The organism is Pyxidicoccus xibeiensis (genome assembly GCF_024198175.1).
In the GTDB taxonomy this organism is placed as follows: domain Bacteria; phylum Myxococcota; class Myxococcia; order Myxococcales; family Myxococcaceae; genus Myxococcus; species Myxococcus xibeiensis.
In genome coordinates, this window is sequence record NZ_JAJVKV010000017.1 from 112,683 (window position 1) to 169,651 (window position 56,969).

The 56,969-nt window shown below is 71.0% G+C and carries 45 protein-coding genes (2 of these 45 cut by a window edge); 24 read left to right on the plus strand and 21 right to left on the minus strand.

The window, feature by feature from the left end; all coding sequences use genetic code 11:
• Nucleotides 1-1,055: the end of a serine/threonine protein kinase gene (locus tag LXT23_RS42875; RefSeq protein WP_253986282.1), read on the plus strand. It extends 1,543 nt beyond the left edge of the window; only the last 1,055 of its 2,598 coding nucleotides appear in the window; its start codon lies off the left edge, out of view; it ends in the stop codon at nt 1,053-1,055.
• A gap of 73 nt (nt 1,056-1,128) precedes the next feature.
• Nucleotides 1,129-2,886: an ATP-binding protein gene (locus tag LXT23_RS42880; RefSeq protein ID WP_253986283.1), complete on the plus strand. Its 1,758-nt coding sequence runs from the start codon at nt 1,129-1,131 to the stop codon at nt 2,884-2,886.
• Between the two features lie 5 nt (nt 2,887-2,891).
• On the opposite strand, the gene LXT23_RS42885 is transcribed toward LXT23_RS42880, so the two are convergent.
• Nucleotides 2,892-3,953, minus strand: a complete 1,062-nt coding sequence (locus LXT23_RS42885; RefSeq protein ID WP_407692951.1) for a L,D-transpeptidase family protein — start codon at nt 3,951-3,953, stop codon at nt 2,892-2,894.
• 225 nt (nt 3,954-4,178) lie between these two features.
• Here LXT23_RS42885 and LXT23_RS42890 point away from each other — a divergent pair, with 225 nt between their 5' ends.
• Nucleotides 4,179-4,571: a hypothetical protein gene (locus LXT23_RS42890; RefSeq protein WP_253986284.1), complete on the plus strand. Its 393-nt coding sequence runs from the start codon at nt 4,179-4,181 to the stop codon at nt 4,569-4,571.
• Here LXT23_RS42890 and LXT23_RS42895 read toward each other — a convergent pair.
• The 3 genes from LXT23_RS42895 to LXT23_RS42905 all read right to left on the minus strand — a co-directional run bounded on the left by LXT23_RS42895 (nt 4,552) and on the right by LXT23_RS42905 (nt 8,569).
• Nucleotides 4,552-6,480 (minus strand): LysM peptidoglycan-binding domain-containing protein, encoded by a 1,929-nt coding sequence (locus tag LXT23_RS42895; protein ID WP_253986285.1) that lies wholly within the window; start codon nt 6,478-6,480, stop codon nt 4,552-4,554. The two genes, LXT23_RS42890 and LXT23_RS42895, sit on opposite strands and share 20 nt — an antisense overlap.
• A gap of 134 nt (nt 6,481-6,614) precedes the next feature.
• Complete coding sequence (locus LXT23_RS42900) at nt 6,615-8,180, minus strand: multiheme c-type cytochrome (RefSeq protein ID WP_253986286.1); 1,566 nt, start codon at nt 8,178-8,180, stop codon at nt 6,615-6,617.
• A 5-nt stretch (nt 8,181-8,185) separates the two neighbouring features.
• Nucleotides 8,186-8,569 carry a response regulator gene (locus LXT23_RS42905; protein ID WP_120202605.1) on the minus strand — a complete coding sequence of 128 codons (384 nt, stop codon included), beginning with the start codon at nt 8,567-8,569 and terminating at the stop codon, nt 8,186-8,188.
• 182 nt (nt 8,570-8,751) lie between these two features.
• Here LXT23_RS42905 and LXT23_RS42910 point away from each other — a divergent pair, with 182 nt between their 5' ends.
• From LXT23_RS42910 to LXT23_RS42935, 6 genes are all read left to right on the plus strand, one after another.
• Nucleotides 8,752-10,395: a mechanosensitive ion channel family protein gene (locus tag LXT23_RS42910; RefSeq protein WP_253986287.1), complete on the plus strand. Its 1,644-nt coding sequence runs from the start codon at nt 8,752-8,754 to the stop codon at nt 10,393-10,395.
• Nucleotides 10,396-10,531: 136 nt separating this feature from the next.
• The gene (locus tag LXT23_RS42915; RefSeq protein WP_253986288.1) at nt 10,532-11,098 is read left to right on the plus strand and encodes a hypothetical protein; all 567 of its coding nucleotides are present in this window, start codon (nt 10,532-10,534) and stop codon (nt 11,096-11,098) included.
• A 12-nt stretch (nt 11,099-11,110) separates the two neighbouring features.
• Nucleotides 11,111-11,941, plus strand: coding sequence for a hypothetical protein (locus tag LXT23_RS42920; protein ID WP_253986289.1), 831 nt, complete (start codon nt 11,111-11,113; stop codon nt 11,939-11,941).
• 13 nt (nt 11,942-11,954) lie between these two features.
• Nucleotides 11,955-12,563: a penicillin-binding protein activator LpoB gene (gene lpoB, locus LXT23_RS42925; RefSeq protein ID WP_253986290.1), complete on the plus strand. Its 609-nt coding sequence runs from the start codon at nt 11,955-11,957 to the stop codon at nt 12,561-12,563.
• Between the two features lie 37 nt (nt 12,564-12,600).
• The gene (locus tag LXT23_RS42930; RefSeq protein WP_253986291.1) at nt 12,601-13,854 is read left to right on the plus strand and encodes a COG3014 family protein; all 1,254 of its coding nucleotides are present in this window, start codon (nt 12,601-12,603) and stop codon (nt 13,852-13,854) included.
• A gap of 22 nt (nt 13,855-13,876) precedes the next feature.
• Nucleotides 13,877-14,656: a ZIP family metal transporter gene (locus LXT23_RS42935; protein WP_253986292.1), complete on the plus strand. Its 780-nt coding sequence runs from the start codon at nt 13,877-13,879 to the stop codon at nt 14,654-14,656.
• A 7-nt stretch (nt 14,657-14,663) separates the two neighbouring features.
• Here the strand turns inward: LXT23_RS42935 and LXT23_RS42940 are convergent, their stop codons facing one another.
• The 3 genes from LXT23_RS42940 to LXT23_RS42950 are packed head-to-tail and all read right to left on the minus strand — an operon-like array spanning nt 14,664 to nt 18,715.
• Nucleotides 14,664-15,704, minus strand: a complete 1,041-nt coding sequence (locus LXT23_RS42940; RefSeq protein ID WP_253986293.1) for a polyprenyl synthetase family protein — start codon at nt 15,702-15,704, stop codon at nt 14,664-14,666.
• Between the two features lie 13 nt (nt 15,705-15,717).
• Complete coding sequence (locus tag LXT23_RS42945; RefSeq protein ID WP_253986294.1) at nt 15,718-16,563, minus strand: hypothetical protein; 846 nt, start codon at nt 16,561-16,563, stop codon at nt 15,718-15,720.
• A complete protein-coding gene (locus tag LXT23_RS42950) occupies nt 16,550-18,715 on the minus strand; it encodes an NAD(P)-binding protein (RefSeq protein ID WP_253986295.1) in 2,166 nt (721 codons plus the stop codon). Before LXT23_RS42950 ends, LXT23_RS42945 begins: the two co-directional genes overlap by 14 nt.
• 225 nt (nt 18,716-18,940) lie before the next feature.
• Between LXT23_RS42950 and LXT23_RS42955 the strand changes: the two genes are divergently transcribed.
• The 3 genes from LXT23_RS42955 (at nt 18,941) to LXT23_RS42965 (ending at nt 25,147) form a co-directional block, all read left to right on the plus strand.
• A complete protein-coding gene (locus tag LXT23_RS42955) occupies nt 18,941-20,221 on the plus strand; it encodes a hypothetical protein (RefSeq protein ID WP_253986296.1) in 1,281 nt (426 codons plus the stop codon).
• The gene (locus LXT23_RS42960; protein ID WP_253986297.1) at nt 20,214-20,873 is read left to right on the plus strand and encodes a hypothetical protein; all 660 of its coding nucleotides are present in this window, start codon (nt 20,214-20,216) and stop codon (nt 20,871-20,873) included. The genes LXT23_RS42955 and LXT23_RS42960 overlap by 8 nt, the downstream gene beginning before the upstream one ends.
• Before the next feature lie 128 nt (nt 20,874-21,001).
• Nucleotides 21,002-25,147, plus strand: a complete 4,146-nt coding sequence (locus tag LXT23_RS42965; protein WP_253986298.1) for a protein kinase domain-containing protein — start codon at nt 21,002-21,004, stop codon at nt 25,145-25,147.
• Between the two features lie 10 nt (nt 25,148-25,157).
• Here the strand turns inward: LXT23_RS42965 and LXT23_RS42970 are convergent, their stop codons facing one another.
• Nucleotides 25,158-25,544, minus strand: a complete 387-nt coding sequence (locus LXT23_RS42970) for a response regulator (RefSeq protein ID WP_253986299.1) — start codon at nt 25,542-25,544, stop codon at nt 25,158-25,160.
• 175 nt (nt 25,545-25,719) lie between these two features.
• Here LXT23_RS42970 and LXT23_RS42975 point away from each other — a divergent pair, with 175 nt between their 5' ends.
• Together LXT23_RS42975 and LXT23_RS42980 are read left to right on the plus strand one after the other, a co-directional pair.
• The gene (locus tag LXT23_RS42975) at nt 25,720-26,358 is read left to right on the plus strand and encodes an RNA polymerase sigma factor (protein WP_253986300.1); all 639 of its coding nucleotides are present in this window, start codon (nt 25,720-25,722) and stop codon (nt 26,356-26,358) included.
• A 56-nt stretch (nt 26,359-26,414) separates the two neighbouring features.
• Nucleotides 26,415-27,206 (plus strand): class I SAM-dependent methyltransferase, encoded by a 792-nt coding sequence (locus LXT23_RS42980; protein ID WP_253986301.1) that lies wholly within the window; start codon nt 26,415-26,417, stop codon nt 27,204-27,206.
• 3 nt (nt 27,207-27,209) lie between these two features.
• Here LXT23_RS42980 and LXT23_RS42985 read toward each other — a convergent pair whose 3' ends face one another.
• The 4 genes from LXT23_RS42985 to LXT23_RS43000 all read right to left on the minus strand — a co-directional run bounded on the left by LXT23_RS42985 (nt 27,210) and on the right by LXT23_RS43000 (nt 34,046).
• Nucleotides 27,210-28,553, minus strand: a complete 1,344-nt coding sequence (locus LXT23_RS42985) for a TfuA-like protein (protein ID WP_253986302.1) — start codon at nt 28,551-28,553, stop codon at nt 27,210-27,212.
• A complete protein-coding gene (locus LXT23_RS42990) occupies nt 28,550-29,806 on the minus strand; it encodes a YcaO-like family protein (protein WP_253986303.1) in 1,257 nt (418 codons plus the stop codon). Before LXT23_RS42990 ends, LXT23_RS42985 begins: the two co-directional genes overlap by 4 nt.
• A complete protein-coding gene (locus LXT23_RS42995) occupies nt 29,806-30,522 on the minus strand; it encodes a hypothetical protein (protein ID WP_253986304.1) in 717 nt (238 codons plus the stop codon). Before LXT23_RS42995 ends, LXT23_RS42990 begins: the two co-directional genes overlap by 1 nt.
• Before the next feature lie 68 nt (nt 30,523-30,590).
• Nucleotides 30,591-34,046, minus strand: a complete 3,456-nt coding sequence (locus LXT23_RS43000; RefSeq protein ID WP_253986305.1) for a serine/threonine-protein kinase — start codon at nt 34,044-34,046, stop codon at nt 30,591-30,593.
• Between the two features lie 336 nt (nt 34,047-34,382).
• Between LXT23_RS43000 and LXT23_RS43005 the strand changes: the two genes are divergently transcribed.
• Nucleotides 34,383-36,131, plus strand: coding sequence for a sigma-54-dependent transcriptional regulator (locus LXT23_RS43005; protein WP_407692952.1), 1,749 nt, complete (start codon nt 34,383-34,385; stop codon nt 36,129-36,131).
• Nucleotides 36,132-36,144: 13 nt separating this feature from the next.
• Here the strand turns inward: LXT23_RS43005 and LXT23_RS43010 are convergent, their stop codons facing one another.
• The 6 genes from LXT23_RS43010 to LXT23_RS43035 form a co-directional block, all read right to left on the minus strand.
• Nucleotides 36,145-36,933: a biliverdin-producing heme oxygenase gene (locus tag LXT23_RS43010; protein WP_253986306.1), complete on the minus strand. Its 789-nt coding sequence runs from the start codon at nt 36,931-36,933 to the stop codon at nt 36,145-36,147.
• Nucleotides 36,930-37,181, minus strand: a complete 252-nt coding sequence (locus tag LXT23_RS43015) for a hypothetical protein (RefSeq protein ID WP_253986307.1) — start codon at nt 37,179-37,181, stop codon at nt 36,930-36,932. Before LXT23_RS43015 ends, LXT23_RS43010 begins: the two co-directional genes overlap by 4 nt.
• 166 nt (nt 37,182-37,347) lie before the next feature.
• Nucleotides 37,348-37,569 (minus strand): hypothetical protein, encoded by a 222-nt coding sequence (locus LXT23_RS43020; RefSeq protein WP_253986308.1) that lies wholly within the window; start codon nt 37,567-37,569, stop codon nt 37,348-37,350.
• A 210-nt stretch (nt 37,570-37,779) separates the two neighbouring features.
• A complete protein-coding gene (locus LXT23_RS43025) occupies nt 37,780-38,274 on the minus strand; it encodes a GDYXXLXY domain-containing protein (RefSeq protein WP_256561709.1) in 495 nt (164 codons plus the stop codon).
• Entirely contained in the window at nt 38,274-39,374 is a 1,101-nt protein-coding gene (locus LXT23_RS43030) for a DUF4401 domain-containing protein (RefSeq protein WP_253986310.1), read from the minus strand. The genes LXT23_RS43025 and LXT23_RS43030 overlap by 1 nt, the downstream gene beginning before the upstream one ends.
• Before the next feature lies 1 nt (nt 39,375).
• A complete protein-coding gene (locus tag LXT23_RS43035; protein ID WP_253986311.1) occupies nt 39,376-40,386 on the minus strand; it encodes a DUF2157 domain-containing protein in 1,011 nt (336 codons plus the stop codon).
• Between the two features lie 160 nt (nt 40,387-40,546).
• On the opposite strand from LXT23_RS43035, the gene LXT23_RS43040 reads away from it, so the two are divergent.
• Nucleotides 40,547-41,245, plus strand: a complete 699-nt coding sequence (locus LXT23_RS43040; protein WP_253986312.1) for a fimbrial protein — start codon at nt 40,547-40,549, stop codon at nt 41,243-41,245.
• Nucleotides 41,246-41,317: 72 nt separating this feature from the next.
• On the opposite strand, the gene LXT23_RS43045 is transcribed toward LXT23_RS43040, so the two are convergent.
• Nucleotides 41,318-43,159 (minus strand): Hint domain-containing protein, encoded by a 1,842-nt coding sequence (locus LXT23_RS43045; RefSeq protein WP_253986313.1) that lies wholly within the window; start codon nt 43,157-43,159, stop codon nt 41,318-41,320.
• A gap of 499 nt (nt 43,160-43,658) precedes the next feature.
• Here LXT23_RS43045 and LXT23_RS43050 point away from each other — a divergent pair, with 499 nt between their 5' ends.
• The 5 genes from LXT23_RS43050 to LXT23_RS43070 all read left to right on the plus strand — a co-directional run bounded on the left by LXT23_RS43050 (nt 43,659) and on the right by LXT23_RS43070 (nt 51,721).
• The gene (locus LXT23_RS43050; RefSeq protein WP_253986314.1) at nt 43,659-45,257 is read left to right on the plus strand and encodes a hypothetical protein; all 1,599 of its coding nucleotides are present in this window, start codon (nt 43,659-43,661) and stop codon (nt 45,255-45,257) included.
• A gap of 58 nt (nt 45,258-45,315) precedes the next feature.
• The gene (locus tag LXT23_RS43055) at nt 45,316-47,193 is read left to right on the plus strand and encodes a Hint domain-containing protein (protein WP_253986315.1); all 1,878 of its coding nucleotides are present in this window, start codon (nt 45,316-45,318) and stop codon (nt 47,191-47,193) included.
• Between the two features lie 128 nt (nt 47,194-47,321).
• Nucleotides 47,322-49,025 (plus strand): Ig-like domain-containing protein, encoded by a 1,704-nt coding sequence (locus LXT23_RS43060; protein ID WP_253986316.1) that lies wholly within the window; start codon nt 47,322-47,324, stop codon nt 49,023-49,025.
• Between the two features lie 179 nt (nt 49,026-49,204).
• A complete protein-coding gene (locus LXT23_RS43065; RefSeq protein ID WP_253986317.1) occupies nt 49,205-51,001 on the plus strand; it encodes a Hint domain-containing protein in 1,797 nt (598 codons plus the stop codon).
• Nucleotides 51,002-51,004: 3 nt separating this feature from the next.
• Nucleotides 51,005-51,721 carry a Type 1 glutamine amidotransferase-like domain-containing protein gene (locus LXT23_RS43070; RefSeq protein WP_253986318.1) on the plus strand — a complete coding sequence of 239 codons (717 nt, stop codon included), beginning with the start codon at nt 51,005-51,007 and terminating at the stop codon, nt 51,719-51,721.
• Here the strand turns inward: LXT23_RS43070 and LXT23_RS43075 are convergent.
• Entirely contained in the window at nt 51,700-52,206 is a 507-nt protein-coding gene (locus tag LXT23_RS43075; protein WP_253986319.1) for an ureidoglycolate lyase, read from the minus strand. The genes LXT23_RS43070 and LXT23_RS43075 overlap by 22 nt on opposite strands.
• 224 nt (nt 52,207-52,430) lie before the next feature.
• On the opposite strand from LXT23_RS43075, the gene LXT23_RS43080 reads away from it, so the two are divergent.
• The 3 genes from LXT23_RS43080 to LXT23_RS43090 all read left to right on the plus strand — a co-directional run bounded on the left by LXT23_RS43080 (nt 52,431) and on the right by LXT23_RS43090 (nt 55,464).
• Entirely contained in the window at nt 52,431-53,729 is a 1,299-nt protein-coding gene (locus tag LXT23_RS43080) for a M14 family metallopeptidase (RefSeq protein WP_253986320.1), read from the plus strand.
• Nucleotides 53,726-54,544 carry a hypothetical protein gene (locus LXT23_RS43085; protein WP_253986321.1) on the plus strand — a complete coding sequence of 273 codons (819 nt, stop codon included), beginning with the start codon at nt 53,726-53,728 and terminating at the stop codon, nt 54,542-54,544. The genes LXT23_RS43080 and LXT23_RS43085 overlap by 4 nt, the downstream gene beginning before the upstream one ends.
• Nucleotides 54,545-54,618: 74 nt before the next feature.
• A complete protein-coding gene (locus tag LXT23_RS43090) occupies nt 54,619-55,464 on the plus strand; it encodes a DUF3396 domain-containing protein (RefSeq protein ID WP_253986322.1) in 846 nt (281 codons plus the stop codon).
• Between the two features lie 115 nt (nt 55,465-55,579).
• Here LXT23_RS43090 and LXT23_RS43095 read toward each other — a convergent pair whose 3' ends face one another.
• Nucleotides 55,580-56,969 carry the 3' portion of a LamG domain-containing protein gene (locus tag LXT23_RS43095; RefSeq protein ID WP_253986346.1) on the minus strand. It continues 347 nt past the right edge of the window, so 1,390 of the gene's 1,737 nt are visible here — the last part of the coding sequence; its start codon lies off the right edge, out of view — the gene reads right to left on this strand; its stop codon occupies nt 55,580-55,582.

A 56,969-nucleotide genomic window follows, 5' to 3' on the forward strand; every position in this document is an offset into this window, starting at 1 on the left:
CGTCCGTGTCCATGCCCACGCTGTCACCGGTGGACGCCTCGCCGCCCACGCTGCGTCCCGGCGGCCGGGGCAGCCAGGGTGGAGACGGCCTGCCGCGCATCGCGCGGGATGCGCCTTTGGACGTGTCCCCGGGCCATTCGCGCACGTCGCAGCCTCCTTCGGTGGCCTCCAGCCGCAACGCGCCGCAGATGGAGGACGAGGACGATGCCGACCAGGAGCGCCCCACGGCCGCGGTGCCCGCGCTGGCGCCGCGAGGCCCGGACAAGCGGGTGCTGCTCTACGCCGGAGGCGGCCTGGCGGCGCTGCTCGTGCTGGTTGCCGTGGGCTGGGCGCTCATGCGTCCGGGCGACGGCTTCATCATGCTGGACCTGCAGGGCGTCCCCGCCGCGGTGCGTGACAACGCGCAGGTGATGCTCGACATGCAGCCGGTGCCCGTGGAGAAGGGCAGCCTGACGCTGGTGAAGACGGTGCCGTCCGGCAAGGTCTCCGTCGTGGTCAGCGCCGAGGGCTACAAGACGTTCACCCGGACGGTGGACGTCGCCGAGGGCAAGGACGTCACCTCGCTCGCCGTGGTGCTGGAGAGCCTGTCGCCCGCCGCGACGCTGATGCTCGTCACCCAGCCCGACGACGCCGAGGTGAAGGTGGACGGCAAGGTGGTGCGCGCCCAGGGCAAGTCGGACGCGTTCATCAACGACGTGCCCGTCGTCGGGCCGGAGTGGACGGTGCAGGTGAGCGCTCCGGGCCACAAGTCCCAGTCCCGGCAGGTGGCCGTGTCCGGCGGTGGCCGGGCGCAGCTGTCCGTCAAGCTGGAGCCGGTGGTGACGAAGGTGGCCGTCAAGGTCGAGTCCCGGCCGGCTGGCGCCACCATCTTCGTGGACGGGAAGGAGCTGGGGGACGTCACCCCGGCCACCATCCAGGTGCCCTCCACCGCCCGGCAGCTGCTGCTGAAGCTGAAGTGCCACGACGAGGCCGCCGTGGACGTGCCAGAGTCGGGTTCTGGGCAGGAGCCGGCCACCGCGCGCGTTGCCCTCAAGAAGGTGCGCGGCTGCCGCTAGCCCCAGGCCCGCTCCCAGCAGGGGAGCGGGCGGCCTGCTCCCCGGACGGTGGAGCGAGAGGAGGCGTGTGTCTGTGAGCAAGGTGCGCAAGGTCAACAAGGCGGATCCGCTGGCGGACCTGCCCCGGTGGGCGCAGCAGCTGGCCCGGAAGTACTACACGAAGACGGTCAGCACCTTCCTGCTCTACGGGGCGGTGAGGGACTTGCAACCGCTGCAGATGGAGGACGGCGGTCGCGGCTTCGGCACCCTGAGGACGTTCCTCTCCGAGGAGCTCTTCGGCGGACGGGACCACGTGCTGTTCTACGACCGCTCGTCCGGCATCCGCTCCGCCACGCCGGACACGCAGAAGGACCTGCAGCGGACGATGTCCGGCTACGACGCCATGTACGGCACGGACTACTCCAAGGTCATGCCGAGAGACCCGGGCCGGGCGCTCCAGATTCTGGAGAACTTCCTGCGCATGCGGGTGAGCGAGGGCAAGTCGCTGGCGCTCATCATCGACTTCGCGGAGACGCTGGTGCCGGGCGGGGAGATTTCCCACCTGTCCACCGAGGACCGCTTCGTGCTGGCCACGCTGGACAAGTGGGCGCATGACCCGCAGTTCCTCGCGGGCGACGTCTCCATCGTCCTGCTGGCGGAGAACCTGGCGGACATCTCCCCGCGCATCAGCCGCAACCCCTACGCCGCGCCGATTGAGCTGCCCCTGCCCGACGAGGAGGAGCGGCTGGAGTACGTGCGCTACAAGCTGGAGGGCAAGCGGCTCCAGTCGCTGTCGGACGTGCCGCTGGCGGGCCTGGCGAAGATGACGGCGGGCCTGTCCCGCATCAACCTGGACCGCGTGCTCACCGAGGCGCTGGAGCGGGAGATTCGCATCACCCCGGAGCTCCTCAAGGAGAAGAAGAAGGAGATCATCCAGGCGGAGTGCCACGGCCTGCTGGAGTTCATCGAGCCGGTGCACAACCTGGACGCGGTGGCCGGCCACGCGAAGGCCAAGCAGATGCTGCGGCAGGCGGCCGGGGCCCTGAAGAAGGGGCGCCTGGAGGTCATGCCCATGGGCTACCTGCTCACGGGCCCCGTGGGCACGGGCAAGACGTTCATGGTGAGCTGCTTCGCCGGGGAGATTGGAATCCCCGTGGTGAAGTTCCTCAACTTCCGCAGCCAGTGGCAGGGCGTCACCGAGTCCAACCTGGAGAAGATCTTCAACCTGCTCAAGGCCCTGTGGCCGGTGGCGGTGATGATTGACGAGGCGGACACCTTCCTGGGCAACCGCGACAGCGGCGGGGACTCGGGGACGAGCAGCCGCGTGTTCGGCTCCATTGCCTCGTTCATGGGCAACACGCAGTACCGCGGCAAGATTGTCTGGTTCCTGATGACGGCGCGTCCGGACCTGCTGCCCATCGACCTCAAGCGTCAGGGCCGCGCGGAGGAGCACATCGCGCTCTTCTACCCGCAGACGGACGTGGAGCGGGACGAGCTGTTCCAGGTCATGTCCAAGAAGACGGGCGTGTCCGTGGAGGGCATCGAGTCCTTCTCCGCGATGATTCCGGCGGGCGTGCGCCAGTTCAGCGGCGCGGACATCGAGGCCGTCATGGTGCGCTCGAAGTTCCGCGCGCTGGCGGACGGCCGGGATGCGGTGACGAAGGAGGACCTGACGCTGGTGCTGGAGGACTTCGTGCCCCCCAGCTACCCGCTGGAAATCGAGCTGCAGAACCTGGCGGCGGTGCAGGAGTGCACCAGCAAGGAGCTGCTGCCCGAGAACTTCCGCAAGCTGGACCGCGACTTCATCACCCGCCGGGTCCGCGAGCTGAAGGCGCTGCTCGAGGAGCAGTAGCCGCCTCAGGACACCCGCACCGGGATGCCCAGGTGCGGGTCGTCCACGTGCTCCACGATGGCCACGCGGTCTCCCGCGGAGAGTGCGTCGTGGAGCACGAGAATCGCCTCATTCGAATGGCGGATGCAGCCGTGGGACACGTCCGTGCCCAGCAGGGCGGGGGCGCTCGTCCCGTGCAGCTCCTCTCCTGAATGCGTGGAGCGGCGGCCGTCCGCCCAGGACAGGTCCAGGATGCGCACGCCGAAGACGTGCCGGTCGTTCCACAGCCGGGCGCCCGCGGCCTCGGCGGCGACCTGGTCCAGCTTCGCGCGGACGACCTTGAGCCCGGTGCGCGTGGGCGTGGCGGCGGCGCCGGTGGCGTTGGGGAAGATGTCCGTGAGGCGGCCGTCCGAGTCGAAGAGGAAGGTGCGGTGCTCGCGCAGGGCCACCACTACGCGCACGGGCTGGCCGGCGTAGAAGGGGGAGGGCAGGCCCCGGGACTGGCCGCGTGCGCCCGGCGCGGGGGCCAGGGTGTCCAGCGCGCGCAGGGTGGCGGCGTCCAGCGTGCCGGTGGGGCGCACGGCGGGGAAGGCGCGGGAGGCGTGAGCCTGGAAGTTCCGGAGGGCCCGGGCGGTGTGCTGGCCGTACCGGCCGTCCGCGCCGCCGTGGAGCGCGAAGCCCATGTCCAGCAGCGTGGCCTGCACGGCGCGCAGGCCGTCTCCGTGCGTACCCGGCCCGAGCACCCGCTGGCCCGAGGCCACGTCCGCGAGCTGCGGCTGGCCCGTGAAGCGTGGGTTGGCGGGAGGCTCGGGGAGGCGGGGCGGGAAGGGGACGAGGGCCGCGCCCGGCGGCTCCGCTGCCAGGCGCGAGGCGTGGATGGCGGTGTCGGCGAGCGGCTCGGACAGGCGGGGCGGGAAGGGGGCGAGGGCAGCGCCCAACTGCTCGGCAGCCCGGCTCGAGGCGCGGATGGCGGTATCGGCGAGCGGCTCGGTGAGGCGGGGCGGATTGATGAGCCGCGGGCGGCCCGGCGGCTCCGCAGCGCGGGGCAGGGTGGCGACGTGGGAGTCGACCCCAACGTTGGCGGGCATCCCGTAGGCCGGACGGGCATCCAGTGGATGGCTTGCATTCGCCGCCAGGGCACGAGGCTTCAGGGCCGGCGGCGGTTCCGCCTCCGAGACAGGCGCCGTCGATGGCCTGGGCTGGGTGTCAGGGGTGGGGAGGAGGGCGCGTGAGTCATGCTGCGAGATGGGCGTGGTCATGCACCCCCTCACTGCAAATCACCCGCCCGACTCCGGGCAGGAGTCGGCCCGACGATGGCTGAAACCCCGACCACCAAGTTCCTGAACGTCGACCTCGAGCTTCGTTGCGAGTCCGGGCTCCTGGACCTCGTCCGGGTGCTCGAGCCCCACTGCGTCGTGCTTCACGAGACGCCCCGGTTCGCATGCCTGGAGCTCGCCACGCACCCTCGCACCGTGGAGGAGGCGTTGCTCGGGTTCGGCGCGCTCATCCAGGCGCTTCCAGGGGCTCCCCGTGCCACCTGGGAGCGCTGCGAGCAGCGGAGGTTCGACATCGGGATTCATGCGGGGCTCCAGCCGCACTCCACGCCGTTCGGCTTCTCCTCGCGCGCGGTGCGCATGCTGGCGGACCTCGGGGCGGAGGTCGGCTTCACCGTCTACGCCCCGGACCTCACGGCGCGCTCAGGTTGAGCTGCCGGCCCACGGGGATGGTGCGGTGGTCCTTGATGTTGTTCCACCGCATGATGTCCTCGACGGTGACGCCGTAGCGCTGCGCCACGGACCAGAGCGTCTCGCCGTTGGCCAGCGTGTGCACCCGGCCGCCCGGCTTCGCCGCCGCCACCGTGTGCTTCGCCACCACCGTGCCGGAGCGCTCCTGCACCTGCGTCACGCCCGCGCCGTCCGGCCACACGTACAGCAGCGAGCCCACCTGCAGCGTCGGCGTGCGGCGCCCCAGGTTGTTCCACTTCTTCAGCTCGTCCACCGACACGTTGAACTTCGTGGCAATCACCCAGAGGCTGTCGCCCGACTGCACGCCGTACGTCACCCGCGTGCGGCCGTTCACCTTCTCCGTCTTCACCGGCCCCGTCGCCACCGGCCCCTTGGGCGTGCCCGCCGGCACCTCTTCCTCCGGCCGGTGCACCACCACGCCGCTGCGCCGCGCCTGCGCCACCTTGCTCGCAATCGCCCCGCCGCTCTTGCCCGCCGGCACCGGAATCACCAGCTCCATGCCCAGCTTCAGCGTCCGCGCGCTCTTGAGCTGGTTCATCTGGAGGATGGCCTCCGACGCGGTGCCGAACCGCTCGGCAATCTGCGACAGCGTGTCCCCGCGCTTCACCTTGTGGACCTTGAAGGACAGCCGCTCGGTGGGGGAGATGCGCTTGTAGTTCTCCGCGAACTGCGTCCCCGCACCCCGGGGCAGCCGCAGCTTGTACGGCTTCTTCTCGCTCGCCGGCGGCGTGCACCAGCGCTTCAGCTCCGGGTTCAGGTCCTGCACCGCCTTGACGGGTACCCCCGCCGCGCGCGCCACCACGTCCAGGTCCGCCGCGTCCGTGAGCTCCGCCTCGTCGAACTCCAGCACCGGCTCGGGCTCGAACTCCGACTCCGAGAAGCCGAACGCCGACGGGTGCTTGGCCACCAGCGCCGCGGCAATCAGCTTGGGCACGTAGTGCTTCGTCTCCTTCGCCAGCCCGCGCTCCTCCGACAGCACCCAGAAGTCGTTCGTCCCGTGCCGCTCCACCATCCGCCGCACGCGCCCGGAGCCCGTGTTGTACCCGGCCCACGCCAGGTACCAGTGCCCCAGCTCCCGCTTGAGGTCCTTCAGGTACGACGCCGCGGCGTGCGTGGCCTTGATGGGATCTCTCCGCTCGTCCACCCAGAAGTCCTGCTTCAGCCCGTACTGCTTGCCCGTGCTGGAGATGAACTGCCAGGGCCCGGCGGCGTGCGCCCACGAGTACGCGTGCGCGGAGAAGCCGCTCTCAATCATCGCCAGGTACACCGTGTCCTTCGGCAGCCCGTACTGCTCGAGAATCGGCTGCATCACCGGCACGTACCGCGCCGCGCGCGACATCCACTTGCGGAACCAGCGCCGCCCCGGCCCCTGGAAGAACTGGATGTACTGCGCCACCAGCGGCTGCATCTCCACCGGGATGTCGTAGCGGTCCTGAATCTGCCCCACGTCGAACGTGGCCACGTCGGTGATGAGCGGCAGCGGCGCCAGCGAGTCGTCCTCGCGGAACGTCGGCTCGTCCAGCGCGTCCAGCATCCGCATCCGCAGCGGGTTGGCCAGCCCCAGCCGGCGCAGCGACTGCATCACCTCCGCGCTGGGCCGGGCCGCCGGGTCCAGCGTCGCCCCCTCCAGCGCGCGCAGCTCCTCGAGCTCCGCGGACTCGGACTCCACCTCTTCACTGGTGGCCTCCGGCTCCTCCACCGCCGTCGGGGCCTCGGCCTCCGGCTCCTGGGGCACCTCACCCGTCAGCAGGCGCTTCTCGTCGGACGCCAGCACGCGCATGCCCGGAGGCGGGGGCGGCATCGGCGGGGAAATGCTCTCCGAGGCGGGAAGCGAGGCCAGGGTCAGCAGGAGCAGGGAGAGAGGCGGCATGGCGTCGCAGGTCCGGTGCGCCCAGAAGCAGGCGAAGGCCGAAGTATTCGCGCTTTTTCTTGACAGTCAAACAAGGAGTCGCCGCGTGTGCCTGTTCGCCGGACGCCGCGTGGGGGCAGGCGTCCAGGCGAGGACTACGGCTTCGCGGGCTTTTCCACGGACGCCGGCTTCCCGTGCCCCGGCCCCAGGATTCGCGGCAGGTAGGTCGCGAAGTCGAAGTGGGGGGAGTTCTCCGGGTTGTGGCAGGTGACGCACAGGGCCTCGCCCGGCGAGGCGATGATGTTGTCCTTCTCCGGTGCGTCCGCGTGCAGCGAGCCCGGGCCGTGGCAGCCCTCACAGCCCACGTCCTCGCGGCCGGCCACCTTGTCCAGGCGGCACACGCCCCCGGGCTGCTCCCAGCCCGTCACGTGGCAGCTGGTGCAGTTGAGGTGGAACTGCTTGCCCATCCCCTCCAGCGTCTCCCACGCGTGGGAGTGCTTTGTCTTCTCCCACTGGGGAAAGGCCTCTTCGTGGCAGGTGCGGCAGGGCTCGTTGCCCACGAAGGCCGCCTGGCCCTTGGCGGGGGCGGGGCAGTCCTGCCCGTGCTCCTTCGCCCAGGCCAGGTTCATCTTCCCCACGTCCCCGTCATAGGCCGCCACCAGGGCCTGCGCGTCCGGGTGCGAGGGCAGGCTGGACTCCAGCGGGACGAAGCGCAGGGTGAAGCCGTTGACGCCCTCCGTGGTGGGTGGCGGGGCCGACAGCAGCGCCTGCTTGCGGGCCACCAGCTCGTCGCGCTTGCCCTGCTTGAGCGCCTTCAGCTTCGGGTCCACACCGGGGAGGTTGATTTCCTTGTCCAGCAGCGCCAGCCGCTGGTCCAGCGCGGCCGCCTCGCGGTCCAGGTCCGCCTGGCCCTTCTGCAGCGTGAAGGCGCCCTTCTGGGGCGCGTAGCCCAGGTCCACGCGCAACAGCGAGCGCCCCTTGCTCTGCAGGGCCACCACCGGCACGCCCGCGCGCACCAGCTTGTTCTGCTCGCCGCTGAACTCCGACGCGGTGCGGGTGGCCACCACCACGTCCGCGGCCAGCCCCGGGCGCTCCACCGCGGCCTGCGCGGCCTCCAGCGTGGCGTCCAGGAGGGCCACCACGAAGTCCGCCCCTTCCGAGCGGGCCCGCGCGCTGGCCTCCACCAGCTGCTCCGGTGTGTCCGCCGCCACCACGCCCACCTTCCGGGCGCCGGCGGGCAGCAGCTTCACCGTGCCGGGGGGCAGCTCCGGCAGGCCGAGCCCCTGGCGGAAGGCCTCGCCCCGGGTGTCATCCAGCGGGCCGGTGGCGCGCACGGCCAGCCCCATCAGCCGCATGGCGTCCGACAGGGCCTTGGCCTTGCGCTCCTCCTGGGGGACCTGGCCGGGCCTGAGCTCGGACTCGCCGAAGAGGCTGTTGCCGCCATCCACATAGAGGACGGGCAGGGGGCCCTTGCGCGCCTCCAGCACCTGGGCGGCGGCGCGGGCGATGCCGCCGCGCATGTTCTCGCTGCAGCCGCACGGGCCCAGGTAGCCCCGCGTGTCCGCGGAGACGAAGAGCACGGCGCCCGGAGCGTCGGTGGCGGTGGAGGAGGGGGACGGGGGCGTGCCCGCCTCGGCCTGCGGTGCAGGCGGGGCGGAGTCCTTGCGCATGCACCCGGCGAGCGACGCGCCGAGCAGCGCGGCGACGAGGACGGGGCGCATGGGGTTCACCAGAGGATGCTCTGCACCAGCTCGTCTATCTTCTCGCCCATCGCCTCCAGGCCGTTCACCTTGGAGAGCGAGCCGTCGGCGCCCACCTGCTCGGCCAGCTTGGACAGCTCGTCGTCCGGGAGGCTGGAGAACAGGACGATGGGGATGTCCTGCGTGCCGTACTCGTTCTTGAGCGTCCGGCAGATGTCGGTGCCCTTCGCCTCGGGCATGTGGATGTCGGTGAGGATGAGGTCCGGCCGCCAGCTCTGGAGTGTCTTTTCGAACTCCATGAGCGTCGACGTGGCGACGACTTCGTAGCCCCGCGCCTCGAGCACCGCCTTCTCCATGGCGAGCGTGATTTCGCTGTCGTCAATCAGGAGGATTCTTCGCTTCTCGGACACGGCGACCTTCCTTGGAGCCGTTTCTATCCTACCCCCATCCGTGGCACCAACGGTTTCCCATCCCCTGAGATGGGCCCGCATGCTCCCACCTCCGGCTGTCCACCGTCGCACGCTCGCCCGGCCGTGGGGCGGGCCCGACTTCGTGCGCGCAAGACAGCCGAAACACAGTATGGAAGAGGGTCATGATGCACCGTGACAGTTGGGGCCTGAGGGCCCTCGTCCTCGTCTGGAGCGTCCTCTGGAGCCTGCCGGCCGCCGCGCTCAACGCCGGCCTGGGGACGCCTCCTCCCACCGTGGACCGGCAGACGCCGCACGCCGCCGTCCAGGGCTTCCTGTCCGCGGCCCACCGGGGGGACTACGCCCTGGCCGCCCACTACCTGGACCTGGACTTCATCCCCCGGGCCGAGCAGGCGGAGCGCGGCCCCCAGCTCGCCCGCCGGCTCAAGTTCGTCCTGGACCGCAAGCTGGCGCTGGATTTGTCCTCGCTGAGCAAGGCCGCCGAGGGAGACCCGGCCGGCTCCCGGACGCAGCAGCTGGGCACCATCCCCCTGGAGGGCGCCAGCGTCGCGGTCCGCCTGCAGCGGGTGACAGCGGACGGCGCGCTGGTGTGGGTCATCAGCGAGTCCACCGTGAGGCGCGTCGACCCGCTCTTCGAGGAGTACGGCCCCCGCGTGGCGGAGTGGCTGCCCCCCGTCTTCTTCGAGGACACGGTGCTGGGGCTGGAGCCCTGGCAGTGGCTGGGCCTGCTGGTGACGCTGCTGGGCAGCCTGGGGCTGGCGGTGCTGCTGGAGCGGATGGTGCTGGCCTTCGCCCTGCGGCTGGCGCGCTGGACGCGCATCAGCTGGGACGACGACATGGTGGCCGCGGGCCGGGGGCCGCTGCTGCTGGTGGCCTTCGCGGCGCTGCTGGTGGTGGGCACCTGGTTCCTGCGCCTGCCGCGCCCCGCGCAGGAGTTCTTCAGCGGGGTGGGCTACTCGCTGAGCGTCGTCTCCCTGGCCTGGTTCATCCTGCGCTTCCTCCGGGTGTCCGCCGCCTTCGTGCAGAACCGCGTGGCCTCGGGGATGAAGGACTCCTCGCGCGCACGCAGCGTGAGCACCCAGTTGGTGGTGCTGCGCGCCATCTTCGAGGTGGCCACCTACGTCATCGCCGCCGCCCTGCTGCTCATCCAGTTCGACGTGGTGCGCAACGTGGGCGTGTCGCTGCTGGCCTCCGCCGGTATCGCCGGCCTCGTGCTCGGCCTCGCGGCGCAGAAGTCCATCTCCACGCTGCTGGCCGGCATCCAGCTGTCGATTACGCAGCCCATCCGCATCGGCGACCAGGTGGTGGTGGAGAACGAGTTCGGCACCGTGGAGGAAATCACCCTCACCTACGTGGTGCTGCGCGTGTGGGACCAGCGCCGCATGGTCATCCCCATCACCCAGTTCCTCGACAAGCCCTTCCAGAACTGGAGCAAGGGCAACGCGGAGATGCTCGGCGCCGTCACCCTCCAGGTGGACTACTTCACCGACATCAACGCCCTGCGCGCCGAGCTGACGCGCATCCTCGAGGGCGAGGGCAAGGAGCTGTGGGACCGGCGCGTGGGGAGCGTCGTCGTGCTCGAGGTGATGGACCGCACCCTCACCGTGCGCGCCCTGGTGAGCGTGGCCAACTCGGAGAAGCTCTTCGATTTGCGCGCCCTGGTGCGCGAGCGGATGGTGGAGTTCCTCCGGGCCCATCCGCAGTGGCTGCCCATCACCCGCACGGAGGCCCGCCAGGTGCCGCAGCCTCCTCCTCCGTCGGACGGGGGGCAGACGCCCGCCGCCCCACCGGCGCCTCCCAGGGCCTGAGAGGTCGGGAAATCTGGAAGGATGAAGGGGAAGGTCTCAGGAGTCCTTGCCTGCCGGGAAGGGCTCTTGAATATTCAGCGCGCCGCGGCGTCAGAGCGGACGAATTTCGCACCTACTGCTCGGGGGAGTCTTCGAGATGAAGCGTCATGCCAGGTTGTGCGGGGCCGCTGTGCTGCTGGCCGCCGCGGTGCCACTGACCGCCGGGGCGCAGGAGCGCGGCCGCACGGATGGGCCCGAGGAGTCCGAGTACGGCAAGGGCGGGTATGCGGACCCGGGCGGGCGGGGCGTGTCGCTCCAGCTCGACTGGGGCGCGGCCATCCACTCCGAGGAGCCGCCCCGGGGCGCGCCCGAGGGCCCGCCGCTGTACGTGGGCGCCACCCTGTCGCTGTGGGGAGACGACTGGTACATGCTCGACGTGAGCGCCGCCTACATCTTCGACGGCGGCCGCTTCGTGGGCATGGTGGGCCCGCGCTTCCGCACGTGGGGCTGGCCCATCGCCTTCACCGCCGGCCTCAAGGCGGGCGCCATCGTCATCCCCGAGGGAGAGGGCCTGCGCTTCGGCATCTCCCCGCAGCTGGGCGCCGAGTTCCTCCTGGGTGACGAGGACAACATCATCCTCGGCCTCAACTACACGCCGGACATCCCCATTGGCGGTGGTGGCGTGACGCACCGCCTGGGCATGGGCGTCGGTTACAAGTTCTAGAGAGGGGTCACCATGATTGCGCAGGTACTTGCCGCCGCCCTGGCGCTGACCGCCAGCCAGGCGCCCGTCTCGGTTCCCGCCACGCGCGGAAGCCCACAGGTCTCCCTGCCGTTCCCCTCCGGGAACGTGCAGACGTACAACATCATCCAGTGGGACCCCAACCAGCTGCCGCGCATCTACGAGCGCTCGGACCAGCTGCCGCTCACCGACGCGGAGCTGACCAAGCTGTCCCAGGCCGGCTTCGAGCCCGCGGACCTCGTGAAGATGATCGAGGAGCGCCGCTGCGCCTGCGACGCCAGCGCGGACGGCCTCATCAAGCTGAAGAAGGCCGGCGTGGACAAGGCGGTGCTGGCGGCCGTCTCGCGGCACGGGCTGGCGCCCAACCGCGCGCTCGACCTGCTGGTGACGCTGGACTTCACCGGGGAGAGCCGGACGGCCCGCGAGGCGTTCCTCTACTTCTTCGTGGACGACGGCGACATCACCCGCGTCTTCACCGCCAACATCCCGGAGCTGCTCCAGCGCCGCAACCGCCACGAGACGATGGTGGACCGCAGCGACATCCTGGTGGCGCGCACCGTGCGCCGCGTGCAGCTGGCCGGCAAGGTGGATTTGAAGACGTACGGCCCGCACCGGGTGCTGGTGGCCGCCAGCGCCAGCCCCACGCTGACGCACCCCTCCCAGCTCACCGAGCAGGAGCGGGCCAAGGCCCAGACGTACACCTTCGACTATCCGCGCAGCTCGCTGCAGAGCCTCTGCCGTCTGACGGCCGGCTACCGCCGCGACGCCGTGCTCACCTACAAGTGGAACTTCGAAGGCAGCCGCTTCGAATGCGAATGGAACTAGGAGTCACCGCACCATGAACCCCCGCCGACTGCTTCTGTCCGCCTGCCTCGTCGCCACGCTCGCCGCGTGCGGAGGTCCTCGCGCCTATACGCGCGGGACGTACGAGGACCCCAACACCATCGAGATGCTGTCGGACCGCTTCAACGAGAACGACCTGCAGCTCATCGCCAAGAAGATGGCGGAGTCGCTGGCCGCCTCGCCGCGCTTCGCGCAGGCCCGTCCGGATGGCTCGCTGCCCATCGTCCTGGTGGGCAAGCTGAAGAACAGCACCTCCGAGCACGTCGACATGCGCTCGCTGGGCGACAAGATTCAGACGGCGCTCGCCCAGACGGGCCGCTTCGCGCTGGTGGACCAGGCCGCGCGCCAGGACATCGCCGAGGAGTACGAGTACCAGCAGTCCGGCTACGTGGACCCCAACGCCGCCAAGGGCCCGGGGCAGCAGACGTCGGTGGACTTCCTGATGACGGGCGACCTCGCCTCCATCATCCAGGAGGTCGGCAACGACAAGCTCGTCTACTACAAGATGACGGCCAAGCTGAGCAACGTGAAGACCGGCCTCATCGAGTGGACGGACGAGAAGCAGATCCGCAAGAAGTTCGAGAAGCGCAGCGTCGGCTGGTAGCAGGCTGACGGTGTCCGCTCCGCGAAGGTCCTCCTCCATGGCTTCCTCCCCACCCCGCCCGGCGCGACTGACCGGGTGGGGCGGGCTCGCGCTCGCGAGCCTGCTCCTCCTGTCTGGCTGCGCCGGTGACTACGTGGCGCGTACGCGAGGCGTGCGCGCGGCGTACCAGTCCGAGAACTACCCGGACGCGCTGGAAGCGCTGGACTCGGCCGCGAAGGAGGGCGTGGAGAAGGACCGGCTGCTGGTCCTGCTGGACAAGGGCATGGTGCTGCACGCCGCCCGGAAGTGGGCGGAGAGCAACGCCGTGCTGGAGGAGGCCGAGAAGCTGGCCGACCAGCTCGACGCCGTGTCCGTCTCCGAGGAGGCCGGGGCGCTCGTCACCAACGAGCGCCAGCGCGCGTACCGGGGGGAGGACTTCGAGAAGCTGATGATCTCCGTCATCCAGGCGCTCAACTACGCCGAGCTGGGCGAGGCCGAGAGCGCGATGGTGGAGGTGCGCCAGGTCAACGAGCGCCTGGAGAAGATGGTCGTCGACGAGAAGAAGCCGTACCAGCAGCTCGCCGTCGCGCGCTACCTGGCCGGCGTCATCCGCGAGGACCAGCGGGACTGGGACTCGGCGTACATCGACTACGCGAAGGCGTACGAGCTGGAGCCGCACCTGGGCGACCTGGTGGAGCCCCTGCTGCGGCTGGCGAAGCTGGCGGGCCGGGACGACGCCTACGCCGACCTGAAGGCGAAGCACCCGGGCGTGCCGCACGAGCCCCTGGCGCCGGGCGACGGGCAGCTCGTGGTGGTGGTGGAGGCGGGCCTGTCCCCGGAGAAGCAGCGCGCCTCCCAGTCGTACGGTGACGGCGGGGACCTCATCGAGGTGCCCGTGTACCGGGACCGGGGCAGCGCGCCGCTGGTGACGGTGGGAGTGGGGCCGCAAGAGCAGCGGGCGGTGACGGTGACGTCACTGGCGGCGGTGGCGCGCATCCACCTGGACAACCGCATTGGCGGGATGCTGGCCAAGCAACTGGCGGGCGTGGCGGTGAAGGCGGGCGTGGCCGCGGGCGTGGGCGCCCTGACGAAGAGCGAGGAGGTGGGCGCGCTCGCCTTCCTCCTCCTGAATGCGACGAACGCGCCAGACCTGCGCTCCTGGCTTTCGCTGCCGGCGGAGTTCCAGGTGGCGCGCTTCCGGGTGCCGGCGGGCAGTCACACGGTGCGTGTGGAGGCCCGGGGCCGGACGACGGAGCACGTGGTGGACGTGAAGCCCGGGCGGGTGGGACTGATGGTGGTGCGGCGCTACTGAGCGGGGTAGGGTGCGCGCCCTCATGTCGTCGGTCCCGGCCGCAGTGGCCCTGTACTCATTCATCATCGTCCTGGGCTCCCTGCTGGGCGCGGTGGCGGTGGTGTGGAACGAGCGGCCCACGCAGCTGGTGCGCTTCCTGGCCTTCGCGGCGGGGGTGATGCTGGGCGCGGCCTTCTTCCACATGCTGCCCGAGGCGTACTCCGGAGGCGGCTGGTGGGCCTTCGCGCTGGTGCCCGCGGGCTTCGTCTTCATCCTGGTGCTGGAGCGCTACCTGGTGGCGCACGCGGGCGAGGATTTGCCCGGCGACCACATGTCCGGCACCGGAAGGCCGGCGCAGCCCGGGCAGGTGATTGGGCTCACCGCGTTCCTGGGGCTGTCCACGCACACGCTGTTCGACGGGATTGCGCTGGGCTCGGCGGTGGAGGAGGGCGTGGGCGCCATGGCGCTCTTGGCCATCGTCTCGCACAAGGTGCCCTCGGCGCTGTCGCTGGCATCCATCCTCAAGACGGAGGGGCGCTCGCGGGGCTCCATCCTGCTGCTGGCGACGCTGTACGGGCTGATGGTGCCGGCGGGCGCGGCGCTCTACTTCCTCTTCGACGCCGTGCTCCAGTTCGAGAGCCTCGCCGCCAAGGCGCTGGCCTTCTCCGCGGGCACGTTCCTCTACATCGCGGTGTCGGACCTGCTGCCGCACGTGCACCGGCACGGCAAGGACCACCCGGGGCGCAACGTGCTGGCGCTCTTCTTCGGCCTGCTGCTGATGTTCATGCTCGCGCGGTGGATGGGACACCCCGCGGGGCACTGAGCGGGGCTCAGGTCCGCTCGATGCTCCACGTGGGCAGCGCCTCCAGGAAGCGCTTGTCGCGCGAGTCGGGCATGCCGGCGTAGGCGACGGAGAACTCGTGGAGGGCCGCCCCCGCGAGGCCATGCGCCACGCGGCGCGCGTGCTCGAGGGAGCCGTGCCGCTCCATCCGTCCGCGCACCCAGCGCAGCTCCGCCTCCGTGCGCTCGGCCCGGGGCGCCGCGAGCAGGCGCGAGAGGCGGGCGCGCTCGCCGGCGGGGAGGGCGCCGAGCAGGTGGATGAGCATCAGCGTGCGCTTGCCCTCGCGGAGGTCTCCGTTGAGCTCCTTGCCGTAGCGGGCTTCGTCGCCCACGAGATTGAGCAGGTCGTCCTGTATCTGGAACGCGGCGCCGACGAAGAAGCCGAAGCGCAGGAAGCGCTCCAGGTCCACGGTGCCGCGTGTGCCGACGAGGGCGCCGATGCGCAGCGGGTAGATGCTCGTGTACCAGCACGTCTTCTTCAGCACCATGCGCAGGTAGTCGGCCTCGCCCAGGTCGGTGGCGTTGTGCTGGCGCCAGGCGAGCTCCAGCGCCTGGCCTTCCACGGACTCGCGGGCCATGCGCTGTGCCTCCTCCAGCACGCGCAGCGTGAGGTGGGGCCCCAGGCGCGCCACGTCGTCGAGGAGGGGCCGCAGGCTCAGCACCGCCAGCGCGTCCCCCACGTTGACGGCCACGGGCACGCCATGGAGCTGGTGCAGCGTGGGGCGGCCCCGGCGCTCCTCGCTCTCGTCCTCCACGTCGTCGTGGACGAGGAAGGCGTTGTGGAGCAGCTCCAGCGCGACGGCGGGGCCCAGCGCCTCCTCGGGCCGGGCGCCGAAGGCACTGGCCGCCGCGAGGCAGAGGCTGGCGCGCAGGGCCCGGCCGCCCCGCTCCGGGTAGTCCGCGACGAGCGTCTGGAGGGGCGCCTCATGGGGATGGGCGTCACGCAGGTACTGGCGCATGCGGGCTCGCGCGGCATCGCCGTACTCGGCGAGCAGCTCGCGGACGAGCAGGGCCTGGGGCAGGGGGCGCATGGAGGGCTTGCGCTCAGCGCGGCGCGAGTCGCACGTACACCGTGCCCTGGGGAAGTCCCGTGCGGGCGTCCACCACGACACCGCTGTAGGTGCCCGGCGGGTGGCCCTCCGGAATCCGCAGCCGCACGACGACGCGCGCCTCGTCTGGAATCCACTCCAGGCTCACGTGGGTCAGCGGTGGAGCGTCCGGCCCCGTGGCGCACAGGGCGTGGACGCGGAGGGGGAGCCCGGCGGCGCGCGGGCGCAGCTCGACGGAGACCTCGAAGCGTGGGCCCGACTCCAGCTCGACGGTGAAGGTGCCAGGCGTAGCCACCGGAGCGGGGGTGGGGGCGGTGCTCGCCACGGGAGGACTCGGGGCTTCCGGGGGCGGAGCCCGCGCGGGTGCCGCTCCCACGACGAACGGGCCCGCCGCTCCCGAAGCCGGTGGACGCGGGGCCGCGCTCGGCCGGGCGGCACCGCCCATCAGCTCCAGCCACACGCGCGCGAAGTCGGAAGCGCTCTGGAACATCAGCGACATGCGCTGCTGCAGCTCGTCCTCGCGAGGCATGCCGCCCAGGTACGGCGCCCACACCTTGCGCGCCGCCTCCTGGCCCTGCCGCAGGTATTCCTCGATGACCCGGTACCCCTGCTCCACGCCGCGGGCCACGGGGTCCTCCGGGGAAGGGCTCTCCGCTGGCGGCGGCGGGGCGTCAGGGGGAGGCGTGCGCGGCTCGAAGGGGCCTCGCACGCCGAACCGCCCTGGATAGCCGAAGGCCGTCCACCAGTCGCGGATGGGCTGCGTGCGCGCCGGGTCCTCCTTCTTCACTCGCTCCTCGGTCTCCATGCACGCTCCCTCGAGCTCCTGCTCACGGGTGGTCATACCCGGCGATGTCCTCCAGCCGCGGCGCGCCCGAGATGGCATGCGCCGCCAGCCGCCCCGACATCACCGCGGACTCCACACAGCCCAGGTTGAAGCCACAGTCCGTCCAGTCCCCCGCGACGGTGAGGTTGTCGTAGGTGTTGTCGAGCGGGGAGATGCGGAAGCGCGGGCTCCCCGGCAGGCACAGCGTGTAGCGGTCCGAGGGGCCCACGTTCGCCGTCCAGTACTGCGAGGCGAAGCGCTCCTCGCCCGCCGGGTCCGGAGGCCTGCTGTCCACGGGCTCGCTCGGGTCCATCAGCAGCTCCCACCGGAAGTCGCCATCCGCGCGCCGGGCGAGCGGCCAGAGGTGGGCCACATGCTCCCGCAGGAAGCGCACGCAGTTGCGCCGCACCCGCTCGTGCTGCTCGGCCGGGAAGGCGGGACGCGCCTGCTCGGCATCCGGCGCCTCCGGCAGCACGCTGCAGAAGTAGGAGATGGAGCGCGGCGTCCGGGGCCAGCCCTCCTCGTCAGCCACGGACGTCATGTCCGCCCAGGTGTCGAAGGGCGTGACGAAGCCGGAGAGGTTGCAGGGCCCGTGGTGCCAGCCCAGCTCCTTCATGCCCGCGCTCATCCAGAGCTGGAACGCCTGCGTCGGCACCGTCCGCACGTGCTCCACCATCGCGCACCAGCGCGGGTCCTCCTTCAGCAGGCTCTCGCAGGTGTGGCGCACCGCCCCGCCCCCCACCGCGAGCACGGCGAGGTCGAAGTCCTCGCCCACGCGCAGCGTCCGCGTGCCCACCTTGCGCTCGTCCCAGTGTGACTCGGGCTTCCACCCCTCGCGCTCCAGCCGCTCCCCGTCCACGAGCTGTCGCCAGTCCGGCCGCGAGGGCCAGCAGGGCAGCCCCCGCACGTCCACCAGCGGCTGGTACTCCCCGCCGCCGCGCACCTCCGCCTGCACGTCGAAGTCGAGCGCTTCGACGTACGGGTGCACGCCCTCCGCGAGCCGTGCCCGCTCCACCGGCCGCACGTCTCGCAGGCGGTGGAAGAAGGCGAAGCGGACGCCCCGCCGCTTCAGCACCTCGTAGTAGGGCGCGAAGACGACGTCGCCCATGCCCGCGCGCAGCTTCCAGAAGAACGCGCCCCGGTAGGCGAAGAAGGCCCGGAAGCTGCCGCGCAGGGCCTGGCCGGCGGCGATGCGGGGCCGCTCCGGCTCGCCGCGCTCGTAGGCGAAGGCGAGGTCATAGAGCGCCCGCACGAAGGCGCCGTTGAGGGCGCGCTCGGAGGCGCCGTTGAGCCGCAGCCACTCGCGGCAGTCGTAGTCGTCGATGGCATCCAGGCCGCGCGGCTCGGTCAGCAGCCGGAAGCGGAGGGCGCCGCGCACCATGGCCAGCACCAGGTCGGCAATCTCCCAGAGGCGGCGTGACTCGTCGTCCGTCTCCACGCGCCCTTCGAGCTGCGCGAACAGCGACGCCCCGAGCGCGTCCACCAGCCCCAGCAGCAGGCCCTCCGGCGGACGCCCCACCGCGCCCAGCGCCGCCTGCAGCAGCCGCAGCGCCTCGCCCGCCGCCGCGAGCGTGGCCAGCCCGCCGTACTTGAGGAGGCGCGAGATGGCCTCGCGCAGCGGCTCGGCCGCCGTCGCGCTCCAGTGGGGCGGAACTGCCTCGGCGGCCTCCGGGCCGGACACCTTCACCGTGGCCAGCAGCGTGCGCACCAGGTCGAGGCAGCGGGCCAGGTAGTCCGCCAGCGTGAAGCGCGGGAGCCCGCTGTGTGAATCACCGGGCAGCCCCTCGAAGGGGGGCAGGTGGACGGTCCACGGCAGCCAGTGGCCCCTCGGCGACCAGTCCGTGGCCCCGAGGAAGTGCGCCGGGGTGAAGGCGTCCTTCCAGGTCGCGATGCGGCACGTGGCGGGGTCGCGGTCCAGCTCCGCATAGCACTCGCGCAGCAGCCGGAAGGCGTTCTCGTAGGAGCCCATCCACAAGTGGAGCCCGTGCTCCTCGATGCGGTCCGCCGGCCCGCGGCCCGAGGCGCCCTTGCCTCCGAGCCGCCAGCCGAGCTGGTACACGGTGACGTGGTAGCGGCCCTGGTGCTCCGGGCGCGTCAGCTCGAAGGCGGTGGTGAGGCCCGCACAGCCACCGCCGACGATGGCGACTTCGATGGGGCGCGTGCGCTTCATGCAGCCCGCATTGCTAGGCGCATGGCACGCCGCCAGGAATCCGCCGTGCAGCGTGGGTCTCTGTCCGCGGCAGGACCTCGCTCCTCCACTGGGGGGAGGCTTGCGGGAAGGCGCCCGCTCCAGGTGAGCGCCTCAGTTGCGCGGGCGCGGGCAGGTCCCAGCTTGAGGAGTCGGGAGCGCGGCCCTGGAGCGCCGGGTAGACCGTGCGAGGGAGGTGTCAGGCGCATGGAGTGGCGAGCCGCCGACAGGTCCGGGGAGTCGACGCCGGAGGAGCAGCACCGGGCCCGCTACCGCTCCGGCCTGCTCTCGGTGCTCCTGCACACCGAAGCCCTCCTCTCCCCCGTCGTCGGCACCCTCGTGAGCCGCCTGCCGCTCGAAGTCCGGCCGATGCCGCTGCAGCAGGCCATCGAGAGCCTGAGCGCCCCGCCTCCGACGACGCCGGGCGCCAAGGCGGTGGACCTCCAGGAGGTCTACACGCGGGCACAGAACCTGGCCGGGCTGCTCATGCTCGAAAGCTCCCTCTCCCGGCGCACCCCGCCGAAGGAGCGCAGCCGCCTCCAGGCGCATGTCGGTACGTTGCTCGGAGCCAGGCGCCTGGAGGACATCCTCAAGGACCTCAAGAAGGTCCCCTGGTCCAGCCAGGTCTCCAACGATGCCTTCACGCGTGCCTTCTACGGGCTCCCCCAGCTGCGGGGGGGCCAGCCCGCGGTGATAGACCCGCGCACCGCCCCGTCCGCGCCAGCACCCGACTTCGTCGAGGTGGAGGACATCCCCGGCGGCGTGGTTCCACAGGCGGAGACGGAGTTCGACCCGGAGACGCTGACGACGCGGGTGACCGTCACCGCGACCACGGCCATCTCCGACATGGACGAGCTCCGTGACCTGGTGGAGCCCCAGAACTGGACGCGCTCCATGTTCTGGGAGGAGTCCTACCGCGTGAAGCGGTCCGGGTTCGGCTTCATCCCGGTCTCCAACGATTCGGCGCACTCGTGGCAGAGCTACCTGTACGAGCACGTCGTGTGGAACTGGAACGACGTCGCCCTGTCCCGGTTCAAGAACTACCTGCGCGTCAACTTCAAGACGGAGAAGCTCGGCATCTTCATGCGCTTCGGGCTCCACTCCTGCTGGCGCAGCCGGTTGCTGGGGGTGGAGCTGCCCGGTGGCATCGATGCCGACAATGGCTACCTGAACGCCATCCGCACGCCGGTGGCCTTGCCCCCGAAGCGCGAAGCCAGCGCGAGGGCGCAGCTGCCGCCGCCGGGCTTCACCGTCGTCACCTCCAAGGTCCTCCGCTTCTCGGAGGTGGCGGAGCGGAGCACGCCCTTCCAGGGTGTGCCCGGCACCGGGATGCTCCTGTCCCTGCTGACGCCGGCCCTGCTCACGTTGTGGATGCGCGAGCTGATGATGGGCCTCTACCGCACGGAGCAGAGGCGCAAGGGCATCACCCCGGAGCAGGCCGGGGACGGGGAGGGCGCGCGCCCTCGAGGAGAGCTGCGTCATGCGTGAGCCACGGGATACGACCCGGCCCCCGGGCATGGAGTCCTTCGCCGGCCTCCCGGCGGTGGACTTCTGGAATGCCCTGATGGGAGCCACCTTCGGCGTGTTGCAGGAGCAGCTCCTGGACTGGGTCCGGCTCTCGGAGCGGGGGATGGAGGGCAAGCTCCCCTTCGAGGAGCTCATGGCCAGCTCCACCCGGTCCTGGCTGCGGTGGCTCTCCCTGTCCTCGTTCCCGTTCGAGTGGGCAACGCGCTCTACCGGGCGGCTGCCCACCGTGGCGTTCGTCATCGACACGGTCCAGGAGGCGGCGCGGCCCATCCGCGTCACGACACCCGCCATCCTCCAGGACGCCGAGCTGGTGGCCTCCGACCTGGTGCGGGTGGGGGGCGCGTCGCAGGACACGCCGGGCGGACCCCCCCCGGTGGTCTCCCTCGCCAGATGTGTCGCGGCCGAGCTGCTGCAGGACGGGCGCACGCTGGAGGTCCGGCTCGTCGACCTGAGCGCGGCGAAAATCGTCCCCGGGCTCTACGCCGGCATGGTCTACGGCCGAGGCAAGAGCCAGGTCGAGCGCGCCTTCCAGCCGCTCGCGCTCGTGCTGCTGATGGCCGCCTTCAAGGGGCAGCGCCACCCCAACGTGGACCTCGGCGGCGCGCCGCCCTGAGCGGCCTTCGCCCGGTGGCCCGCCTGCCCTGGTCGCCGCGTCACATCCACGCCTGCCCGCCCCTATCCAACGAGCAGTCTGGAGCCGTCTCCGGACGCCGAGCTGGAGACGCGCGGACAGGAGATGCGATGAGTGGACCGACCCGCGACGCGGGCGCGGCTTCCAACCTGAACGAAGAGCTGGAGCCGGAGGACACCTTCCCGGGAGAGGCCACGCTCGAGGGCGGTGGCCAGGGCGGTCCGCTGCCCGCCCTGGGAGAGCGGCTGGGGGGGCCGGACGGCGACCGGTACGAGGTCGTCCGGCTGCTGGGCAGCGGAGGCATGGGCCGCGTCTTCAGCGCCCTGGACCGGGTGCTGCGGCGTCCGGTGGCGCTCAAGTTCCTCTTTCCTCGCAAGGGGCTCACCACGCCCGAGCTGCTCACGGGCCTGCGCGACGAGGCGCGGGCCGTGGCCCGGCTGGACCACGAGAACATCCTGCGCATCCACGACGTGACCGAGTGGGAGACCTCCGTCACCCTCGACGGGAAGCGGGTGCCGCTGAAGGTGCCCTTCCTCGTGATGGAGCACCTGGAGGGAGAGTCCCTGCACACGCTGCTGCGGCGGGAGCGGCCGGGGCTGCTGCGCGCGCTCGACCTGATGGCGGACGTGGCGGCGGGGCTCGCGCACGCGCACGAGCGGCACCTCGTCCACCGGGACCTCAAGCCGGGCAATGTCTTCGTGCTGCGCGATGGCAGGGCGAAGCTCCTCGACTTCGGCCTCGCGCGGACGGTGACGCAGACGGCGTCCGGCGACACGGCCCTGGCGGGAGGCACGCCCGCGTACATGGCCCCGGAGCAGTGGCGGGGCGAGCCGCACGATGCGCGCGCGGACGTGTGGTCCGCCGGGGTCCTTTTCTACGAGCTGCTCACCGGAGCGCACCCGCTGCCGAAGCTGCGCGTCCGGGAGCTGCGCGCCCGGCTCCTCTCCGTGGAGCCCCTGCCGTCGCCGCGCGAGCGCCGTCCCGAGCTCCCCCGGGAGCTGGAGCGACTGCTGGCGTCCGTCCTGTCCAAGGACCCGAGGCAGCGTCCCGCCGGAGGCGCCGAGCTGGCCGCGCGCCTGCGGGTGCTGCGCGAGGAGCTGGCGCCCGACGCGCCCCGGGACTCGCGGTCCGGGCGGGCGGGACAGCGGCTGGTGTCGCTCGTGTCCTGCCAGCTGCTGTTCACTCCGGGCAACGCCGGACGGATGGACGCGGAGGACGGCACCGAGGCGGTGGCCGCCTTCCACCATGGCTGCGCGCGCATCGTCCACCACCATGGAGGCGCCATCACCGCCGCCGTGGGCACGGAGGTGCTGGCGTGCTTCGGCCACCCGGTGACGCGCGAGGACGACGCGGAGCGCGCCGTGCATGCGGCGCTGCAGCTGGTCCAGGCGCTGCCGGCGGAGGCGCCGCGCTCGGGGGACTTCTCGGTGAGGGTGGGCGTGCACACGGACCGCGTGGCCATGGCCGAGTCCCTGCCCACCCACGCGGGCGCGGGGCCGGCCATCCATGGCGAGGCCCCCGGCGTCGCCGCCCGGCTGTCCGCCCTCGCCGAGCCGGGCATGGTGCTGCTCAGCGAGGGCACTCACGCGCTCGTGCGCGGCGTCGTCCAGAGCCGCTCCCTCGGCCGGCGGACCTTCGCGGGGCTGTCGGGCACGTCGTGGGTCGAGGTGCATCAGGTCCTCCAGGCGCGTCCCGACGTGAGCCGCTTCGACCGGGCGCTGGTGGTGGGCGCGCTGACGCCCCTGGTGGGCCGGGAGCGCGAGCTGGAGCAGCTCACCCTCTTCCGGGACCAGGTGCTGGTGGGCCAGGGCGCGCTGGTGTTGCTGCGCGGTGAGGCCGGCATCGGCAAGTCCCGGCTCCTCCAGGAGCTGCATGACCGGGAGCCTCCCGGCACGAGCACCTGGCTGCGGTGCCAGTGCTGGCTGCGCGACGCGGCCAGCGCCTTCCATCCGCTCCTGTGCTGGCTGCAGCGCGACTTCGGCTTCGCCGCCGACGACCCGCAGGCGGCGAAGACGCGGAAGCTGGAGCAGCGGCTGGAGGCGCTCGGCATGTCGCCGTCTCATCGGGACGCGCTCATGTCGCTGTTCCGGCTGCCCCTCGACGAGGGCTCGAGCTTCCTCCACCTCTCGCCGGAGCTCCAGCGCGCGGCGGTGCTCGAGGCGCTGGTGGCCTTCGTCCACCACGAGGCCGGGCGGCGGCCCCTGGTCCTGGTGATGGAGGACGTGCACTGGGCGGACCCGTCCACCCTCCAGTTCCTGGGGGTGCTGCTGGACCGGCTCGCGGACACGCGCACGTGCGCGCTGCTCACCTGTCGCGCCGGCTTCAAGCATTCCTGGACGGGCCGGCCGGGCTTCCACGAGCTGGAGCTGGAGCCGCTGTCGCAGGAGGCCAGCGCGCTCATGGTGCGGCAGGTGCCGGGAAGCCAGGCGCTGGACGCGGAGACGGTGTCCCGGGTGGTGCGGGGCGCGGACGGCGTGCCCCTCTACGTGGAGGAGCTGACCCGGGTGGCGCTGGGGCAGGAGACGGCCGATGCCGCGGCTCCCCCCCGGGGCCCGCTCCAACTGCCGGCCTCCCTGCACGCGCTGTTGCTGGCCCGGCTGGACCAGCTCACGCCCCGGCAGCGCGCGCAGGCCCAGCTCGCGGCCACGCTGGGGCGGGAGTTCAGCTACGACATGCTGCGCGCCGTCTCCTTCCTCCGAGAGGAGGACCTGCTGCCGGAGCTGGCGGGGCTGGAGCGGGCCGGGCTGCTCTTCCGGCAGGGGGAGCCTCCCTTCACCCTGTACACCTTCAAGCACGCCCTGGTGCAGGAAGCCGCATACCAGTCCCTGCTGCGCAGCACCCGGCAGCGCTACCACGCCCGCATCGTCGAGGTGGTGGGCTCGCACTTCCCGGAGGTGGTGGAGGAGCAGCCGGAGGTGCTGGCCCAGCACGCCGCCCTCGCGGGCCTGGCGGAGCAGGCCGTGGAGCACTGGCGGCACGCCGGGCAGCTCGCCGGGGCGCGCTCCGCCATCCAGGAGGCCATCGGCCACTACACGCGCGCCCTCGAGCAGCTCTCGCTGCTGCCCGCCTCGCCGGAGCGGGACCCGCTCGAGATTGCCCTGTGCGGCGAGCTGGGCCAGGCCCTCGTCTCCGCGAAGGGCTTCGCGGCGCCGGAGGTGCAGGCCATCTACGCCCGGGCCCGCGCGCTGTGCGACCCCGGGGGCGACGTCCCCCTGCCCGTGCTCTGGGGCCTGTGGAACGCCGCCTTCGTGGGCGGTGACCGCGAGGGGGCGGACCAGTTCGCCGCGCTCTTCCGCCGAAGGCTCGACCCGCATGGGGAGCTGGAGACGGGCCTGGTGCTCCACAGCGGGCTGTCCGTCTGGTCCATGTGGCGGGGCGCCTACGCCGACGGCCGGAGGCATGGCCTGGAGGTGGAGCGCCTGCTGGAACGGCCCGAGGGGCAGGTGCTGCTGTCGAAGCTGCTCAACGGCAACTGCACGGGCTACCTCGCGGTGCAGCTCATCTACGCGCACCTGAGCGTGGCGCTCTGCGAGATGGTGCTCGGACACGCCGGCCAGGCCCGCGAGCGCTACACGGCGGCGCTCGCGCTCGCGGAGACGATGCGCCACCCGTATGTGCTCGCGACGTCGCTCATGTTCGGGGCGACCCTCGCGCTCGAGGCGGGAGACGCCCGCGCGGCCCGGGACTGCTCGGAGCGGGCGCTGGCCCTGAGCGCGACGAACGGCTTCCTCTTCGTGCTGGCCGACAGCTACTGCATCCAGGGCTGGGCCCTCGCGCACCTCGGTGAGCCGGACCGGAGCGTCTGCCTCGCACGCGAGGGCGTGAGGCTGTTCCGCGCCACGGGCGCCCGGCTCCTGTTCGGCGCCTCCCTCTCGTGCCTGGCCCAGGCCTGCCTCAGCGCCGGACAGCTCGACGAAGGGCTGGCCGCCACCCGGGAAGGGCTGTCACACGTGGACACCGCCGGGGCCCGCTACTCCCAGGCCACGCTGCTGCGCCTCCAGGCGGAGCTCCTGTACGCGCGAGGAGACGTCGGAGCGGCGCGCGCTTCCTTCGAGGCGGCGCTGGCCGAGGCGCGCGGCAATGGCGCGAAGCTGCACGAGCTTCGGGCCGCCCTGGGGCTGGCGCGGCTGCTGCGGGCCACGGGGGAGGTGCACGGGGTGCGCCCGCTGCTGGAGGGGCTCTGCGACTCGCTCCCGGAGGCCCAGGGGCTCAGTGACGTTCAGGCCGCCCGGACCCTGCTGGCCTCGCTCGGATGAGCCCACCGGCTCACGCCGCCGAGGTCAGCGACGGCGACGGCCCCGGGGGTTTCAGGGCGAGACTGCGGGCCACCTGGGCCTCGAACTCCGCCAGCAGGCCCGTCTTGCGCAGGAAGACCGCGCCCGGCGGCGTCACCACGGCATCCATGCTGCTGTGGATGATGACGGGGATGTCGCGCACGCGCGGGTCATCCTGGAGGCAGAGACACAGCTCGAGTCCGTTCATCCGCGGCATCATCAGGTCGGTGATGATGAGGTCCGGGCGGAGCTGCGGGGCCATGCGCAGGGCTTCCTCGCCATTCACCGCGGTCGCGACGACCAGACCCAGGTCTTCCAGGACCAGGGTGTAGAGGTCGAGGAGCGAAGGCTCATCGTCGACAAGCAGCACGGTATTCATGGAGTCCCTCGAAGCAGGTGGCGGCCCCGCGCCGCCGTTCAAACAGATGGGTCCTCCAGGATGGAGATGTGAACGTGGCCACGTGTCCGCGGCCCACGCCTGGCCGCGGCGTCACGCGCTCCCGCCCCCGACTCACTCTCCATGAATGAACCCGATGGGGAAGGAGGGGGAGCCGATGCGAGCCTCTACGAGGGCCGCCATTCCACCCGGAGAGCGCGAGGTGCTGGAGCAGCGGATTCGTCACGCCTGCGCGCGCGGCGAGGTGGGCGAGGCCGTCGCGCTGGCGCTGGAGGGCTACGGCCCGGAGATTCACCGGCTGCTGGAGAGCATCCTCCGGGACCTGGACCGGGCGCGGGACGCCTACTGCGACTTCAGCGAGAGCCTGCTGAGGGACCTGCCAGCCTTCCGCTGGGAGAGCTCCTTCCGGACCTGGGCCTACTGCGTGGCGCGCAACGTGGCCTACCGGCTGGCCGCCTCGTCCTCCCGGCGGGACGGCCAGGAGAGCCTGCGTGTGGTGGAGGAGCTGCCGCACGCCGAGCGCTCGCGCACGAATCCGTGGCTGCGCAGCTCCGTCAAGGAGCGCTTCCGGGGCCTGCGCGAGCAGCTCGCGCCGCACGAGCGGACGATTCTGGAGCTGAGGGTGGACCTGCGGCTGTCCTGGTTGGACATCGCTCGGAGGCTGGCGCCGCCCGGAGGCCCGCCCACGCCGGAGGCGCTGCACCGCAAGTCGGCCGTCCTGCGCCAGCAGTTCCGGAGCCTCAAGCAGCGGCTGCGGGAGCTGGCCGACGAGGAGCGACTGCTCTCCACCGGCTGACGTCGCGTCCTATTGCTTGGCTTTCCTCGCGGGGGACTGGAGGATGCGCGCCCCCGATGGAAAAACGCACGGACTGGTACGAGCACCCCGAGTACTACGAGGCCATCTTCGGCACCGACACGGTGCGCGAGGCGGACTTCCTCCAGGCGCTCAGCGCGCGCCATGGCACTGGCGGCAGGTTGTGGCTGGAGCCCGCGTGCGGCGCGGGCCGGCTGGTGGAGGAGGCCGCGCGCCGGGGCCTGGAGGTGGTGGGCTACGACATCTCCGAGGCGATGCTCCGCCACGCGCGCAAGCGGCTCACGCCCGCCCAGCGCCGCCGCGTGCGGCTGTCGCAGTCCCGCATGGAGACCTTCTTCGAGCCGTCGCTGGAGGGCCGCGTGGACGTGGCCCACAACCTGGTCTCCACCTTCCGCTACCTGGACAGCGAGGCCGCGGCGCGCGAGCACCTCATCGGCACGCGGCGGCTGCTGAAGCCCGGGGGCATCTACGTGCTCGGCTTCCACCTGACGGACTACGAGCGCTTCAAGCCCGAGCACGAGCGCTGGGTGGGGCAGGTGGGCAAGGACCGGGTGGTCTGCAACACGCACGAGGGCCTGCCGGACCGCCGGCTGCGCCTGTCGCCCATGCGCAACCGGCTGCGAATCACGGGGCCGGGGAAGGACTGGCTCATCGAGACGACGTGGTACTTCCGCACGTACAGCGGGCCTCAGGCCCGGAAGCTGTTCCGGGACGCGGGCCTGCGCGTGGCGGCGGCGTATGACTTCGACTACGACCTCGACTCGCCCGTGGGGCGCGGAAGTCCCCGGCTGGACCGCGTCTTCGTCCTCCAGCCGGACCCGGAGCGGTAGGCGCTACCCGGCCTTCGCCAGCACGTAGCACAGCTCGCGCAGCGCGGCCCGGCGCATGGAGTCCACGTCCGCGAAGCCGCCCTCGCGCGCGGCGCGGCCCAGGGCGTCCGGGACGAGCCGGCCCTGGCGCTCCTCGAAGTACCAGCGCCACAGCATGTCCTCGGTGATGCCCGCGTCCTCGGGCCGGGGCGTCGCCAGCCCGGCCTCCGCGAGGACCTGCTGCTTGTCCCGGGCGCGCTCCAGCAGCGCGCCGTACTCGCCCGTCAGGCGCAGGTGGTCCGCGAGGTGCCGCAGCACATCGGGCTCCAGCAGCGTCTCCACCCAGCGGACATGGGACTCGTCCAGCAGCAGGCGCCCCAGGTCGTCCACCTGCTGCTCCGCCTGCCAGCGCTCGAAGGCGTCAGGTGCCAGGTTGCGCTCGTGTCGCAGCGACTCGGCCGTGGCCTGGAGCTCCTCTTCCGCCGGCTCCCGTCCCAGCCGCCGTGCCTCCTCCACGGCCAGGGCCCGGGCCAGGCCCGCCCGCCGCGCCTCGCCCAGCGAGCCTCGCAGGCGGAGCTCGTCCAGCAGGGCCTCCGGCGCCACGCCCTCCAGGGGCCGGGTGTCATGGCGCAGGGGCAGCCGGCTCGCGCGGCGTCGCGCTTCTTCCCAGGCATCCGTGTGCTGGAAGGGGAAGCGCACGTCCTTCGGTGCCAGTCCGGCCTTCAGCCGGGCCCGCATCGCGCGCAGCAGGGCCAGGGCGTCCTCGCGCTTCGGGTCCACGCGGCCCGAGGGCAGCCAGGCCTGGAGGGCCTTCAGCTCCGGGGAGGGCACGCCCTGCCGGGCGCCGTCCGCCAGCACTCGCGGCCAGGTCCGCTCCACGTAGAAGAGGGACTTGGCCACCCGCTCCAGCGTGGTGCGCGTCTGGGGGCGCACCGTGTTCGCGGCCTGGGCCGCCGCCAGGGTGGCGCGGAAGGTCACCATGGCCTCGGACAGCGGGCGCCAGCCGTCCTCGGCGCTCGCGTGGGCCACCGCCACCTCGTCGTCGTCCTGCAGCTCGCCGCGGTGGAAGGCCTCGAAGACGGTGCCCACGCCTTCCATGCCGAAGGCGGCCAGCTCCGCGGCCCGCAGCGCGCCCATGCTGGAGGCGCCGAAGACGTGGACGCCCTCGGACATGGCCCAGAGGATCTCCTTGTGCCACACCGCCGGCACGTGCTCGAAGAAGCCGTCGATGATGCCGATGGCCAGCGGCCCCTCGCGCGCGGCCCGGTACACGTCGCCCTGCTGGACGGGGGGCAGGTACACCGCCTCCAGCTCCGCGCGGGCCTCCTCGGCACGCAGCGTGGGGCCGGTGAAGATGAACACCTTCATGCTTCGCGCTCCCGCTTCGCCCGCAGGGCCCGGGGGCCCGGCACGTAGCCCGGCGCCTCGTGCGTGGGCTCCAGGCCCGGCACCACCACGCGCACCACCGGCACGTCCAGCTCCGGCTTCGTCAGGTCCACCGCGACCACCTGGGACACCCCCGCCGCCGCCAGCCTTCCGAGCACCTGGCCCAGGTCCTCCTCCAGCGTCGCCCCGTCCTGCGAGGGCGCGTCCTGGAAGCGGCGCGCCGGGGGCTCCTCGCGCAGCCGCGCCCGCAGCCGCTCCGCCGCGACGCCATCCCGGGCCGCCTCGTACGCCTTGCGATGCAGGTCGTCGCGCGCCCCGCTGATGCGCGTCAGCCGGCTCTGCGCCGCCTCCGTCAGCGCGCGCAGCAGCGCCACCTCGCGCGAAGGGTGGCACCCCATGCCGCCGGCCACCGCCACGGGGCGCAGCGGCTCCAGCTCCCGGTCCACGATGGAGCAGGTGAAGGCGGGGACGCCCACGTCGCTCGTCGTCTCCCACACGCCCACGGCCACGCCCGCGCGCGCGTACTTCTCCAGCGCCTCCCGGCACGCCGGGTCATCCACCGTGTCCAGGTCCAACCGGGTGCCGGCCTGCCCCCGCGCCCCCCGCGCGTGCCAGATGGCGGTGGCGTCCCGCTCCACCACCTCACACAGCCCGTGGAGCGTGGCTTCCAGCAGGTGGTTGCCGGAGGCCAGCCCGTTGCTGCTCATCAGGAACGCGCCGCTGCCGGTGGGCAGCGGCACCGTGTAGTCGGTGTGCACCAGGTCGAAGGGCAGCCACACGGCGCTGCCGCTCATCAGGTCCACGCCCTCCACCCACAACATCTTCCAGTTGTCATGGAAGAGGCTCACCGACAGCCGGGGCAGCCCGGCCACGTCCACCACGGCTTCGCGGAAGCGCAGCTCGTTGTACGTGGCCAGCTTCAGCGGGAGTGAGACGTGCTCGGCGTGGTAGCCCTCCACCGACTCCATCAGCCCGGAGGCCTGCGCTGCCTCCAGCGTCAGCCCCTTGCCCTGGGACACGGCCAGCGAGCGCGCGTTGGGCCGCGTCACCATGACCACCGGGATGCCAATGGTGTCCAGGCCGGTGACGTTGGCGATGCGGGTGATGCCCAGGGCCGGCATCAGCCGGCGCACGCGCTCCAGCGTCGCCTGGGGGGACACCACCCGGTGGGTGCCATGGCGGAAGCCCTTGGGCGTGCCGGTGGAGCCTGACGCGGTGGAGGCGGCGTCGCGCATCAGCGCTTCTTGCCCGGGCGCGTGCGGCGGGCGCTCGCGGAGAGGGGCGAGGCGTCCTGGTGCCCCGGCGGCAGCGTCTTGCTGGGCGAGTAGCTCATCAGGATGCTGTTGAGGTTGAGCAGGAAGCAGGTGACGGGCTCCGCGCCCGCCGCCGGGGCCACCTCGCCCGTGCCTTCGCCCTCCGTGGCGCTGGCGCTGTGCGGGATGTTGGCCACCACCGCCTCGTTCTTGAGGAGGGGGAGCACGGCCTTGGAGAGCTTCTTGAGGTCCTTGAGGTCCTTCGGGTCGAAGGACTTCGCCTTCATCCACTTCTTCGTGTGCAGCCAGTAGATGCGCCCGTCCGGCGCGTAGACGAGCAGGTCCGACTCGTCCACCCAGACCTTCGCGCGGGCCTCCAGGTGGGCGGGGAGGGGGCTGTCCTTGACGGGCGTCGCGATGAGCTCGGCGGGGTCGGCGCGCGGCTTTGCGCCCTTCACCACGAACGCCGTGTCGTCGGCGTTGCGGCCGACAATCTTGACCTTGCAGCGCCGGTCCTTCTCTCCGGCCGGCTCGGCGACGGCCTTCAGGTCCACGTACCGCGTCACGTTCTCCGGCTGGTTCGGTGCGTCCCGGGGCACGCCCATCACCGCGAGGTCCGTGGTGAAGCCCTCCAGGACGTTGACGTCGTTGGGCTGGATGAAGAGGTAGACGTACTCCCTGTCACTCTTTGCGACCATGCATTCACCTCGAGGGGACGGCCCCGGGCAGGCGCCCGAAGCGTGGGTCGACAACGACAGTCACGCAGTTACAGATAGCAGAGTTCGCGCGCGGCTTCGCTGGCCTGGCGCAGGGGTGCTCGCGCACCCTCCCCGTCCCCAGAGGCCAGCGCCGCGGCCAGGGGCGCGGTGAGCGCGTCCGGCAGCCGCTGCTGATTCGAGGCCAGCATGGCGCGCGCGTGCTCCAGCGCCTCGGCCACCTGTCCGGCTTCCAGCGCCACCGCCAGCAGCGGCCAGTGCGCCAGCCACTGGAAGGGATACACGAGCGACAGGGGCTGCCACAGCCGCAGCGCCTCCGTGCCCGCCGCGTGGGCCGCGGGCAGGTCTCCCTCGCGCAGGGCCACCCAGGCGCGGTTGGCGTGCGCGGCGCCCACGTAGTCCGCCATCTTCGCGGTGGAGGCCATCTCCAGGCTGCGCGCCGTCGCCTCGCGCGTCGGCTCCACCTGGCCCCGCAGCCGGAGGATGAAGGTGAGGTACGTGAGGCAGCGCGTCTGGAGCGTCACGTCCCCCAGGTGCTCCGCCTCCCGCAGCGCTACCTCCATCTCGGCCTGCGCCTCCGCCAGCGCGCCGTGGAAGAGCAGCACCGTGGCCAGCACGCACCGCGCCCCCGCGCGCTCCGCGTCGCCGCCCGCCTCCAGCGCCGCCTCCGCGAAGGCCCGCGCGTGCGCCACCGTGTCGGAGGAGGCCTGGTAGCGCTCGCCACGCAGCTGCATCTGCACCAGGGCATTGAAGAAGCGCGCGCGCTCGAGGGGCGTGCCGTGGGTGCGCACCAGCGGCCGCACGCCGTCCACCAGCGCGCGCATCTCCTCGAGCTGCGCCAGCCAGTAGTGCACGGTGATGCGCTCACCCTGCAGCTGCACCCACTCTCGCCACCACGCCGACTCGCGCTCGCCGGACTCCGAGGTGGCCGGGCCTGGCGCGGGGCCCAGCTCGGCCTCCGCCCGCGCGTAGACGCGCAGCGCTTCCTCGTTCTCATGGTGCGTCTGCAAGGACCTGCCCACCTTCCGGAGCACGTTGGCGCGACGGACGCGCTCGCTCTGCGGAATGCGTGCCAGGGCCTCCATGAAGGCCGCGCGGGCCTCGGCCTGCCGGCCGGTGAAGGCCAGCACCTCGCCCAGCCCCTCCCAGACGCGGTCCAGCGCCAGCATGGGCGCGTCCGGCGCGGACGCACCCGCGTTCCCGGTGGACGCCGCCGCGGCCTCGTCCGTCGCGGCCTTCGCCTCGCGCAGCGCGGCCCCGTAGAACGCAATCGCGTCGCCGTTGGCGTAGGCGTCCCGGGCGCTGTCTCCGGCGCGTGCGAACCAGCCGCTGGCGCGGGCGGGCACTCCCGCGCGAGACCAGTGGTGGGCCAGCGCGGCGGCCTGCGCCCCCGCCTCCGGCGTGCCCGCGTGGCGGCGCTCCAGCGTCTCGGCCAGCTTGAGGTGCAGGGCCCGGCGGTGTCCGGCGGGGATGTGCCCGTAGGCCACCTCGCGCAGCTTGTCGTGCACGAAGCGCAGCCGCCCGCCTCCGGACTCCTCCAGCACCTGCCGCCGGCGCAGCTCCTCCACCGCCTCCAGTCCCGCGTGCTCCGGCAGCGCGGCGGTGGCCAGCAGCAGCTCGGCGTCCAGCTCGCGGCCCAGCACGGACGCCACCTCCGCCAGCGCGCGTCCCTCCGGGCCCAGGTCGGCCAGCCGCCGCTCGATGAGCTCGACGATGCTGCCGGGCAGGGGCAGGGGCCGGTTGCCGGCGGTGCCCGCCGCCTCGAAGAGCCACTCACCGGAGGGCGCGCGGAACAGCAGCCCCGCGCCGATGGCGGCGCGCAGGTACTCGGCGATGAAGAAGGGGTTGCCGCTCGTCTCGCGCACCAGCGCGTCCACGAAGGGGCGGGGCACCTCGCGCAGCGCCAGCATGCCGCGCACCATCTCCCCCGCGCTCGCCGCGTCCAGCCGGCCCACCTCCACCCGCACCGCGTCCGACGCGCCCACCACCGAGAGCAGCGTCGGCCCCATCTCGTCCATCCGGTACGTGCCCACCAGCAGCACGGGCCGCGACGCCAGGCGCGAGGCGTCCAGCTCCTGGAGGAAGCTCAGCGTCAGCTCGTCCGCCCACTGCAGGTCATCCAGCACCAGCAGCAGCGGCTGCACTTCCGCGAAGGCCCGCAGTGTGTCGCGCAGCGCCGCCAGCACGCGGGCGCGCGCCTCCGGGGCCGGGAGGGCAGGGGGCTCGGGCTGCTCGCGCTGGCCGGGAAGCTGCGACAGGGACGGCTCGTACGCGGCGAGCACGCGCCCGCGCGGCCCCAGCAGCCGGTTCGCCTCCTCCGCGCCCCGCTCGTTGCACCGGTCCGCCACCGCCAGCAGCAGCGAGCGCAGCGGCTGCAGGGGCGCCATGTGCCCCTCGGGCCCGCCCACGCCCATCGGCACGCACTCGCCCGTCACCACCGCCATGCGCCGCCACGCGGCCTCCGACGCCAGCTCCAGCGCCAGCCGCGTCTTGCCCGCGCCGCTCTCGCCGCCCAGGAACACGCGCCCGCCCTGGCCGCGCGCCGCCGCGTCCAGCGCTTCCACCAGCCGCGCCAGCTCGCCGCCGCGCCCGGCCAGGTCGGGTCTATAAAGGTAGGTCGGCGTCCTCGGGGCGGTGCCGTCCTCTCCGCCGCCCTCCGCGCCGAGCGCCTCCAGCGCCGCCGCCACGTCGCCCGCGTAGCCAGGCCGCGCCTGGGGCTTCTTCGCCAGCATCCACAGCACCAGCGTGTCCACCGCCTCGGGGATGCCCTCCACGCGCTGTGACGGCGGCACCGGCGCCACGTGCAGGTGCTGGTGCGGCACCGGCCCCTCGCGCCCGGGGAGGAAGGGCGGGCGGCCGGTGAGGCGCTCGTAGAGGATGCAGCCCAGCGCGTAGAGGTCCGCGCGCGCGTCCACGAAGTCCCCGCGCAGCTGCTCCGGGGCCATGTACGCGTCGCTGCCCACCACCGTGCCGCTCACGTCCAGCGTCTCGCGGCCCCGCGAGCCGCCGAAGCGCGCGGCGATGCCGAAGTCCACCAGCACCGGCGTCCCGTCAGGACGCAAGAAGACGTTCTCCGGCTTGAGGTCCCGGTGGACGATGCCGTTGGCGTGCAGGAAGGCCAGCGGCCCGCACATCCGCCGCACCAGGGTGAGCGCCGCCTTCAGCCGCTCCGGCGTCATCGGCCCTGCGTCCACGTCGGGGCTGTCGCCGCGCAGCGTCTGCCCGCGCAGCAGCTCCATGGCGTACCAGGGCAGCCCGTCCGTCACGCCCTCCGCGACGATGCGCACCACGCCCGGGTGCCGCAGCCGCCGCAGCGCGTGAATCTCCCGGCGGATGCTGGCCAGGGGGACTTCCGACGCGGCGCGGACCGTCTTCACCGCCACGGCCTCGTCCGTCTCCGGGTGTGCCCCCCGGTAGACGACCCCCATGCCTCCCTGCCCCAGCACCTCGAGGAGCCGGTAGGGACCGATGGTCGCCCCCACCCCGGGCAGGGTCGGGAGCCGCACTGGAGCCGTCATAGGGGGGCAGAGCATACCGGGCACACCGCGCTGCGTCCGCCGGGAACGCAGCCGCGTTCGGCTGGAACGCGCCCGCGTCCTGCCTGGACGCGCCCCGACGCCCTCCCACGCCCCTCTTCGGGCCATCCTCTTGAAAACACTCGAATGTCCCCGGACTCAGGGCCTTGGCACGAACCACGCAAGGGGATTGCGCATGGCACGGCGGGAAACTGACGTGCCCCGCAGTCATTGAGGTCCGAGAACGCGGAAGGAGGGGCCGCTCCTTCCGCGTTCTTCATCTCCGCTACACTTGCTCCTTCCGATGCGGCCCTGACGGGTGGTCGGATGGCTCCGGACGGAGGCGAGTGGATGCACGAGGAGATGGCGCAACTGCTGACGGCGTTGCGCGGAGCGAAGGACTTCGAGACCGCGGCGGCGGCCACCCTGCGCCGGATGCTGGCCGCGGCCCAGGAGGCGGTTGCGTCCAGTCGGTACGCAGCCCGGGCCCGGGTGCTCCGCGGAATCGTCCACCTGAGGCCCGGTGAGGCCTACCGGCGACTCGCCGCGCTGGATGTAGGCGCCACGGAGATTACGGATGCCAGTGTGGGCACGCCGTTCTTCACGTCGGCCACGGCCTGGCGCGCGGTGGTGGAGCACCGGTGCGCGGTGTCCATCGACGTCAACGTGGGCACGGTGCAGCCGCACGCGCCCAACGCGCCGGTGACGGGCGACCCCGGCCTGGCGGGCTTCCACAGCAACGAGAGCCGGCAGCGCTTCCTCGGCCGCCATGCGACGCACGTGTGCGTGCTGCCGCTGCGCACGCCGGGCGGCAGCATCGAGGGGATGATTTCGCTGGAGGCCGACTGCCTGGCCGCCATGGGCCAGGAGTTCGTCTGGCTGGGGGCGGGGGACCGGCTGCAGCTCTTGGCGGACGTCGCCGCGCCGTACCTGGCGGGGCTGCCGCAGCGCCCGGTGGCCACGCCCGAGGTGGACGAGTACCTCCCGGTGGTGGGCCGCTCCATGGCGGAGCTCCTGCCCATCCTCCGCGTCTTCGCGCTGCAGGATGAAACCATCCTCATCAGCGGCGCCACGGGCGCGGGCAAGTCGCGTCTGGCGCGCTGGTGCCATGAGCGCTCCAACCGCCGGGGCAAGCCCTTCGAGACGCTGGACCTGGTGACGGTGCCGGAGGACCTCCAGATGGCGGAGCTCTTCGGCTGGAAGAAGGGCGCCTTCACGGGGGCGGTGCGGGACGCGCCCGGCAGCGTGGCGCGCGCGGACGGCGGCACGCTGTTCATCGACGAAATCGACAAGCTGTCGCTCAAGGCGCAGGCGGGCCTGCTGCACCTGCTGGAGTCGCGCAGCTACCGGCCGCTGGGCGAGGGCACCGGCGAGCGGCAGGCGGACGTGCGCTTCATCATCGGCACCAACGCGGACCTGCACGCCGAGGTGCGCGCGGGCCGCTTCCGCGAGGACCTCTACTACCGCGTCAACGTGCTGCCGGTGCGCATGCCGGCGCTGCAGGAGCGGCAGGACGAAATCCCCATGTGGGCGCGGTACATGGTCAGCCGGCGGCACCGCGAGCGCGCCCATGACGGGCTGGCGCGGCTGACGCAGGAGGCGGAGCAGCTGCTGGTGGGCGGCAACTGGCCGGGCAACCTGCGGCAGCTCGACAACATCGTCCGCCGGGCCTACACGCTGGCCATGGTGGAGCACACCAGCACCACCGGCGAGCTGGTGCTGGAGGAGAAGCACGTCGCGCGGGCGCTGGAGTACGAGCAGGCCCCGGGCGGCAAGCCGCTGCCCGAGGCGCTGCGGGCCGCCGCGCAGGCCTTCGTCGCGGAGGCGCGCAAGCGCAATGCCCCGCTGGACTTGGACCTCGCGGATGCCTTCCGGGGGATGGTGCTGGGCATGGCCATCCGCCAGGTGGGGCGCGACGAGGGCTTCCGGCTGCTGGGCCGCGAGAGCCTGGTGAAGAACCGCAACCACCACAAGGCGCTCAAGCGCGAGCTGGAGAAGGTGGAGGCGCTCTACAAGGCCCTGGGCGAGGCGTCCTCGCCCTTCGCGGACCTGCTGTCGGAGGACGAGGCGGCCTGAGCCGCCCCCCCGCCTACCGGAACAGCCCCGGCGCCCGGGTGGCGATGCCCGGAGCGCCGCGTGCCAGCTCGTCGCAGACGAGCGCATGGAGGCGGAAGGCCATCCGCGCCTCGTGGACGACCTCCCGCGCCTCATCCTCGTCCAGCTCCAGCCCGTCGATGCGCGAGTGCAGCCGCACGCGGAAGGGCGCCAGCTCGGCCTCGGTGAGCGCCCCGTGGAAGTGGGTGCCCCGGCCGTCCTCCAGCTCGAAGGCCTCCGCCACGACGCGGGCCCGGGCCGGCGCGGTGAACAGGTCCAGCATGCACCGCGCCCAGGCGTGGGCCACCAGCAGGTGGGGCGCGGCCTCGGCGACCTCCCGGAGCCGCTCCGCGTGCAGCCGCGCCTCCCGGCAGGCGAAGGTGTCCGTGCGTGTCTCGCCGCAGAAGTAGAGGAGGTCCTCCTCCAGCGCGGCCGCGCGGCGCAGCTCCGGCAGCAGCAGCACCGGCGTCATGGGGGAGTCCACCACGCGCGGCAGCACGCCCTCGTAGGCCCTGTAGAGGTGGTGGAGCTGGCGCAGGTAGGCGACGTAGTGCTGCGCCCGGACGAACTGGCCGTAGACGCCGCCGTCCCAGGCGTTCTGGAAGAGCGTCTGCAGGAAGAGCGAGCGCTCCGCCTGCTCACGGGCCTTGTGCGTGCCCTCCTCCAGCAGGACGGACAGGGGCAGGGCGCCGGGGGCGCGGGCGGGGCCCTCGGTGTCCGGCAGGCGGCGGACGCGGGCGGACTGCTCCGTCCGGGGCATGCGCAAGGAGCCGGCGTCGCTCACTGCTTCCACCCTCCGGCGGCGTGGGGATGCGGCGACGAGGGCGAGGCGTCCTCGTCCGGGGACGACTCCACCGGCCCCAGCTGCTGCATCGCCTCCAGCAGCGTCATTCCAATGGCGCGCAGCACGTCCTCCTCCACGCGAATCGTCACCGGCCCCATCGCCAGGTGGAGGTGCCCGCAGGTGCATCGCGTCACCTCGGCGCACGGACCTCGCGCCAGCACCGTCTTGCCGCATCCCTGTCCGAGCATCTCGTCTCCCTGATTTTGATTTTGATTATCGAAATCAACAAGATGATGCACGAAAGCCGGGGCGAGGGCAAGCGGCCCGTGCGTTCGCGTCGTGGGAAGGGGTGGGGTGGGAGGCGGGCCGCCACCCTGCTCCGCGAGGCGGCGGCCCGGGGAAGGCGTCAGGCCACTAGCAGCTGAAGCTGCAGCGGCGGAAGCACCAGTTCCAGTCCGTGCGGCACTGGGTGACGCAGGCGCTGTCGGTACACGCCTCGACGCAGGAGGCGTACCCCTCGTCACATGACGAGCAGCACGGCGCGGCGACAGCTTCCTCGCTGCCCACCGTCGCGGTGGCGAAGGCGGCGCCAGCACCCAGCATCAGGCCGAGAAGCCCCATCTTCAGCATCTTCATGTCGTCTCCAGGCTCGTGGCATTTCACAGACATCAGGACGGCTCCACGCAACGCGCGTCCCGGGCCCAATCTATCTCAACTCAATCGAGACAGGATGAGCTTGCGTCTGCGGTGCAATGCTTCAGGCAGACAAAACCTTTCGTGAAGTCAGGCTGTCTTTCTGGAGCCCGGGTGCGCCCGCGGGGGCGAAGCCGCTGCCGCCTCGCCCCGTCACCGCTCGTCGCCGCCCAGGGGCTGGCGCGCTTCGTCCCGCAGCCCCACGAGCACGCTGGCGCCGCTGCCCGCCACGCTCAGCTCGCCATAGCGCGCCCGCTCGTACCGTTCCGCGTGGCCCTCCTGGAAGAAGAAGGACTCCGCGCCCAGGCGCACGCGGCGCTGGCGGACGCGGTAGCGCAGCTTGAACTCTCCGGGCGCCAGCGGCGTCTCCTTCGAGTCGAAGCGCACGAAGCGTCCCACGCCCTGCTCGTCCAGGCGCAGCACCAGGTACCCATCGTCCGGTTGCAGCGTCACGTTCTCCCACTGCTCGCGGCTGACGGCGTAGTCCAGCACCATGTAGTCGCCCTGGATGAGCGAGCGCGGGTCCCTCGGCGCCAGCTCCAGCAGCACCGTGCGGCCGGTGGCCAGCACATACTCCTTCTGCGCCACGAGCCCCGCGGGCACGAGGAGCGCGAGCGCCAGTCCGCCAAAGACAATCTTCGCGCGCATCACCGCACCTCCGCCGTCGCGGCGGGGAAGCGCCGCAGCAGGAACAATCGCAGACCCAGGAACACCAGCCCGCTGCCCGTCAGCGCGAGCGCCTTGGCCAGCAGCGTGAGGCTCAGGTCGTAGTAGTACCAGCTGCCCGACACGAGCAGGAACGCCACCGCCAGCCCCAGCAGCACCGTGCTCCGTCGGTGGAAGGCGAGCACCATCATCCCCACCGCGGCGATGACGGCCGGCGTGTGCAGCGTCAGCAGCGCGATGAGCCCCAGCGCGACGAACACCGCCGCCCCGGCCACGCCCGAGGCCTCCAGCGAAAGCTCCTTCATCACCCGCCACGCGGTGTACAGCGTCACCGCCGTCAGCCCCAGCGTGAGCAGCGGGTCCGGGGTGGAGATGCCCTCCTCGTGGAAGGGCCGGTCGAAGATGCCGATGAAGCACAGCGCGAGCAGCGCACTCATGATGCCGCAGGCCAGCGCGTAGGCCGCGGGGCCCACCACGTCGCCCCAGCGCCCCCGCCGCCACCGGGCCCCGTCCAGGAAGAGCACGTGGACGAGCACGGCGAACCCCACCAGCCCCAGCTGCATCCCCAGCTCTCCCAGCCCCTTCCAGAGCAGGAACACCGCCGCCGCCGCCATGCCGAGCGCCATCAGGAAGCGCAGGATGGCATCCGGGAAGACGGCGACGAGCACCGCGCCCACGAGGAGCTGCACGACGGCCGCGGCCACCTCGCTGTTCGTCGCCTCGCCGATGCCCGCCGTCACCATCGTCGCCCCGGCAAGGCAGAGCGCCAGCGCCAGCTGCTCCAGGAAGACGCCCCGGGTCGACCGCCGCATCCCCGTGGCCACGCCAGCGAAGATGACCCCGAGGATGATGACGGCCACCTCATTGTCCCAGAGCCCGACGCAGGCGAAGAAGCTGATGAGGAACCCGGCGGCCACCCAGGCCCCGAAGCCGGCGAGCGCCTTCACGAACCAGGGCGTGGCCATGTCGGTGCGCTGGTAGACCTCCATGGTGGCGCGGGCCCGCTCCTGGGCGTCGGGGGCCAGGTGCCCCTCCGCCTGCAGCCCGCTCAGTACGTCTTGCAGCGAGGGACGGCGCGCCATGTCAGGACTCCTCCGTGACGCCCGTGGTCCGGGCCTCGTTGCGCAGCCACCACACCGCGAGCGCCACCTCGCCGATGACGACGAAGGGCATGATGAAGAGGCTGAGCTCCTCCGCGTCCGTGTCGATGAAGAGGAAGCGGCCCACCGCCGTGGTGACGAGCGTCATCGCGCTCAGTACGCCCAGGGTGAGCAGGAAGAGCTCGCCGTGCAGGTGCCGGTGCAGCGCGTACTCCGCGGCCAGCGTGGCCAGCACGAGCAGCAGCGCCACCCCGGCCCCGGGGCCCACCTCGGACGGCGCGACGATGAAGACCACCGCCGCCGCGAGCAGCGGGCCCGCCGTCATCACCGCCAGCACCCGGGGCACCAGGCGGCGCTGGAGCCAGGCCACGCGCACGTTGGCGAAGTGCTCGTACGTGGCCCAGGCGAAGCCGTTGAGCAGGCCCAGCGCCACGGCGAGCCATGACACGGTGTCCTCGTCCCCGTCGAGCACCTGGGCCCAGAAGAGGACGACGCCGGTGTTCACCAGCACCAGCAGGAACAGCCACAGCGGCGCGAAGCGGGACAGCGCCACCCAGGGAAGGATGAGGATGGCCCAGCCGACGAACAGCTCGTACGGGTCCGCGCCCGTCTGGTACGCCTGTCCGTAGACGGCCAGCAGCGCGCCCACGAGCACCGCCGAGGCCAGCAGCGCGAGCTGTCCCGCGAGCCCTTCTCCCAGCCGCCAGGCGGCCACCGCGGTGCCCGTCATCGCCACCGCGATGAGGCCCAGCTTCCCGAAGCGGTGCAGGGCCGCCCAGTTGTAGGCGAAGAAGTAGATGACGCCGGAGAGCACCAGCAGCGTGCCCAGCCCCATCAGCGAGGTGGACAGGAAGCCGCGCCACTGGGGCCGCGAGGGCGTGGCGACGGCCAGGTGGTGGGCGCGCTCCAGCGCGGCGGGCGGAAGGACACCGGCATCCGCGAGCGCGCGCAGGCGCTCGGGCGTCGCATCCAGGTCGAGGGGGGCTTTCGGCACGGAGCCACTCTAGCCCTCATGGGGCCCCATCGGGGCGACTCCGGTCCGGCCGGTGGGGTGGAGGGGACCTGAGAGGCGCGGGCTCGCGGGGTGCGTGCGAGGGCATGTATGGTTCCTCCCCCGGCGCGGTGGAGCGCCGGTCCGAAGGGGAACTCTCCAGATGGCGACCATGAAGTGCCCGAAGTGCGGCCGTGCGCTCGACGTGACGGGACTCGCGCCGGGCTCGGGCCTCACCTGTGCCTGTGGCAATGTGACGACCGTCCAGGCGGGGGGCACCAGCCGCAAGACGCTCTACATCATCCTGGGCGTCGTCGGCGTGCTGCTGCTCTGCCCGTGTGTGGGCATCGTGTCCGCCGTCGCCATCCCCAACTTCCTCAAGTTCCAGGCGCGCGCGAAGCAGGCCGAGTGCAAGATGTACCTGAAGGGCTGGTACGCGGCCCAGGCGTCGCAGTACTCCTCCGCGCAGACCTACGAGCCGGTCTTCTCGAAGGTGGGCTTCGCGCCCGAGCGTGGCAATCGCTACGCGTACTTCGCGGGAGAGGGGCCGATGGAGGCTCGCACCCAGGCGCAGGCGGAGGCGGCGGAGGGCGCGGTGGCGGTGGGGGTGGACACCTTCAAGTTCGCGACCCAGGGGCCCATCTCCCTGTCGGACCTGCCCCCGGACGTCTCCGCGCAGGTCGGGCTGTCCGGCGAGTGCCCCGAGTGCGCCATCACCGCGGCGTGCGCGGGGAACGTCGACAACGACGAGACGCTGGACGTGTGGGTCGTCTCCACCCGGGCGCTCGACCTCCAGGACGAGGACGGGAATCCGGTAGCGGCGGGTCAGGTCGTCAACGTCGTGAACGACGTCAATAACTGACGCGGCGGGGGCCTCCGTCCTGCTGCTGTCGGAGGCCCTCGAGGAGCGGCACCTGATGCCCGCGGTGACGCGCTATCGACGCATGGCCGGGGCCGCGCGCTCCCGTGAAGCCTGTCGAGGCGCACCCAGCTCCCGCTGCATGGCGTCATCGCCTACGAGGACGCCGTCGGCGAACATCGTCCGCTCGTTCGGGCCCACCGTCGCCAGCTCCTCCGGGGTGCCCAGCACCAGGTTGAAGACCCTGCCGTCGTAGGGCACGCGCTCCACGGAGACGATGGCCGCGCTGCCCCGCTCGGTGCGCACGGTGTCCTTCACCTTCACGTCCACGGCGGCGATGACCCGGCCGGACGCGAGCAGCACCGGGTGCTGCTCCGTGAGCCGCACCTCATGGCCCTGCGTGTCGCGCAGGCGCACCAGGGGCTTGGGCTCGTGGCCATGGATGACGTCGCGGATGGTGAGCACCCGGCCGTCCGCGCTGGCGCGGACCGTGTCTCCGATTCGGAGCTGCTCGATGGGCGTGGTTTCGCCGTCGGCGCGGGTGATGCGCGTGCCCTCCGCCATGCAGCTGTTGAGGACGTTGAGGTGGAAGGGGCTGCTGGTCAGCGCGGGGCTGGAGATGTTGACAATCCGGCTCTCCGTGACGTTGCCGCACTTCACGAAGGCCTGCAGACTGATCAGCAGGTCCACGGGCTCGTTGATGATGCGCTCCATGGTGCAGGGGTTGGGAGCCGTCGAGCCTGGGGGAGGGATGAAGTCGGGCGCGAGCTGTGACACGTCCACCAGCCGCGTGAGCGTGGCTGTCTGCGCTCCCGGAGTGAGGGCGCTCGGCAGGCTCGGCGTCTTCGACGAGCAGGTACCACCCGAGACCTTCTTGAGCAGCCGCACCCGCGACAGCGAGCCCGCGGACTGGATGATGCACGGGTCGGTCCCCTTGAGGCCCGCATCGAAGTCCACCTGGACGGGGATGTAGATGTGCGAGGTGTCGAACGCGGCGCCAGCCGGGTAGAAGGGGAAGAACGCGTCGGGGTCGCCCGCCCAGGGCGCGGCCGTCTTGCGCAGCGCGAGCCCCGCCGTCGAGGCCGGGCTGCTGAAGGGGGCCAGCGTGCCGGACTGGTTCGACACCATGGCGTAGTCGCAGTCCGAGCCGCCGCGGAGCTGGCACGTGGTGAGGTTGTCCTGCGGATGCGGGGCCGGGCCGGCGAAGCGGGGGTGCTGGAGCGTCCAGGTCGCGTTCTGCGCCGACGACGCCGTGTCGAGCGTGGCGAAGGAGATGTGCTCCTCGCCCGTCTTCTGGTTGGTGGCAATCATCATCGAGTCGACGACGAGCTTCCGGCCCTGGTCCGCCGGCACGCCCACCTTCAGGGCGACGTCGTCGAAGCTCCTGCCGTCCTGGTGCTCCTCGCCCGCGCCGCTGGCCAGCACGCGGTGCTCCTTGCCGTCGGCGTCGCTGTCGTGCGCGGTGACGGTGGTGAAGACGTAGGTGGCGCCGCCCTCGCAGGTGGCATACGCCCCGGTGGTGAAAGGCTGCTGTCCGTCCTGCGCCTCGCCGCCCTTCACCGTGAGGAAGTGGTCGCAGCTCCAGGTGCTCGGCGCGGCTGGCGACGTGGTCGTGCCCGGCATCTTCTGGAGGAGCGCCTTCTTGCGCGCGGACTCCAGCGCGTTCATCGCGTGGGAGTAGGCCTCCTCCTTGGAGGTGGCCCCCATGGCCCTGGTGCCTGCTGCAGCCGCGGCGGCCTCCCGAACCTTGTTCCTGGCGAATTGGTAGTGCGCGTCATCGGCCAGGTCCAGCCGGACGAAGTCCTCATGCGCACGCCGCAGGTGGAAGGCGTCGTGGACGGCGGCCCGATGCTCCTTCGCGGGCCGGGGCTCCTGCGTCGAGGGCCTCAGCCAGGAGCAAGACGGAGTCAGTCCCACCAGCGCTGTCATCAAGAAAAAGGGAAACGGACGGCGTCCAAGGCTTTTTGTAGCCATATCAATGACTCGCTCTGTCTGGGGTGATGAGGGCTGGAAGTATACCCTTTTCGCTGACACGAGACCTGCGTCCCATGCGGAAGCAACAGCGTTGTCAGAGGACGCAACTTCGAGGCAGCAGCGGTGTCCTCCGTCGGGAACGGCTCCTGGCACGTCGCGTGCTCCTGGGGTTCCATTTGCCCTGCGGTACGAGGCGCGCCGCTTCGGCAAATACACGAAACAATCCAAGGAAATAAATACGGTTCCGTCTCTTTCCTGGGCGCACCGCAGCTGAGCTGAATCGTTCGCGAAGTAGCCGCGCCCATCAACAGCAACCAGGAAGCGCTCGGGTGGCGGCCTCCCACCCGGTCTCGAGCAGGGCCTTCCTGTTCCTCACGTGTACTCACCGACTTGTTTATCCAGGCCCCGTCCCGTCATCAGGGATGGAGGTCGAGGGGGCGTCATGTCGAAGTGTATCCTGTCCGTGTGTCTGGCTTTGCCAGTCGCACTCTTCCTGTCCGCATGTGACACGCAACCCGGGGCCGAGCCTGTCTCGGTAGAGGCCCCGCCCCGCGAGGTCGAGCGGCTGCACTCGGAGCGCGGCGGTATCGGCGCGGTCCCCACGCCCGAGCGCACCAGCGCGATGGCGGGAGTGAGCATCAATCCACGCCGCTCGTTGTTCGTCACCGAGACGGCCATCCTCTCCCAGTTCTCCTTCAAGGCGGTGATGGACCAGCTCGTGGCCCAGAGTGGCGTGCCCGGGCTGACCAGCCTCCAGCTCTTCCGGCAGCTCTGGGACACGCAGAACCCCAGGCCGGGCCTGGGCCTGGGCGAGCACTGCAACGACCAGGTGGATGGCGCCAACCGCCCCATCTTCAACGGCTTCCCCTATGCCTGCCGTCCGGGGGAGGGCGTCCAGGCGCAGCGCGACCCCTTCAGCAACCCGGGCAGCAGTGACTTCTACTCGCCCATCGGGCTGGCCATGCGCTTCGACCTCGCCCCGGCGGACGGCTCCGACTGCGGCGAATACCGCATCGTCTTCGCCAAGAACCCCAGTGGCGGCCGCAACCTCGTCATCTTCGAGGCGGTGCTGCCCAACCCCACCCCCGCGCTGGGGCTGGACGGCTGCCTCCCGGTGGCGGAGCTCTGGGAGGGCCTCTCCATCAACAACTCGGTCACGGACCGGGCCACGAAGCTGAGGGACTTCTACTTCAACGGCCTGCCGGGCTTCATGCCGGTCATCCACCTCGACAACTATGGCGCCGCGACGGGGCGGGCCACGGGCCAGCTGCGCACCAACCAGTTCATGGCCGGCAACTGGCTGCTCCGTGAGTTCAAGCTGACCCGCAACTGCGTGGGCGCCAGCTGCACGCTGAAGGCCACCATCTCCACGGACAAGGTGAATCCGTTCGGTGGGCTCTTCAGCCCGGGGTCGGCGCATCCGACCACGGCGGACTTCCGGGACCTGCTGGCCAGTCCGGCGGTGGTGGCGGGCCTGGCGGTCAATGACCTCAACGCCTTCAACTACACCGTCCCGGACCGCTTCAACGGCGCGCAGAGCGACCAGCAGTCCTTCGAGAACAACTACGTCGCGCAGTTCGGCAGCGGCGGCACGGTGAAGCCGAGGATGCAGGCGCAGCTGACGGCCCTCGGCAGCACGCTGACGCCGGAGAACCTGGTCGCTCGGGCGCAGGCGCTGTCGTGCGCGGGCTGCCACCAGCTCAGCAACGGCGCCAACCTGGGCGGCGGGCTCCAGTGGCCCGGCTCGCTCGGCTTCGTGCACGTGGCCGAGTCCACCGAGAACGGGCCGGAGGGCCCGCGCTTCCAGATCTCCCCCGCGCTGACCAACGTCTTCCTGCCGCACCGCAAGGCCATCCTCGAGGAGTTCCTCAACCGGCCCCGCGGCTGCGCTCACAGCACCTGTGTCATGGGCGGACCGCTGCCCGCCACCTGTCACCCCTGCGCCGCCACGGTCTGTGAAGTCGACAGCGTGTGCTGCTCCAGCAACTGGGACTCCATCTGCGTCGAGGAGGCGCAGGCGCTGTGCAACATCTGCAACTGACTCCACCCACGCAGACCCTGTCTCTCAACCCAACCCCCGTATCTCCGAAGGAAGCTCCATGAAGACCCACCGTTCCTCGTCTCAATGGAAGTCGTTGTTCACCACTGTCCTGCCGCTCGCCGCGCTGACGGCGACCGGGGCCTGGGCCGGGCCGCTGCGGCCGCTCACGGAGGGCCTGGACCAGGCCACCCTGAAGGCCGACGCCCAGCACATGCGCCGGCTGTTCGAGAAGAAGGCCCCGGCCAGCACGGAGGACTTCGTCCACATCGACCTGGCGGACCCGGCGCAGCACCGCTTCGTGATGAACCGCCTGCACGCCGCGGGCAAGACGCAGCGCAACGCTCCTCGCCTGTTCGAGCGGCTGGCCATGGCGCGGCAGAAGGCGCTGACGCGGAAGGAGCCGGGCATCGGCCGCTCCACGCTGACGACGGAGGCTTGGGGGTGTGACCACTTCGTGGTGCTGGACAACGGCGCCACGGTGAGTGGCGAGCGGCAGTACACCAGCGGCCCGGTGGGCTCGTGCCTCAACGGCGCCAGCTACATCTATGCGGACGTGGTGGCGACGAACGCGAACTACGCGGAGACGGACGCGACCATCGTCGCCTCGGCCGCGGACGAGGAATACGCGAAGGGGACGAACTTCAACACGGTGGCGGTCAACCCCAGCCTGCCGGTGAACGGGCAGCGGCAGCTCATCATCGACTCGATGATGATTGCGATGAACGAGGACACGGGGGAGGAGCGCGTCACCTTCACCGCGTCGCAGGTCGCGGTGACGACCGTGGCCGCCTCGGTCAACCTGGAGCACCCCCGGTTCTCCGGCGCGGTGAAGCCGAGCATCGCCTCCTGCCAGCTCCGGGGTGGCAATGACTGCGACTACGCCGTGGTGAACAACGCGCTCCAACCCTATGCGGCGAGCGCCACGGGCATCGCGATGCGCAACCCGGCCATCTCGAGCTGGACGGGTGACGGAGCGGCCTTCTTCCCGTTCCCCACGGGCACGAGCTTCAGCTCCTCGAAGGTCTACGTTCCCCTGAAGCTCACCTTCGACGCGGGCAGCGACCTGACGGCGTGCAACATCACCTCCGTGCTGCCGGTCACCAAGCTGCGGCTCATCAAGACCATCCAGGGCGGCACGTGCGTGACGTCGGCCGACCTGCAGCAGGACTTCAACGCCGGCATCGGCCACCAGACGGCCCCCGTCAACCGCCTGCTCGACCTGTCGCGTGAGACGCCGGCCGCCGGCACGGCCGCGGCGGACTGCTCGATGGCCCGCATCACCAACGAGGCGGTGGAGCTCGCGCTGACCATCAGCACCAAGGCCAACTGTGGCCGGGGTGAGGTCAACCGGACTGTCACCTACCGCAGCAAGAGCAAGTGGAACTGGGACCTGTACGTGTGGAACAGCTGCATGGCGGAGGGGACGAAGATTGTGCGAGCGGACGGGACGAGCGCGCCGGTGGAGTCCATCCAGCGGGGCGAGCAGGTGGTGGCCAACGACAGCGGGCTGCTGCTGACGGTGACGGACGTGTCGCGGGGCGGAGAGGACAAGCCGCTGGTGCGGCTGGGAGACGACAAGGGGCACCAGGTGCTGCTGACGGAGACGCACCCGGTGCTGACGTCGAAGGGGGCGGTGGCGGCCGCGGCGCTGAAGGTGGGCGACCGGGTGATGACGCAGGCGGGTGCGGCGACGCTGACGACGGTGAAGCGCGAGGCGTACGCGGGGCAGGTGTACAACCTGACGCTGGGCACGGAGCAGGAGCTGCTGGCGGCGGGGAAGCTGGACCGGACGATGTATGCCAATGGCTTCCGGGTGGGAGACAACACGATGCAGGCGGAGCTGAGCGGGCCGAAGGCGAAGACGGGCCCGGTGCTGGCGCGGCTGCCGAAGGCCTGGCACGCGGACTACCGCAACAGCCCGTCCTTCCAGCGGTAGCGACTCACGCTGCTTCCCCGCCCTGGCGGTAGCGCGTCGCCGGGGCGGGGCCCCTCTCTCCATCCCCCGTCCTTCCTCCACCTGCCTCACGGGCTGCACCGCGAGTGCACCCTCTTATGGGAACTTCCATGAATCGCGGTACGACCCTGTTGGGCTTCTTCCTCGTGAGCGTCGCCCTGGTCCTGGGCTGTGAAGACACGCCCGGTGACCCGCGTGGCCCCATGCCCTCGGACGCCAGCACCTGGCACGTCGACGCGGGCGATGCGGGCTCGGCGCTGACGGTCCTCTCCACCACGCCAGGGCCGGGCTCGGCCGGAGCCGACGTGCTGTCGCCCCTGGCCGTCACGTTCTCCGAGGACCTGGAGCCCTCCACCGTGACGGAGGCCACGCTCACGCTGCTGCACGGCGACCTGCCGGTGGATGGCGCGGTGGACGTCCAGGGACAGGTGGCCACCTTCACGCCCGCGCGGCGCCTGGCGCTGCTGGGCCACTACACCGCCACCGTGTCGGCGGGCGTGCGCGGCGCCAGCGGGGCCACGCTGGCGAGCAGCCACGCGTGGAGCTTCACGACCCGGGACGGTGCCTGGGGCGCGGGCGAGCACGTGCACCGTCAGGTGGAGGGACCGGCGGCGTCGCCACGGCTCGCGCTCGACTCCCACGGCCGCCTGCTGGCCGTGTGGGTGCAGCCCGAGGGCCGCCGTCAGGACCTCTGGTTCAGCCGGTACACGCCCGGCGTCGGCTGGGAGCCCACCAGCGCCGTCGATGCGACCCTGGACGGCACGTCGAATGCGCCCGAGCTCGTCGCCGGGGCCGATGGCTCCATGGTGGCGGTCTGGGTACAGCAGCGCGGGGCGGCTTCCCTCATGTTCAGCCGCTACCTGCCCGGCCAGGGCTGGGCGCTGCCGGCGCCTGTCGACAGCCGCAACGGCGGTGATGTCACCGTCCTCCAGCTCGCCGGTGATGACCTGGGCCGCGTGCTGGCCGTCTGGTCCCAGTTCGACCTGGACAGCTTCTCGGAGAACCTCTGGTCCGCGCGGTACACGCCAGGGGAGGGCTGGAGCCGCGCGGAGCGCATCGACATCGATGTGGAGACCTTCCCGGGTGACACCTGGGAGCTCGACGTCGCCATGAGCGGCGCGGGCGAGGCGGTGGCCACCTGGTCCCGCTTCGACGGCAGCCAGAGCACCGCCTGGGCCCGGCACTACTCGCACGGCGCCGGTTGGTCCGAGCCCGAGCGGCTCGACGACGCGCTGGCGGACACCACCGCCCCCACGGTGGACGTGGCGGCGGACGGCACGGCCTTGCTGGCCTGGCTGCGGCTGGAGGACGGGCGTCAGACGCTCCAGGGCCGCCGGTACGTGCCCGGCGTGGGCTGGGACCTGCCACTCGCGATTGACGCGGACCTGGTGGGCCACTCCATCGACCCCCAGGTGCGCTTCGACGCAGCCGGCAACGCGGTGGTGGTGTGGTCCCAGTTCGACGGGGCGCACAACAGCATCCTGGCCAACCACTACACGGCCGGCGCCGGCTGGGGCCAGGCGCTCGTCCTGGAGACCCATGACGCGGGAAGCGCACGCACGCCTCAGCTGGCGGTGGACGCGCGTGGCCATGCCGTGGCCGTCTGGGAAGAGGAGCACGGCCCCCTGAGCCGGATTGCCGCCAGCCGCTACGTGGCGGGCAGGGGCTGGAGCCCCGCGACACATCTCGACACGGGCTGTGGTGGCAGCGGCACCCGGCCCCAGGTCGCACTGAGCACGGGCGGCCATGCCATGGCCGTCTGGTCATCCCTCTCCGAGGGCGCGGCCGCCGTCTGCGGCAACGCCTTCGAATAGCGCAGCCTGGAACATCCAACTCTTTTCAAGAACCCCGGTCCGGGGAACGCCTTCTCACACCCCAAGGAGCAGTCATGTACATGTCTAAGTGGAAGAAGTTGTGCGCCGCTGCAATGCCTCTTGCCGCGTTGACGACGACGGGGGCCTGGGCTGGAACGCTGCGACCGCTCACGGAGGGAATGGACCAGGCCACCCTGAAGGCGGACTCCCAGCACATGCGGCGGGTGTTCGACCAGCGGGAGTCGAAGGAGTTGGAGGACTTCATCCGCATCGACCTGGCGGACCCGACGCAGCACCGGTTCGTGATGAACCGGCTGCATGCGGCGGGGAAGTCGCAGCGCAACTCGCCACGCCTGTTCGAGCGGCTGGCCATGGCGCGGCAGAAGGCGCTGACGCGCGGGGAGCCGGGAATCGGCCGCTCCACGCTGACGGCGAACGCCTGGGGCTGCGACCACTTCATCCTGATGAACACCCAGGCCGCGGTGAACGGTGAGCGGCCTTATCTGAGCGGCCCGGTGAGCTCGTGCCTCAACGGCGCCAGCTACATCTATGCGGACGTGGTGGCGTACAACTCCAACTACCCGGAGACGGACAGCACCATCGTCGCCTCGGCCGCGGATGAGGAGTACGCGAAGGGGACGAACTTCGACAAGGTGTCCGTCAACCCGAAGCTGGCGGTGAACATGCAACGGCAGATCATCGTCGACTCGATGATGATTGCGATGAACGAGAACACCGGAGAGGAGGTCATCACCTTCACGTCCGCCAAGGACGCGGTGACCAGCGTCCCGGTCGGCGTTGCGCTCGACCATCCCCGGTTGGCCCCGAGCTCGAGCACCGCGCCCAGAACGCGCATCAACTCCTGCCAGCTGCGCGGTGGCACGGACTGCGACTACGCCGTGGTGAACGATGCGATGCAGCCCTACTCGGCCAATGCAGTGGGGGTGGCGCTCCGCAAGACGGAGGTCCCGTGGACGGGCGACTCGGCGGCCGTCTTCAGGTTCGCGCCAGGGACGTCCTTCGACTCCTCGAAGGTCTACGTGCCCCTGAAGCTCACCTTTGACTCAGGGGCCGAAGTGGTCAACGGCGCCCTGGTCGACTGCAAGCTCAAGTCCGTCAACACGCTGGTCACGAAGCTGCGGCTCACCAAGCAGTACGGGGGCGGCACCTGCGTCAGCTCGGTGGACCTGTCGGCGGAAATGGTCGCCTATCTGAACAGCCACCCTGATACGCGGACCATTCCCATCAACCGCCTGCTGAACCTGTCGAGCGAGGCCAACGGCATTGGCTCGTCGGGGGACTGCACCATGGCCCGCATCGCCAACGAGGTGCTGGAGTTCGCGCTGACCATCAACAGCCGGGCCAACTGCGGCCTGGGTGAGGTCCCCCGCAACTTCACCTTCCGCGGCAAGACCCAGGGCCGGTGGGACCTGTACGTGTGGAACAGCTGCATGGCGGAGGGGACGAAGATTGTCCGTGCGGACGGGACGAGCGTGCCGGTGGAGTCCATCCAGCGGGGCGAGAAGGTGGTGGCCAACGACAGCGGGCTGCTGCTGACGGTGACGGACGTGTCGCGGGGCGGAGAGGACAAGCCGCTGGTGCGCTTGGGAGACGACAAGGGGCACCAGGTGCTGCTGACGGAGACGCACCCGGTGCTGACGTCCAAGGGGGCGGTGGCGGCCGCGGCGCTGAAGGTGGGCGACCGGGTGATGACGCAGGCGGGTGCGGCGACGCTGACGACGGTGAAGCGCGAGGCGTACGCGGGGCAGGTGTACAACCTGACGCTGGGCACGGAGCAGGAGCTGCTGGCGGCGGGGAAGCTGGACCGGACGATGTATGCCAATGGCTTCCGGGTGGGAGACAACACGATGCAGGCGGAGCTGAGCGGGCCGAAGGCGAAGACGGGCCCGGTGCTGGCGCGGCTGCCGAAGGCCTGGCACGTTGACTACCGCAACAGTCCCGCCTACCAGCAGTAGTCCATGAGCTCCTCGCCCAAGCCCCTCTTCCTCCTCGCGGACAGCTCGCTGTTGTTCTGGCGGAGTGAAGGCAGGCCCTTCCTGGACTGCCTCCACACGCTGACGCGGGCGGAGCAGGGCGGTCAGCCGCTCCATGCGGCCTACCTGGGCGCCTCCAACGGTGACGAGCCCGCGTACTTCGAGCTCTTCACAGGGGCCATGGAGCTGGCCGGCATCACCCGCTGCCGGATGATTCCGTCGGAGCCCACGGCCGAGGACCTCGCGTGGCTCGCTCGGGCGCACGTCATCCTGCTGGCGGGAGGAGACCCCCGGCTGGGCTGGGACGCCTTCCAGCGCAACGGCGTGGAGCCCCTGCTCCGTGAGCGTCACGCCGGAGGCGCCATCCTCATCGGCATCTCCGCGGGGGCGATGCAGCTGGCGGCGAGGGCGTGGAGCGAGGGTTCCCTCAGCGGGGAGTCCCTCTTCACACCGCTGGGCCTGGCGCCCTTCCTGGTCGGCGTCCATGAGCAGCCGGAGTGGAAGGAGCTGAAGTGGGCGATGCGGGAGGCGGGCCCGGGGGCGCGAGGAATCGGCATTCCGCTGGGCGGGGGCGCGCTCCTGCACCCGGACCAGCGGCTGGAGCCGGTGCGGCACCCGCTGGTCGAGTTTCGCAATGAAGCAGGCGTGCTGCGCGAGACGCGGCTGGACCCGCCGGCCCTTCAGTCGCTGGTGACGAAGTAGGACTCGGCGAGGGGACGCTCTTCGCAGTCGCGCGCCGTGCCGTCCTCCCACGCGAGCATCAACAGATCCGCCGGTCCGTCGAGTGCGATGATGGGGTGGTGCCAGAGGCCGGCGCGGTAGTTCACGCCCTGGCCGGGGCCGCACACGAAGGCGCGGAGCTGGGACAGGTCGGGCTCGCCGCGCGCGTCATCCGGGCACACGACGACGAGGAAGCGCTGGCAGGCGAGCGCCACGAACAGCTGCGACGAGCACGGGTGGCGTTCGAGCAGCCGGACCTGGAAGGGCAGGGACTTCGCCACGGAGCGGAACACGGCGAGGTTGGGCTGGGCGTCCGGCCGGCTGCCACCGAGCCGGGCGACGTGGTCGAAGCGGGTGGCGGTGCCCTGGTTGGCGCTGGTGCCGCCGGCGAGCTCCAGGCCGATGACGTCGCCGAAGGGGGAGAAGGCCTCCCGCGTGAGGGGCTGGGCCCGGATTGGCTCTCGCATGGGGCGTCACTCTAGTACCGCGCCAGGGCCACGAGACACCCGTCCGGGAGCCAGGCGGACGGCCGTGCCGCGGCATGGGCGCTGAATCCCACGGCGGGGCTGGCCATCCTTCGCTACGGTGAGGCCCCGTGACGCCCTGGCCCAGACCCGACCTCCGGCTGCTCCTGCTGTGCACGGTGGTGTTGCTTGGCATCTCCCGCGACGTCCACGCCCAGAGACCGCCCATGACGACTTCCTCCTCCGCTGCTGTTCCGGCCCCCCAGGTGCTCGCGACGCTCTGGGAGCAAGTCCACTCGAAGGAACTGCCCCTGCCGCCGCTGGTGCGCCACGGCGACGTGGAGCGGCACCTGAAGGCCCTGAAGGAGCGGGCTCCGGAGCTGTTCCAGCTGGAGGTGGTGGGGCACTCGGTGGAGGGGCGCGCCCTGTACCACGTGTCTCTGGGGACGGGGACACGGCACGTGCTGCTCTGGTCGCAGATGCATGGTGACGAGCCGACGGCGACGACGGCGCTGCTGGACTTCCTGGAGTACGTGCGGACGCACCGGGAGGAGCCCTGGGTGGCGAGGCTGCTCACCGAGCTGACGTTGCACGCGGTGCCCATGCTCAACCCGGACGGAGCGGAGCGCTTCCAGCGCCGCAACGCGCAGGGCATCGACATCAACCGGGACGCGCTGGCGCTGCAGACGCCGGAGGCGCGGGCGCTCAAGGGGCTGCGGGACAGGCTGCAGCCGTTCATCGGCTTCAACCTGCACAACCAGGGCTGGCGTCACGCGGTGGGGCGGACGGGGAAGCCGGCGTCGATTTCGCTGCTGGCGGCGGCCTTCGACGAGGCGCGGAGCGACAACCCGGGGCGGGTGCTGGCGAAGAAGGTGTGCGCGGTGATTCGCGACGCGGTGGAGACGCTGGTGCCGGGGCAGGTGGGCCGCTACGACGACTCCTTCGAGGCACGGGCCTTTGGCGACAACATGACGCGCTGGGGGACGCCATCGGTGCTCATCGAGACGGGGCCGTGGCCGTCGCGGGAGCCGGACATGCCGCTGGTGCGGCTCAACTTCGTGGCGCTGGCCACGGCGCTGGACGCGCTGGCGACGGGCAAGGCGGCGGAGGCGGATGTGTCGCGCTACGAGTCCATTCCGGAGAACCAGAGCTCGGGGCTCGTCTACCTGCTCCTGCGGGGCGTGGGGCTGTTCGGAGTGGACGGCAAGCCCTTCACGGCGGACGTGGGCATCACCGTCACGCGCGAGGTGAGAGGGAAGGGCAAGGCGCTGGAGCTCCTTCACGTCGGCAGGGTGGAGGAGCTGGGAGACCTGCGGGTGCTGGGGGCGCTGGAGACGGTGGACGGGGCGGGGCTGTTCGCCGTGCCAGTGTCAGGAGGCAATGCGAAGGAGGGCAGCACCCTGCGGCTGACGCGGCCCGGGCAGCACGCCGTGAAGCTGGGGCAGCGCGCGGACCTGATGCTCCTGAAGCCGCTGGGCGAGCCGTTCATGTATCGGATTGAGCGCGTCATCCGGTTCGACAAGTGAGCGGCAAGTTGCTGCTGCTCTCCGCTGTGGCGCTGCTGGCCGCGTGCAGCGGTCCGACCGCGATGGGGCGGGGGGCGCACGGGCGCTATGCACAGTCGGCGGACTCGGCGACGAGTGTCTGTCTGCGCAATCCCGCGTGCTACACCCAGGTTGGGGACGATGCGGTCATCCCCTGGCTCTCGCGTGCGGCCTCCGCGGTTCGCACGGCCACCGCCACGCTGCGCTTGCTCGAGGCCGCGGACCTGGAGCGCGTCGAGGAAGTCCTGATTGAATGCGCGAAGCTGGCGAACTTCGAGGTCAATGAGCGGGTCTTCGGGCAGGGAAAGCGCCCCACGCGGGAGCAATGCGAGAAGGTGGTGAGACGGGACGCCAGGAACAACCCCGTGACGTGGGCCATGGACCTGGGAACCGCGAAGCACGAGGTGGCGCTGAAGTGCGCCGAGGCGAAGCTGGGGGAAGCAGTGCCGGGCAACTTCAGTGTCGAGCCTCGATACCATAGGGACCTGAAGACGGGACGGCTCCGTTTGCTGGACCCGGAAGAGGTAAAGCTCTGGCTGGCTGATGGACTCTTCCACCTGTTGCTGGGGACGCTGGTTCCCGATGTTGTGTTGCACGCATCAGGAGACCCGCTCAAGGCCTTGACTGCCTATGACTTCAAGTTCCCTTGTGCTGACACAAAGGAGCCGGACTGGAACAGGTATCCGGAAGGGCATCCATACGCCGGGCTGAGCCAGGGAGAGGCTTACAGCAGGCTCTTGATGCTGGAGGTGAAGTCTGCTCGTGTCTCTCCAGGCTGGGGAATTACCCGATGGTAGATAGATACCCCCATATTCGCGCTCATCACCATCTCGAGGATGAGGATGTGACTGTAGTTGTCCTCCGGGATGGCGTGAGCATCACGTTCTTCATGCGCCGGACTCATGAAGAAATCGAACAAGCCGTGAGGAATGCTCTTGGCGTGTATTGTCGCGCGGTGGGGCAGAAGTCGCTCGGCCTGTATGATGACCACAATGGTGGATGGAAACAGCTCGATGAAAACGGCTGGCACACCGTCTGGCAGAGGCTTTCCGGAAAGCGCACTGCGAATATCGCGCTGAGGGAGGGGCATGGCTCCGAGCTCGGCTACGCGTTCCATTATCATGGGACCGATTTCGGAAATCCCCATGTCACGAACTTGATTCCTGATGCGACCTCCGTCGTGTCGTTCTGGCTTCCTACCGAGTTCATGCGCGAGCACGGCCCCGGGCGGGTGCGAGAGCTGGCGTTGGAGTTGGGGGATGGATTGCCCTTCAACTCAGGTCAGGCCGGGCTCTCATTTCTCATGTGGTCTTGGCTGCGCAGCAACACGCCCATCATCCGTCAGGTGAGCTCCCGTCATCCTGGCATCGACATTCCGGACTTGAATACCCTGTCCAGCAGGCTCGGCACACGGCTGAGAGGTCCTGCCTGGCTCACGTTCCTCGGTCAACCCGTTCTAGGTGAGCTGGGAGGCGTGGAGGGCCTTCGCACCCGGTTGCACGCGCCCGGTACCACCGTGCAGGAACTGGAAGGCGACCAGGCCGTCGTGACGCTGGGCGAGTGGCCGGAGGCGGGCGACCTGGAGCAGGGTGACACACTGCCACACTACCGCGAACTGGCGCGCGTACTTGAGCCCTGGCTCTACTCACATGGGAAATACTGGGGCAACCTCACACCTGAGGAGACGCGCCGCTGGGAGCGCCGCTTCCTCGACTGAGCGGCGACTCCCTACCCACCCAACTACACGCCGCAGCCCTCGAAGAGAGCGGCGGCGGCCTCCCTTGGACGTCAGGACTCGGAAACTCGGCCGAGCGCGTCACCCGAGCCTTGGGTCAGCGGCAGTTCTGGATGTCGTCCAGGTGGTCGTCCGACAGGGAGTGGTTGAGATGGTGCCCCTCGTCATCGGAAGACGTCATATAGACCAGGGCCTGTTCCACCCCGTAGGCTGCGGCATCGGCATTCTGTTGTCTCCACCATTCGCAGTAATCGGCCGCATGGGCGTTTTCCAGATTCGGTGTGGGGGCGCCGCACATGTATTGTTGCTTGTTGGAGTTGAACTCCGTGATGATCATCGGCATGCGACCCGACACAGGCCCCCACTGCGGGTCTTCCAGCAGGTTGCGAAACGTTCGATAGTTGCGGCCGTCCCCATCTCCAGCCCGCTCCCGACTTGAGTTACACACGCCATTCTCAGTCGGCCAGGCCCAGTAGGTGTGCACACCAATCCGTGCCGCGTAGGAAATGATGTGCTGGCGCACTCCAGGATTCTTGTACCACTCCGAGGCGGTGCCAAGGGTCGCCGCGGAGCCAGGGCTGAGGCCTGCGTAGACGAGTGGCACATCGCCCAGATTTTCCGCCTGCAGGCCAAGGTAGAAGCCATGGAAGAAGGCGTTGTAGTTGTCCATGACGGCAGAAGGAGACGCTCCCTCCACCCATCCACCATACTCCACCTTGAGGTTGGGTTCATTTCCCACCTCCACGAACAAGTGCTGCAACTTCAGTTCGTTCCGTGCGTAGAGAAGGGTGGACGCCAACCGCGTCGCGAAGGCTCGTCCGCGGTCCTCCCATGAGACGCCTTCCTGGATGTCGTTGAATTCCGCAGCGGGCTCCGCGCGCAGGACAAAAGTTGCATGATTTCCCACCGCCGCCTTGATTTCGCGCAGCTTCCGTTTCTGATCGTTGAGCATGTCGGCCTGATATTCATGGCCGGCAAAGGAGAAGATGTTCGTCTTCACCGAGTTCACGTTGCCAATCGTCTGGAGGATATCCAGGTCGCGTGCAAAGTAATTGTCCACACTGAGGTAGGGGTAGGCGCTCGCGTACAGGTGCAGCCCGCGCGTGGAGAGGGCGGGCGTGGCCGCCAGGCTCTGCACCTGGGCATGGGTCAGCGCCACGTTGAACAGCTTCACCTCGTCGATGAGGCCGTTGAGCCCGTTGGGTCCCGCGGCGCCTTGCCACGGGTTGTTGCCAATGGAGATCGGCCTGGTGGTGGGTTGGATGGTGGCGGGGAGGTTGGCGGGCCGGGGGACCACTTTCAGTTCCGAGCCATTGACATACAGCTTCAGGTCCTCCCCCGTGTACACCCCTGCAATGTGGATCCAGTTGTTCGGCTCCATGGAGCCAATGTGGGCACGCGCGATGACTCCCGTGCCCCAGGTGCCGACCGGAAAGACCACCGCGAACTGGGCTTCCTGTCCCTCCAGGGAAAGGAGCCAGGAGTCC

Excerpts from the sequence above, each read along its gene's own strand:
- LXT23_RS42885 (WP_407692951.1), bottom strand. The coding sequence starts at position 3,953 with ATGCCCGCCAACGTTGGGGTCGACTCCCACGTCGCCACCCTGCCCCGC.
- LXT23_RS42890 (WP_253986284.1), top strand. The coding sequence starts at position 4,179 with ATGGCTGAAACCCCGACCACCAAGTTCCTGAACGTCGACCTCGAGCTT.
- LXT23_RS42895 (WP_253986285.1), bottom strand. The coding sequence starts at position 6,480 with ATGCCGCCTCTCTCCCTGCTCCTGCTGACCCTGGCCTCGCTTCCCGCC.
- LXT23_RS42900 (WP_253986286.1), bottom strand. The coding sequence starts at position 8,180 with ATGCGCCCCGTCCTCGTCGCCGCGCTGCTCGGCGCGTCGCTCGCCGGG.
- LXT23_RS42910 (WP_253986287.1), top strand. The coding sequence starts at position 8,752 with ATGATGCACCGTGACAGTTGGGGCCTGAGGGCCCTCGTCCTCGTCTGG.
- LXT23_RS42915 (WP_253986288.1), top strand. The coding sequence starts at position 10,532 with ATGAAGCGTCATGCCAGGTTGTGCGGGGCCGCTGTGCTGCTGGCCGCC.
- LXT23_RS42920 (WP_253986289.1), top strand. The coding sequence starts at position 11,111 with ATGATTGCGCAGGTACTTGCCGCCGCCCTGGCGCTGACCGCCAGCCAG.
- lpoB (WP_253986290.1), top strand. The coding sequence starts at position 11,955 with ATGAACCCCCGCCGACTGCTTCTGTCCGCCTGCCTCGTCGCCACGCTC.
- LXT23_RS42930 (WP_253986291.1), top strand. The coding sequence starts at position 12,601 with ATGGCTTCCTCCCCACCCCGCCCGGCGCGACTGACCGGGTGGGGCGGG.
- LXT23_RS42935 (WP_253986292.1), top strand. The coding sequence starts at position 13,877 with ATGTCGTCGGTCCCGGCCGCAGTGGCCCTGTACTCATTCATCATCGTC.
- LXT23_RS42940 (WP_253986293.1), bottom strand. The coding sequence starts at position 15,704 with ATGCGCCCCCTGCCCCAGGCCCTGCTCGTCCGCGAGCTGCTCGCCGAG.
- LXT23_RS42945 (WP_253986294.1), bottom strand. The coding sequence starts at position 16,563 with ATGACCACCCGTGAGCAGGAGCTCGAGGGAGCGTGCATGGAGACCGAG.
- LXT23_RS42950 (WP_253986295.1), bottom strand. The coding sequence starts at position 18,715 with ATGAAGCGCACGCGCCCCATCGAAGTCGCCATCGTCGGCGGTGGCTGT.
- LXT23_RS42955 (WP_253986296.1), top strand. The coding sequence starts at position 18,941 with ATGGAGTGGCGAGCCGCCGACAGGTCCGGGGAGTCGACGCCGGAGGAG.
- LXT23_RS42960 (WP_253986297.1), top strand. The coding sequence starts at position 20,214 with ATGCGTGAGCCACGGGATACGACCCGGCCCCCGGGCATGGAGTCCTTC.
- LXT23_RS42965 (WP_253986298.1), top strand. The coding sequence starts at position 21,002 with ATGAGTGGACCGACCCGCGACGCGGGCGCGGCTTCCAACCTGAACGAA.
- LXT23_RS42970 (WP_253986299.1), bottom strand. The coding sequence starts at position 25,544 with ATGAATACCGTGCTGCTTGTCGACGATGAGCCTTCGCTCCTCGACCTC.
- LXT23_RS42975 (WP_253986300.1), top strand. The coding sequence starts at position 25,720 with ATGCGAGCCTCTACGAGGGCCGCCATTCCACCCGGAGAGCGCGAGGTG.
- LXT23_RS42980 (WP_253986301.1), top strand. The coding sequence starts at position 26,415 with ATGGAAAAACGCACGGACTGGTACGAGCACCCCGAGTACTACGAGGCC.
- LXT23_RS42985 (WP_253986302.1), bottom strand. The coding sequence starts at position 28,553 with ATGAAGGTGTTCATCTTCACCGGCCCCACGCTGCGTGCCGAGGAGGCC.
- LXT23_RS42990 (WP_253986303.1), bottom strand. The coding sequence starts at position 29,806 with ATGCGCGACGCCGCCTCCACCGCGTCAGGCTCCACCGGCACGCCCAAG.
- LXT23_RS42995 (WP_253986304.1), bottom strand. The coding sequence starts at position 30,522 with ATGGTCGCAAAGAGTGACAGGGAGTACGTCTACCTCTTCATCCAGCCC.
- LXT23_RS43005 (WP_407692952.1), top strand. The coding sequence starts at position 34,383 with ATGGCTCCGGACGGAGGCGAGTGGATGCACGAGGAGATGGCGCAACTG.
- LXT23_RS43015 (WP_253986307.1), bottom strand. The coding sequence starts at position 37,181 with ATGCTCGGACAGGGATGCGGCAAGACGGTGCTGGCGCGAGGTCCGTGC.
- LXT23_RS43020 (WP_253986308.1), bottom strand. The coding sequence starts at position 37,569 with ATGAAGATGCTGAAGATGGGGCTTCTCGGCCTGATGCTGGGTGCTGGC.
- LXT23_RS43025 (WP_256561709.1), bottom strand. The coding sequence starts at position 38,274 with ATGCGCGCGAAGATTGTCTTTGGCGGACTGGCGCTCGCGCTCCTCGTG.
- LXT23_RS43030 (WP_253986310.1), bottom strand. The coding sequence starts at position 39,374 with ATGGCGCGCCGTCCCTCGCTGCAAGACGTACTGAGCGGGCTGCAGGCG.
- LXT23_RS43040 (WP_253986312.1), top strand. The coding sequence starts at position 40,547 with ATGGCGACCATGAAGTGCCCGAAGTGCGGCCGTGCGCTCGACGTGACG.
- LXT23_RS43050 (WP_253986314.1), top strand. The coding sequence starts at position 43,659 with ATGTCGAAGTGTATCCTGTCCGTGTGTCTGGCTTTGCCAGTCGCACTC.
- LXT23_RS43055 (WP_253986315.1), top strand. The coding sequence starts at position 45,316 with ATGAAGACCCACCGTTCCTCGTCTCAATGGAAGTCGTTGTTCACCACT.
- LXT23_RS43060 (WP_253986316.1), top strand. The coding sequence starts at position 47,322 with ATGAATCGCGGTACGACCCTGTTGGGCTTCTTCCTCGTGAGCGTCGCC.
- LXT23_RS43065 (WP_253986317.1), top strand. The coding sequence starts at position 49,205 with ATGGACCAGGCCACCCTGAAGGCGGACTCCCAGCACATGCGGCGGGTG.
- LXT23_RS43070 (WP_253986318.1), top strand. The coding sequence starts at position 51,005 with ATGAGCTCCTCGCCCAAGCCCCTCTTCCTCCTCGCGGACAGCTCGCTG.
- LXT23_RS43075 (WP_253986319.1), bottom strand. The coding sequence starts at position 52,206 with ATGCGAGAGCCAATCCGGGCCCAGCCCCTCACGCGGGAGGCCTTCTCC.
- LXT23_RS43080 (WP_253986320.1), top strand. The coding sequence starts at position 52,431 with ATGACGACTTCCTCCTCCGCTGCTGTTCCGGCCCCCCAGGTGCTCGCG.